Below are 44,500 nucleotides of genomic sequence, written 5' to 3'. Positions count from 1 at the left end.
CAAGAATTGACTACTAAAATTTGGCTTCGCTTACAGCTTAGCTCAAATTTTAGAGCCGAAATTACTCGCTCATGAAATTTTAAAATTTGCTAGAAATTTCTTAAAAATAAACCGCATGCAGTGCGAAGCACTGAAGCATGCACCTCTAACGTCGTCGGAGTTAGGGGATCGTTAAGGGGGAAGAGAGCGACTTCGTAATTCAAGCCTCTTCCCCCTTAACAAAGAAAACAAACATTTAAATTTGATTAGATTGCTTTGCAAATTTTAAAACTTTACTCGCTTGCCTTAGTAACTTACTAAATTTAGGGCTTATAACTATTCGCCACTAAATTTAGAAGCGTGATATGCTCGCTCATAAATTTTAAAATTTGCTGAAAATTTATCTGATGACAAACCGCATGTGGCACGATAGTGCTATCGCATGCACTTCTAACGTGCGAGGGGATTGAGGGATTTTAAAAGGGGGATAAGGGGACGGCTTTGCTTCGCAAGCTCGCAACTGCAAGCAGACCGTAACTCGAGCCCCCTTGTCTCCCTTTTTGGATAAAAAATTTATAAACCAAGAAGTTATTTCATATATTTTAGACCCAGCATTTGCATATAAAAGCTAAATTTCTTAAAATATGCCAAAAAATTAGGAGCAAAAATGCTATCAGGCGAGCTACTTAAAAGCCATTTTGCTAATTTTGATCTAGCGGCGATGCTTAGTGAGTTTTTAAAGCAAAGTCATTTTGACAAAGAGAAATTTAAAGCACTCAGGCGAGATGGTTTTAAAAGCTTAGATAAGAGCCAAAGAGAGGAGCTTCTTAAAATAGCGGGCTTTAAAGCGTATCTTGACGCGAAATTTCAGGGCTTTTTGCGTGAGCTGATGCAAAGCAAGATCCTCGTTGTAAGCGGCGCGGAGTATAAATTTAGCGAGCTTGAAATTTACACCTGCTTTGATGCAAACACCTACAAAAGATCGTGCGAGGCTGGCGAAATTTACTTTCACAACTTTGGTTTTGACATCTCTTTTAAGAGCGAGCCAGCGCTTTATGGCGGCATTTTGGTAAGGAGTTTAAAGCCATTAAAAGAGCGAAATTTCATCTTTGGACCAAGAAAATGCGCTTTGCATATCTTAAATAGCAAAATAAATAATTTAAATTTCGATCTAAAAGAGGCTGATTTTAGAGATGATGAGGTCTCTTTTACGTCAAGGATTAGATCGTTTAAGGATGAGAGCGAGCTTCAAAATGACGCTTTAAGGGCGGTTAGTGGCGAGTTTATAGGAGCACTTGAAAGTGCAAAAGAGTATAAAAAAAGAGTTGAAAATGCCTATAAAAAGGGGTGAAATTTATCTTTTTATCGGCTTTGAGGCTGAGAAATTTAGCCCAAAGATGCTAGATAGAAAAGGGCGTAGAAAGCTAAAAAAATATCCAAATTTAGTAAATTCAAACTCGTTTAAACTTTCTCGCTATTTAAAATTTAAAGCAAAAAAACGGGGCAAAATTTGCCTCTCTCACAAAGAAAATATCGCCGTTTTGGCTATCTCAAAAGAAAAAGTTGGCGTTGATGTGGAGGAGCTAAAAGAGCGAAATTTTGACGGAGTGATCAAATTTTGCTTTAACAAAAACGAGAGCGAAATTTACGCAAACGCCAAAGACAAAATGCAAAAATTTTATGAAATTTACACCGCAAAAGAGGCTGTGATAAAGGCCAAAAATTTAGCCTTTAACGACCTTGCTGGCGCTAAATTTGATGAAATGGATAGAAGATACTTGATTATTAATAATCTATTTATCATTTGCCTTGCATTTAAGCATAGCAAAGATATAATTGTTAAATTTTTATGATTTTAGAACACTAAAAAGGTAAAAAGTGCTTGTAAAAAAGATAGCTATGATTCTTGCGGTAACGCTTCTAGCTCTTGGCTGTGCGAAGAAATTTGATGCGCCAAAGCTGGCGGATTTTAGCTTAAAGGCATTTAAGGTCAGTTCATCAAAAGGGCCGCTAATGCTCTATGTGCAAAATAGTGAGAATGAGTATAAATTTAGCCTTGTAAATGCACTTGGAGCACCAGAAGCTAGGCGAGTTTTAAAGGACGGCACGTTTGCAAATTTGGGCTTCCTGCCGCCAAATAGCGCCTACAATGAGCTTTTTATCAAGGTGCTTGAGATGATAAAAGATGAAAAAAATGAGCAAAAATTTATGATAGATGATCAAATTTATGAGGTAAAAAGCGTTGATCTACGTTAGCAAACCAGCCATTATCAGTGCCGCAGGCAGTAGTAGTGATGAGAATTTAAGCTCGCTTTTAAGCGGCAAGAGATTTTTAAGTAAAAGTTCTGAATTTCACCCGCAAAATGAGTTTTTGGTGGGTAAATTTAATGGCACTTTACCTAGCTTTTCAAGCAAAACTAAAGAGCACTTCAAAACTCGCACAAATGCTTTGCTTTTAAGCACGATGCTAGAGATCGATGCTGAGATAAAAAGAGCTATCAAAAAATATGGCAAAAGCCGAGTGGGAGTAGTTCTTGGCACTACAACAAGCGGTGTTGAGGAGAATTTCGAGCCATTTAAAGGCTATATCGCGACTGGATTTTTTGATAAAAGCAGGTTTGGCATAAACAGAAACTGCCTTGCAAACGTGGCTGAGTTTGTGAGCGACTTTTACGAGCTTAGCGGTCCAAGCTACTGCGTATCGACTGCGTGCACCTCTGGTGTTAAGGCGGTTATTGAGGCAAAAAGGCTCATTGAGAGCGAGCTTTGTGACGCGGTCATTTGTGGCGGCGTCGATAGCCTAAATACGCTTACGATAAATGGTTTTAACTCGCTTAGCATCCTAAGTAGTGCCCCAAGTCACGCCTTTTCTAAAAATAGAGAGGGGATAAATATCGGTGAGGGAGCTGGGCTATTTTTGCTAAGCCGTGATGAAATTTCAAACGTCGTAGTCGCCAGCTCAGCCTCAAACTGCGACGCTTTTCATATGACGCAGCCTGATTTTAGCGCTAAAATGGCGGTAAACTGCATAGAGGGCGCGCTAAAAAGAGCTGGCATGTGTGGCGTGGACTATGTAAATTTGCATGGCACCGGCACGCAGGCAAATGACAAAATGGAGGCAAAAGCTGTAAATTTAACGCTTGGTGCCACCTTTGCAAGCACGTTAAAGCCACAGATCGGTCACACGCTTGGGGCTGCTGGAGCTATTGAGAGCGCCATTTGCGTTATGCTTTGCATGGAGGAAAATAGCACCTTGCCGCCACACGTCTATGACGGCGAGTATGATGAGAGCTTGGAGGCTATAAATTTAGTAAAAAGTGGCACGAAATTTGACGTAAAAACAGCGATGTCGCTATCTTTTGCCTTTGGCGGAGATAATGCCGCGATAATATTTAAAAGAGTGAGATGATGATAAGTGATTATTTGCCGCACAGCAGCGCCATAACCCTGATCGATGAAATTTTAGAATTTATCCCTTGTGAGAGCATAAAAGTAAGAAGCGTGATAAATGAGCAAAATCCCTTTTTAGAAGATGGTAAATTTATGACGCAAAAGGCGATAGAGATGATGGCTCAAAGCCTTGGGATTTATGACTCAAAGATGCGTGAACTAAGGGGTGAGAAGGCGATATTTGGCTTTTTGCTTGGCAGTAGAAAATTTGAAATTTTTAGGCCGTATTTTAAAGTGGGCGATGAGATAGTGATCGTCTCAAAGTGCTCGATCCAAGATGAGAGCGGTTTTGGCGTTTATGACAGCGAGCTTTTTGTAAATGGTGAGCTTGGCGCAAGGGCGGTTTTAAACGTTATGAGCCCTGATGAAGAATTTGTAAAAAAGGCACTTAGTGAGTAAGAGAGTATTGATAACTGGATCAAGTAGAGGTATAGGAGCTAGCATCGCTAGGCGCCTTGCTGGTGAGTACGAAGTGGTGCTTCACGCAAGAAGTAAGAGCGATGAGCTTTTAAAGATGGCTGGCGAGCTTGTGGCTAAATTTATGACATTTGACGTGGCTGACACTGCTGCGGCTAAAGAAGCTATAGAGGCCGACATGGAGGCAAATGGCGTCTATTATGGCGTTATTTTAAACGCTGGCATAACAAGGGATAATACCTTTGTGGGGCTAAGCGACGAAGAGTGGTTTGACGTGATAGATGTAAATTTAAATGGCTTTTACAACGTCCTAAGGCCAGCACTAATGCCCATGATAAGGGCTAGAAAGCCAGCTAGGATAGTTACGCTAAGCTCTGTTTCAGGGGTTATTGGTAACAGAGGTCAGGTGAATTACTCAGCTAGCAAAGCTGGCATCATAGGAGCTAGCAAAGCCCTTGCAGTCGAGCTTGCCAGCAGGGGCATAACAGTAAACTGCGTAGCGCCTGGGCTTATAAAGACAGATATGAGCGAAGAAATTTTAAATAGCGACTTCTTAGACGAAGTGCTAAAGGCCATACCTGCAAAAAGAGCTGGCGAGGCAGATGAGGTGGCAGGACTTGTTAAATTTCTACTAAGTGGCGAGGCTAGCTACATCACAAGGCAGGTTATCGGCGTAAATGGAGGACTTTGCTAATGCGTGTATTTGTCACAGGTATCGGTGCAGTCAGTGCTTTTGGCAACAGCTGGGAGGAGATGAGGGCTAAATTTCTTGAGGGCAAAAACGCCGTGAGATATATGAGCGAGTGGGAGGGCTATAAGGAGCTAAACACACGCCTAGCAGCACCCATCATAGACTACAAACACCCACAGGAGTGGGACAGAAAACAGCTAAGAAGCCTTGGTAAGGTCTCATGTTATAGCGTACACGCAGCTGGACTTGCTTTAAAAGACGCTGGCTTGCTAAATGGTGAAGAGTTGCAGGCTACAAATTTAGACCCAAGCGTGCAAGACGGTAGAATGGGCGTGGCAAGTGGCTCAAGCACTGGTAGCACCGACTCTATCCTTGACATGGCAAAGCTAGTTTTGGACATGGATAGCGGCTTTAACGCAAATACTTACATAAAAATGATGCCTCACACCACAGCGGCAAATATCGCGCTATTTTACTCGCTAAAAGGACGCATCATCCCTACATCTTCGGCATGTACGAGCGGCTCACACGCCATTGGCTACGCTTATGAGAGCATAAAAAATGGCAGCATAGATATGATGCTAGCTGGTGGAGCTGAGGAGCTTTGCGTGAGCGAGGCGTACGTCTTTGACAAGCTCTATGCGACTAGTGTCAAAAATGGCACGCCAAATTTGACCCCAACGCCGTTTGAAAAAGATAGAGATGGCTTGGTACTTGGCGAGGGAGCTGGATTTTTAGTGCTTGAAAGCGAAGAGAGCGCCTTAAAAAGAGGAGCTAAAATTTACGCTGAGGTCGTTGGCTTTGGCTCAACGTGTGACGGCACGCACATAACTAGACCACAAAGTGCTACGATGAAAGCGGCGATGAGCCTAGCACTCCGCGCGGCAAAACTAGAGCCAAAGAGCATAGGCTACGTAAATGCCCACGCGACCGCTACAAAACATGGCGATATAGCTGAAAGTATCGCTACAAACGAGCTTTTTGGAGAGGACATTGCCATTAGCTCACTTAAAAGCTATCTAGGTCACACGCTTGGCGCTTGTGGCGGGCTGGAGGCTATCGCAAGCATAATGATGATGAGAGAAGAGCTATTTTTCCCAACTATAAATTTAAAAGTAACTGATCCTGAGTGTGCAAAGCTAAACTACTTAAAGGAGCCAACGCCGATAAAGACAGACTTTGTGATGAGTAACAACTTTGCATTTGGCGGTGTAAATACATCTTTGATATTTAAAAGAGTAGATAACAAATTTTAAAAAGGATATAAGATGAAAAGATTAGTTTCATTAGTTGCCGTTTTGGCATTTGCTTCAAGCCTTAGCGCTAGAGATGACGTGAAGTACCACTCGCTGGACTTCTTAAAGGGCCCAAAGGCTAAAGAATTTTTGCTACCAAACGTTAGCGTTAGCTTTGGCACAGGCTACACAGGCAACATAATCGTTAAAGACCTAACGTCAAACAAAAAGACAAATGGTTTTAACAAAAGCGACGAAGAGGCTTGCCAGATCGCACTTCTCTCTGCTCTAAAGTCATTTCAAGAAAGAGCGGTGAAAGAGGGCGGCACGAAGGTTGTAAATTTGACTGGATACTACAAAAAACAGCCGTTTAACTCTAAAACCCAGTTTCAGTGCGGCAGCGGTTCTTTGATGTCTGGCGTTACACTAAAAGGTGACATCGCGAAATAATGAAATTTCAAGTAGATTTTTATGACGCTATAGCTTATGGCCAGATCAGCGAGGATCTGGCTAGATACAAAAAAGAATTCGATCTAGCAAAGATCCCGCCCATGCAAAGAAGAAGGCTAAGTAGTGCTGCAAAGTGCGCTTTTAGCCTGCTTAGTAGTTTTGAGAGCATCGATATGCCAGTCATTTTTAGCTCTTATGAGGGCGAGATAAATCGCTGTTTTGAGCTAGAAACTGCGCTTGCAAAGGCTGAGCCACTATCGCCAACGTCGTTTTCACTCTCCGTGCATAACGCTATCTCGTCGCTTCTTAGCATCGAAGCTAAAAATCACAATGAAATTCTAGCCATCTCTTCATTTAGCCCAGTAGAAGACGCGCTGCAAGCTGCGTTTTTAAGGCTAAATGACGGATATGAAAAGGTGCTCATCCTTGCCTATCATGAGTCGATATCGCAGAGCTATTTTGATGAGCAAAAGTCATCGTTTATGCTAGCTCTTGTCGTCTCAAAGGCAAAAGATAAGAGAGTTTTAACTCTAAAAAGAGTGGAAAAAGAAGAAAAAATTTCAGAAAATTTACTACAAAGCTTCATCGTAAATTTTGACCCAAATTTGGCAAAAAAGTGGCAAAGTAGCAGTCATTTCGCGTCTTGGAATTTTAGCTATGAGCCTTAAAATCGTAAGAGCTGGATTTTTATTTTTCTTTTTTGCGCTCATTTGCATAAGTGGCGATATGTTGCTAGTGCCAGTCGTGCTTTTGGGGCTAAATAAATTTAAATTTATGCAAAATTTATGCCGAGATCTTGTTAGAGTTTCTTGGGGATTTTTTATAAAAGTTACTAAAATTTGTGGGTATCTAGACTATAAATTTGAGCTTACAAAGCTAGATGGCGGCTCAAATTTAGTCATCGCAAACCACCCTTCGCTGCTTGATGTGGTCTTTTTGGTTTCAAAATTTAAAAGGATAAACTGCGTCGTAAAGGGCGAGCTTGGCAAAAATATATTTTTATTTGCGGCTATTAGGGCGTGCAACTACATACCAAACACAAATAACGAGGAATTTTTACAAAAAAGCGTAGATGTTTTAAAAAGCGGCGAAAATTTGCTCATTTTCCCAGAGGGCACGCGCACGAAAGAGGAGATCATCTTTCATAAAGCAGCCGCATATATGGGCATAAAAGGCGCGTCTAACGTGGTTTGCGTTGGTATAAATATGGCTCCAAGAAGCCTTAGAAAAAATGAGCCATGGTACAAAACGCCAGATGAAAAGATAAAGTATGTCTTTAAAGAGCTAAAGAAATTTGAAGTTAGTGAGTTTTTAAAAGATAGGCCAAGCCCCGTAAGGGCGAGAGCCTTGCATGATGAGATAAGTAAAATTTATAAGGAGGAATTTAGTGAAAGAACTAGTTAATGAGATAAAAGAGCTGATCATCACAAGCTTAAATTTAGAGGATATGAAGCCAAGCGATATCGACGAGAACGCACCGCTTTTTAGCGAGGGGCTCGGACTTGACAGCGTCGATGCACTAGAGCTTGGGCTTGCTGTGCAGAAAAAATATGGCCTCGTGCTTGACTCAAAGACAGCAAATTTAAAAGAGATATTCTTTAGCGTATCTTCTCTTGCAAAATACATTTACGAAAATAGGAAATAACGATGAGCGAAGTAGAAATTTTTGAAATTTTAAAGAAGGCTTTGATCGAGCTTTTTGAGATAGACGAGAGCAAGATAAAGCCTGAAACTAGGATATATGAGGACTTGCAGATAGATAGCATAGATGCTATTGATATGATTGATTACATCAAGCGCCAAACTGGTTATAGACTGATGCCAGAGGACTTTAAAAACGTAAAAACACTTGATGATATCGTAAAAGCCGTTGCAAAGAAATTTGAAGCATAAGATAGTAAAAGTAGCGCTAGTTTTAGCAAGCATCGCCTACCCTTTGGTGCTATTTTTTTGGCAAAAGGGTGCAACTCTTATCTTTTGCGCTCTTTGCGCTCTTTGGCTGGCTAGGGCTTATTTTGAAAGCGGTAAAACAAGGCAGGTTTGCTTAGTGGCTGGGCTATTTTTTGCCATTTGCGCTATTTTTAGAAGTGTAAATTTAGCGCTTTTATACCCAAGTATCGTAAGTCTTGGCTTTTTGGCGGTATTTTTTTACAGCTTAAAGGGCGAGGCAGTCATAACAAGGCTTGCTAGGCTAAAAGAGAAAAATATAGACGAAAAAGTCGTTAGCTACACAAGAGGGCTAACTAAAATTTGGTGCTGGTTTTTCGTTTTTAACGCAGCTTTTGCCTTTGTTTTGGCGCAGTTTGAAGATAAAATTTACTGGAGCATTTACTGCTCATTTGTATCTTATATCTTGATGGGAGTTTTGTTTTTTGGCGAAATTTTATATCGTAAAATTTTTATTTTAAAGAGGGAAAATGGATTTTAAAAAGAGCCTAAAGGCATTTAAATTTGTGGATATCAACAAGGATCTTTACGAGTACGCGGCTACTTTTGGGGCAAATTTAAAAGAGAAAAATTTAAGCGAGATAGAAATTTATTTAAGCGAGAGCTTTGAGTTTTGCGCCGCTTTTTTTGGAGCGCTTGCTATCGGCGTAAAACCTATCTTGCTTGCAAAGCCGATATATAGCGGGGATAAATTTGTCATTAATGATGAAAATTTTGGTGATTTTTTAGACTTTAGCAAGAGCATGGAGCTAAAATTTGATCAAAATTCTACATTTTTTCTCCAAACCTCAGGCTCAAGTGGAGCTAGTAAAAATATCCAAAAAAGCCTTGGCGCGATGATAGATGAGGGGCTATTTTTAAAAGATGAGCTTGGATTTGGCGAGGGTGATAAATTTTTTGCTAGCGTCTCGCACCAGCACATGTTTGGCCTTACATTTAAGATCTTTTTACCGCTCATCTCTGGCGCAAAGGCTGTTAGCAAGGAGCTAAACTACCCAGAGGCGATCTTTGAGCTAGACCTTACAAATTTAACCTTCGTAACAAGCCCAGTCTTGCTTCAAACGCTAGTTTCTAGCCCAAGAGCAGCTGAAATTTCAGGGTTAAAAAACATCATCTGCGCAGGTTCAGCACTAAAGAGCGAGCTAAGAGCAAAGATAGAAAGCCTAAGTAGCGCTAGGATAATTGAAATTTATGGTAGCACCGAAACTGGCATAGTTGCTAGAAATTTAGGCGATGAGCTCTTGCTTTTTAGCAAGGTAAAAGCGGCTCTTAGCGAGGACGAGGCGTTAAATGTGAGCTCGCCTTGGTGCGAGTTTTTCCAAACTAGCGACTGGGCGCAGATAGATGGCAGCAGGCTCACGCTAAAGGGCAGGATCGATAGGATCGTTAAGCTAAATGACAAAAGGGTCAATCTAATAAGCATCGAAAATAAGATGTTTGAAAGTGGCCTTTTAAAAGACTGCTACTGCGACACTCATCCTAAATTTAAGCGTCTAGCTGCGCTTTTGGAGCTTAGCGAAGATGGCGTGAAGCTCTTTAGAGATAGCGGCAAAAAGGGCGTCGTAGCAAGGCTAAATGAGCTTTTAAGGCCTGAGTTTAAAAATAGTGTTAGATATTTTAAGATCGTTAGCTCGCTTTGTAAAAACGCTCAGGGCAAGTTTTTAAAGGCAAATTTTAAAACTCTTTTAGAAAAAAACGAGGAGCTTTCTTGGGAGAAAAGTAGCGAGGATGGCGTTTATAAATTTAGGACAAAGCTAAGTCCTGCGCTTGGCATTTTTATGGAGCATTTTCCAAATTTACCGCTTTTGCCTGGCTTTGTGCAGCTTGATTTTGTATTTAAATTTGCAATAGAGCTTGGCGCAGAAATAGGCGATCAATGTGTGTTGGAGAATTTGAAATTTTTAAAATTTGTAAGGCCAAATGACGAGCTTTGTATAGAAATTTCGCAAAGAGATGAGAAGATTTACTTTGAGATATTTTGTAACGGCGCTAGAAGTGCTTGTGGCAGGATAAAGCTGGGCCTATGAAGACGCTCTTTCTCATACCATTTTACAACCATCCAGAAACGATAAAAGCCCTTTGTGAGGCGCTTGCAAGATATGATCTACACATTTTGATAGTCGATGATGGCTCAAACGAAGCTTCAAAAAAAGCTTTGCAAAATTTGAGCGAATTTGGAGTAGAAATTTTAACAAGAGCGCAAAACGGCGGCAAGGGGGCTGCACTAAAAGACGGCTTTAGGCACGCTTTGCAAAATGGCTATACGCATGCATTTCAGATCGACGCTGACTTTCAGCACGACATAAGCTTGGTAGCGGAGTTTTTGGAGCTTAGCAAAAGATATCCAAATGACCTAATCATGGCTGATCCAATATACGGCGAAGACGCGCCAAAGTCGAGGTTTTATGGCAGAAAGATCACAAATTTTTGGGTCAAGATCAACACTTTAAATTTTGACATCAAAGACGCGATGTGTGGCTTTAGAATTTATCCTCTAAAAGAGCTTGAGAGTGCGACCTCTAAAAGTAGCTCAAATAGGATGGAATTTGACATGGAGATCTTGGTAAATGCCATAAGATCTGGCATAGAGATCAAGTGGATAGCGCTAAAAGTGAGCTACGAAGCTGGCGGCGTTTCACACTTTAAAATGCTAAAAGATAACGCGCTAATAAGCCTCATGCACGCAAGATATTTTTTTACTTTAGTGCCATTTTTGCTTGGCAAAGCCTTTAAAGGGCAAAAATATGCATGGTGGCAAAAGGGCGAGAGATCGAACGAATTTTTTCTTAGAGTTAGTCTATTTTTAACTAGAAATTTGCCTATATTTCTCATAAAACCTATCGTTATCATCGTCGTTTGCTTTTACTATCTCTTTTCAAAAGTTGAGAGAGAAAATATAAGAGAATTTCTTTTAAATGTAGAGAAATTTAGCGGTAAAAAGCCGGCAACTGGCGTTTTTAGCAACTTTTACGACTTTGGCATAGCAATATGTGATAAATTTCGCATCTGGCAAAATGGCGTGCTTGAAAGCGAGCTAGAGTTTAGTAAATTTAACAGTATCAAAGATGAATTTGAAGCTTCAAAGCGTGGTAGGATCGTGCTTACAAGCCATCTTGGTAATGTAGAAATTTGCAAGGCGCTCTCACTTAGATCGCCAAATTTTCGCATGATCATCTTGGTTTATAGCAAGGGTAGTGAGAATTTTTATAAAATTTTAGAGCAGATCAGCAAGGGCCAGATCAAACTAATAAGCGTTGAAAAGCTTGATGCAGCCGCGATGATGCAGCTAAAAGAGGCGGTTGAAGATGGCGTAAATATCGGTATAATGGGCGATAGGACACCACTTAATGGAGATAAATTTATAAGGCTTAGCTTTCTTGGCAAGGAGGCTAAATTTAACTACGGCCCATACTTGCTAGCTGGCATTTTGGGAGTAAAGATGAGTGCGCTTTGGTGCATAAAAAAGGGCGATAAATTTGATATAGAGCTAAGCGATATCGCTGATGAGATAAAGCTTAGCAGAGACCGCAAGGCAAGCGTCCTGCCATACGTGCAAAGCTATGTAAGGCAGCTTGAATCAAGAGCGTGCAAGAGCCCGTCGCAGTGGTTTAACTTTTTTGATTTTTGGAGATGAAAGTGAAAATTTCACACGTTAGCACATTTAAAGTGGCGTTTTTTGACGTTGATAGCATGGAGGTGATGTGGCATGGCAACTACGTCAAGTACCTAGAAATGGCGCGTTGCGAGCTACTTGACAAGCTAGGATACAACTACATCGCTATGAAAAAAGATGGTTACGCCTTTCCTATCGTAAAGCTTGACGTAAAGTACGTGCGTCCAGCCTTTTTTAACGACGTCATAAAGGTCACGACGACGCTTAGCGAGTGCGAAACGTTTTTGAAATTTCACTACCTTATAGAAAATGAAAAGGGCGAAAAACTAAGTGAGGCAAATACCGCCCAAGCTGTCATCGAGATGAAGAGCTTGCAAACTTGCTTTGAGATGCCAGAAGCCCTAAAAAAGGCGCTTAAAGCCTACAATGAAAAGGAGAAAAGATGAGAAAAATAGCTCTTTTTTTAGCCATTTTTATATCTTGCTTTGGCTACGAGCTGGGTGAGCTTAAAAATATAGTAAAAACAGATGGAGTAAGCGGAAATTTCACGCAGACAAAGAGTCTAGCTGGCTTTAACAAAAGCATAAAAAGCTCTGGCGAGTTTAAGCTAGAAAAGGGCGGTCTTTACTGGGATACGCTAGAGCCTGCCTTATCAAAGGTTTTTATAAATAAAGATGGCATTTTTAAAAACGAAAATGGCAAGCTTGAAAAGACGAGCGCAAATTTTGATGAAAAGCTCTTTCTTGCTATCATCAGCCTTGATGAGAGTGAGCTTAGGAAAGAATTTGACATAAAGACAAGCGGCAGCCAAAAAGAGTGGAGCATAGAGCTAAGCCCTAAAAATTTACTCTTTAAACAAATTTTTAAATCCATAAAGATAAGTGGCGACAAGGCGGTAAAAAAGATCGAGCTTGACGAGGTAAGCGGCGATAAAACGATAAATGAGTTTAGTATAAAATGAAAAAACTAGCCACGATCTTGGCTTTTATCTTTGTTTTTTTAGCCTCGCTTGGATATTCGCTTGCGAGCCTAAAAAACGTCCAAACTGATATATTTTCGCTTATAAATTTCAAAGACGCCAAAGAGGCAAAGGTGCTAAAAGAGGTGCAAGATGAGATGGCGTCAAATTTTTTGGTACTTGTAAATTCTAAAGAGCTAGCCAATGACGTGCAAAGCTTGGCGCTTAAAAGCTCGCTTTTTAAGAGCTTTGAGGCGAACATCGACGTAAATTTAAATGATATAAAAAATGACATCAATCGCTCAAAGATCGCTCTTTTAAGTAGGGCTGATTTGGAGCTTTTAAAGAGTGACAAAAACGCCTTTTTCAAAAAGCGCGCAGAGGAAATTTTTAACAGCTTTAGCTTTAGGCTTTTAAATGTAAATGATGATTTTTTCTCGCTAAGTAGTGGCTTTAGCGCAAAAAATGGCAACATAAGCTTAAATTTAGCAGATCTCATGCTTGAGGTAAAGGACGGTGCAAAGAGCTTTTTCTTGCTAAAAGGCGAGCTAAAAAAGGGAGCTTCGAGCGAGGGGCTAATAAAATTTTATAACGAGCTAGAAGCGCTAAAAGTTGGGCAAAACGAGCTTTTTGTGCATTCAAGCGCCCTTTATCAGGCATTTTCAAAGCAAAAAAACGAGAACGAGAGCCTTTATATGAGCGTGGTTTCGCTAAGCCTAACCGCTATATTTTTGATGCTTGCTTTTAGAAATTTGCGAATTTTTTATGTGATATTTATAGCTGCATTTGGCTTTAGTGTGGCATTTGCAGGCACTTTGCTCTGCCTAAATGAGCTAAATATCCTTACTATTTTAATAAGCACGAGCCTCATTGGCCTCATGTTTGACTACGTCTTGCACTGGCTTAGCAAAAACGAGGGCGAAGCGATCAGGGCTAGCAGCATAAAAAATATGCTAAAAATTTTCTTACTAGGCCTACTTATCACGCTCAGTGGCTATCTGGCTTTTACTTTTTCTGATCTTAGGCTGCTTAAAGAGGTGGCGCTATTTTCAGCATTTGCGCTAGTTGCTGCGTTTTTAGCTAGCTACTTTTTCATGCCTTTAGTCTTTGAAGGGGTGAAATTTTATAGATCAAAGATTTTTGACGCGTTTTTAATTAAATTTTGTGATCTCTCAGACGCGGCTGCTAGGCATTTGGGGGTTAAATTTCTAGCTATCTCACTTATTTTACTAGCTATTTTTCTTGGTTTTGATCTTAAAAATTTATCAAAAAGCGAAAACGTAAAAGACTACTCAAATATGCCAAAGAGCCTGCTAGCGGACTCTTCTTATATCTTAAGTCTAACTGGCAACAACCAAAATACGATGATAGTGACAAGATCAAGAGGTGACATTTTGGGTGATGAAAAGAGTCTTTTAGATGAGCTAAAAAAGAGAAATTTGATAAAAGATGAGAGCTCGCTAAGCGATATATTTTTAAGTAAAAGCGAGCAGAGCGAGCTAAAAGAGGCCTTTAAAAAGGCGCTTGATGATGAGCAAATTTATGTGATTTATGAGAAATTTGACTTTAGCAAGGATGAAGTGCGAAGTGAAATTTTAAAGATTTTGGACGAAAAAGAGCTTAGTGTTGGTGAAATTTTGGCTCTAAAATCGATGAAGGATTTTAAGAAATTTGTCCTTGATGAAAATGCAAGTGTGGCTTACGTGAGTGGCTTTGTAAAAGGGGCGGCAAGTGATGAGGTGCTAGAGCGCCACAACGCCTTTAGTCTAAATTTCGCTAGCTCGCTAAATGAGAGCCTAACTCAGGCAAAAGAGCTTGCTCTAAAGCTAAAAATAGTAGCTCTTGTGGTCGCGTTTTTACTGCTTTGGTTTTATTTTAGTGCGCTTATCTCGGCACTTGTGATGAGCGTCATCATCTTTGGCGTGCTTCTTACGCTCTTTATCTTTGCCATTTTTGGCGTAAATTTAAGCATCTTTGGCGTCTTTGGGCTCATCCTTGCAAGCGCTGTGGGGATTGATTACATGATATTTGCGCTAAATGAGAGCCTTAGCGAAAAAGAGCGAATTTATGGGATATTTTGCGCATTTATCACGAGTTTTATCTCGTTTTTTACGCTCTCTTTTAGCCAGACCGCCGCTCTTAGCGTCTTTGGGCTAAGCGTTAGCCTTTGCGTGCTGATATATGGGCTATGTGCTAGCGTTTTATCTTGTAAAAATATAAAAATTTAGCTTTGTTTTCACGCCCCAAGCGTTTGGCTAGCTCGGGGCTTTGGTGATATTATTTTATGACGGCTAGTTTGCCTGTGCCTGCGTTTTGTTTTACCTCTTTTTGGACGTTTGAAGCTTCGAGGAGCTCAAATTTATATGGAGGCTCAAATGGCGGTTTGGTTAGCTTTTCGCAAACGCTGCCCTTTTTAGAAAGGTCTATGTTGCCGCTTTCAAAAATGGTGCCTTTGTTACATTTGTAGCTTATCTTGACGCCATTTGTAAAGTAGTTGTTTTGAGCGTATACTAGCGAGCCAAAGCGCACGCCAATGGCATATTTTTGGTCATAAAAGCCATCTTTTGAGTCGTAAAAGTTGTTATAGACGTGCACCTTTGCATTGCGTGCCATAGGTAGGCGTTGCGCGCAGTTGTCAAAAATGTTATGAGCGACCGTTATAGTTCTCGTTTCGCTGCTGCCGTCAGAGTCTCTTGAGCCTATTAGCATCGTTTTGTCGTGGTTTTCAAAGATGTTGTGCGAGATCGTGATAGCCGCACTGTCTCCCTTGATGTCGCATAGTCCGTCATAAGTTTGCCATTTAGTAAGCTCTCCGCCTGCTAAATGCACATGGCTAAGATCCACAGTGTCCTTAAAATGGCAGTGATCTACCCAGATATTTTTACTTGAATCTATACTAACGCCGTCATATTGCGCGTTAAAGCCATCATTTTTTTGTACATCTGGAAATGGATCAAAAGCATCTTCGATCAGCATGTTGCGGATCGCGATATTTTGGACATTTTTTAGCAAAAATGAGCCACCTTTTATGCCTGAGTTTTCGCCTAGGCCGATTATCGTGGTATTGCTAGCTACCGACACTACGATGAGCTTTTTCCACTCGTTGGCTAAATTTTTGCGAAGAGCTGCTAACTTTGGATCTTGCGAACCATCTAAATTTGCATGGCATGAAGCGCCGTAAGCCTGCATAAATTTGGTATAAGTGTCAAACTCGCCACCGCTAATCTCACTTATAAATTTATCCAGACCCAAGCTATTGCCATTTTGCGGGATCTTGCCTTCGCTAAGGTCTATGAGCCCATCTATGTAGATGACGTAGCCACCCATTTTGGCGTATTTTACGAGCTCTTGTCTCTCTTTTACGGTGACCTCTTTACTCTCTTTGCCAGTATATCCGCCAAAATTTTGCTCCGCACCAATGCTAGCGTAACCAAAGGGCGAGTCACTTGCTTTTATCTCGCCCACCTGTGCCTCAGCGCCAAATGCAAATAACGCACTAATGGCGAGTAACAATATCTTTTTAAACATCTTTAGCCTCCTAAATTTGGCTTTTTATTCTTGATATTTTATTGTAAATATCACCGCTGGATTTTATTTTAGCTCATTAAATTTAGTGTAAGGCTTTTATAAATTTTTAGTAAAAGCAAAATTTACGCGAAAAATATCTCGCTTTTTAGCCGAAGTAGGCATAGATAGGCACTTAGCACGCTTTGATCTCTAACGTAGTTGCGCTCCCCTTTTAAAAGTAGCCTCTCAACCTCGATGTTGCCGTTTCTATCACCAGCTGCGACATATACCGTGCCAACTGGCTTGCTAGCTGTGCCCCCACCAGGTCCTGCTATACCGCTAATCGCAAGCGCAAAGTCCGCATTTGTCGTGCTTAGCGTGCCTTTTACCATCGCTTTTACGCAAGGCTCGCTCACGGCTCCGTAAGTATCTAAAATCTCATCCTCAACGCCCAGCCATTCGTGCTTTATGTGGTTTGCATAAGTCACCAAAGAGCCATCAAAGCTAGCTGAGATGCCGCCATATCTTGCAAATTTAGCCGCCGCAAGACCAGCCGTGCAAGACTCGGCAAATGAAATTTTAAGCCCCTTTTGCATGAGCTTTTTTGCTACAAATTTGATCACATCTTTTTGCGGGATAAATTTTTGCGAAAATAGCGTTTTTACCCCTTGTAAAAAGCTCTCGATCTGGCCAAATTTATTACTTTTTGCCCTTGCTAGTATCAAATTTGGCAGGATCTGCGCAATGGTTATATCGACCTCATAAGTTTTAGCAAGTGGCAGCATAAGGATCTTCGCGCTATCTGCGTCGATGTCTATTAGATGAAAGTAGCTAAAATCAGGCTCATACTCGGTTAGAAACTCGCCCAGTTCTTCATTTGGATTAGCTTTTATGAGATTTATCTGGGCGTTATTTAGGCTGGCTAAAAAGCTATTTTTAGAGTAGTCTAAGCTATCTTTAAGCGCAAGGGTCGTGCTATCTTTTAGCTCGAGCGAGCCCCCAGTTAGCGTCGCTACGATCTTTGCGGCGATGGCAAAATTTTCATCCGAGCCAAAAATGCTTACAAAGTCGTAATCTTTTGATAAATTTTCGATGATAAAAGGTAGCTCTTTGCTATTTTTTGGAGCAAAACTGACCACTCCAAGCTCACCAAAATGATCCTCGTAACTTTGAAAAATGTAGTTTAGAAATTCTCTATTTATCTCAAGATCTTCGCCTATTATCAAGATACTTTGTCTCATTTTTAAGCTCCTTTTTTTGCCTCATTATACTATTTTTCAGTGTGATTTAACCAGCACAGGTGTAAAATTAGCAAATTTTAAAATCAAGGTAAAAAATGGACTACAAAGAGACACTTTTACTCCCAGAGACAAATTTCCCAATGCGCGGAAATCTCCCACAAAATGAACCACAAAGACTAAAATCATGGTACGAAGAGCGCAAGGTTTATGAAAAAATGAAGAAAAATCGCCAAAATGCGGTTAAAAACTTCAACATCCACGACGGCCCTCCGTATGCAAACGGCCACCTACACATCGGCCACGCGTTAAATAAAATTTTAAAAGATATCATCACAAAAACGCACTATTTTTACGGCGAAAATGTCCGCTACGTGCCAGGCTGGGACTGCCACGGCTTGCCGATCGAGCAGCAAGTCGAAGTAAAGCTTGGCGATAAGAAAAAAGAGCTTAGCAAGGTCGAGATCAGGGAGCTTTGCAGGCAGCACGCGAGAGAATTTATAGACATTCAGCGAAATGAATTTAAAAGCCTTGGCATCATCGGCGACTTTGAAAATCCATACATGACGATGAAATTTGAGTTTGAGGCTGACATCTACAAAGCGCTTTGCGAGATCGCTAAAAAGGGGCTTTTGGTTGAAAGAAGCAAGCCAGTTTATTGGAGCTGGGCGGCTAGATCGGCATTAGCTGAAGCTGAGGTCGAGTACGAGGAGAAAGAGGACTACTCTATTTACGTAGCATTTGAGCTTGATGGCGACGCGCTAGAAAAGCTTGGCGTAAAAGAGGCAAGCGCTGTCATCTGGACAACTACACCTTGGACACTTCCAGCAAATCAAGCCATAAGCCTAAAACCAGATGAAATTTATGTGCTAACGGCTGAAAATTTGATCTTTGCAAAGCCTCTACTTGAGAGCATCATGCAGAGTGGCCTAAGCAAGGGCGAGATCAAAAAAGAGTTTAAATCAAGCCTACTTGAAAACGCCCACGCGATAAATCCACTAAACAGCAGAAAGTCTAAATTTTTACTAGGCGATCACGTCATGATGGATGGAGGTACTGGACTTGTTCATACAGCTCCAGGACACGGCGAGGACGACTACTACGTCTGTTTGAAATATGGCTTTAGCGAAATTTTGATGCCAGTTGATGATGGTGGCTGCTACGATGAGAGCATAAAACATCACGGACTATTTAGAAGCGACGTGGTAGATGAGTTTGTCGGTATGCACATCTTTAAAGCAAATGAGAAAATTTTAGAGCTACTTGGCAAAAGCTTACTTAGCGTATCTAAATTTAGGCACTCTTATCCATTTTGCTGGAGAACACACAAGCCTGTCATTTATAGAGCCACAAAGCAGTGGTTTATAGCTATGGACGAGGCTAAACTAGGCGGTAAAACGCTTAGACAAACAGCGCTAAAAGAGCTTGAAAAGGTTAAATTTTACCCAAGCGTGGGCATAAAAAGAATAGGCTCGATGATAGAAAATCGCCCAGACTGGTGCATCTCTCGCCAGCGTGACTGGGGCGTGCCGATCGCGTTTTTCAGAGATAAAGCGACAAAAGAAGTTATATTTGATAGTGAAATTTTAGACCACATCGTGGCTATCTTTAAAGAAAAAGGCGCTGATGCGTGGTGGGCGCTAAGTATAGACGAGCTTTTACCAAAGGGTACAAAATACAAGGCTGAAAATTTAGAAAAAGTGATGGATATCCTTGATGTTTGGTTTGATAGCGGCTCGACTTGGCACGCGGTCTTGCAAAGCGACAACTACGACGCTGGCAAATACCCTGCAAGCATGTATTTAGAGGGCTCAGATCAGCACCGCGGCTGGTTTCAAAGCTCGCTTCTAGTAAGCACAGCTATAAATTCTCACGCACCTTATGAGAGCATACTAACTCACGGCTTTACAGTCGATGCTAAGGGCGAGAAGATGAGTAAGAGTAAGGGCAACGTCATCGCTCCACAAGACGTGGCTAAGACTCACGGCGTAGAAATTTTACGTCTTTGGGTTGGTATGAGTGATTACTCAAGCGACCTAAAGATAAGCGAAGATATATTAAAACAAATAAGCGAGCAATACCGCAAAATCCGCAACACGATCCGCTTTTTACTAGCAAACGTAAATGATCTTGAGAGCTTAAATACAGAGTTTAACATCCTTGATAAATGGATACTAGCACGCGCTAAAAAGGTCTTTGATGAGGCGAGCGCTTGCTTTAGAAACTACGACTTTTCAAAGGGCTTTAACATCCTTTTAAATTTCCTATCAGCCGATCTTAGCGGCGTATATCTTGACGTTTGCAAAGATAGACTTTACTGCGACGCAAAAGACGCTCCAAGAAGAAGATCTGCTCAAAGCGCGATGGCGATCATCACAAAGGCACTTTTGCCACTCATCGCTCCAACGCTTACTTACACCGTTGATGAGGTGATGGACTACGCTCCAAAGATCATCAAAGGCGAGGCAAAAGACGCGTTTGACCTAGTCTATGAGCCAATCAAATTTGATCTTAGCTTTGAAGATGAGCTGCTTTTTGCCAGCAGGGAGAAATTTAACGAGATCGTGGACGTTCTTAAAAAGGACAAAAAGATAAAATCAACTCTAGAGCTAAGTCTAGAGACCACAAACCACAACATCACAAACTACGACGAGCGCGAAGTGGCCGATCTTTACATGGTAAGCTCAGTTAAAGCTTATGATGATAGCGAGCCATTAGCTGAGTTTGAGCTAGATGGTGATAAATTTAAGATCATAGCAAGCAACCTTCACAAATGCCCAAGATGCTGGAAATTTAACGCTAGCAAAGAAGATGCGCTATGCCCAAGATGCGAAGAGGTCATAAGTGCTAAGTGAGCCAGTAAGCGCAACTATCATAATAGCAACGATCGCTGCGGTGGTCGTTGTTAGCTTGTTTGGCATATTTTTGGTTAATAAATTTAAAGGATAAAAATAGTGGTAACTTTAAAAGAAGCTTTGAAATTTTCAGCTGAAGAGATAAAAAATTTAAGAGCCGAGCTTGAGGCGAAGATCATAAAAGAAAAAGAGCTTGGCGCTTATGTCGAGCAGCTAGCAAATTTAGATATCGCAAAACTAGGCGAGGGCGTGCCTATCGCTATAAAAGACAACATCCAAGTAAAAGGCTGGAACGTAACAAGTGCCTCAAAAATTTTACAAGGCTACGTAGCACCTTATAACGCAACTGTCATCGAAAAGCTACTTGGTAAAAATTTAGCTCCATTTGGCCGCACAAATATGGACGAATTTGCGATGGGAAGCACGACTGAGAGCTCATTTTACGGCAAAACACTAAACCCACTAAATCACGCTCACGTCCCAGGTGGCAGTAGCGGTGGCTCAGCAGCAGCAGTCGCAGCCGGTCTTGCAGTAGCCGCACTTGGTAGCGATACTGGTGGCTCGATCCGCCAGCCAGCGGCATTTTGCGGATGCGTAGGACTTAAGCCAACTTACGGCAGAGTGAGCAGATACGGCCTTGGCGCCTACTCAAGCAGTCTTGATCAAATAGGCCCTATAGCGCAAAATGTAGAAGACGCTGCCATTTTATATGACGCTATCGCTGGACACGATCCAAAAGATAGCACGAGCGCAGATGTGCCGTTTGTGAGCGTGAGCGACAAGATAGATGGCAACAAAAAACTAAAAATTTGTGTCATCAAAAACTACGTAGAAAACGCAAGCGAGCAGACAAAAACTGCTTTAAATTTAGCCATAGAAAAGCTAAAATCACACGGTCACAGCGTAACTTACACAAATTTTGAAGACTCAAAATATGACGTTGCAGCCTACTACATCATCGCAACCGCAGAGGCAAGCGCAAATTTAAGCCGCTACGATGGCGTGAGATATGGCAGACGCGCAGAGGCTAGAAATTTAAAAGAGCTATATGTAAATTCACGCTCAGAGGGCTTTGGCGAAGAGGTAAAAAGAAGAATTTTGCTTGGTACATTTGTGCTAAGTAGCGGATACTACGATGCTTACTACATCAAAGCGCAAAAAGCAAGAGCGCATATAAAAGCTCAATATGAGAAAATTTTAGAAGAAAATGATCTCATCTTCATGCCAGTTGCTCCAAGCACAGCTTATAAATTTGGAGCACACAGCGATCCGCTTCAAGCCTATTTAAGCGATATCTACACGATCAGCGTAAATTTAGCAGGCCTGCCAGCTATCTCTGTGCCAGTTGGCAAAGATGATCAAAATTTAAACGTGAGCGCCCAGCTCATCGCAAAAGCGTGGGACGAACAGACCTTGATAAATGGTGCTAAGAGCCTAGAAAATTTAATAAAAGGATAAAAATATGAAGATAGTAAAGAGAGCTTTAACATTTGAGGATGTGCTTCTTGTGCCGCAATACTCTGAAATTTTGCCAAAGCAAGTTGATGTCAAAACCAGGATCAGCAAAAATGTCACGCTAAATATCCCGATCGTCTCTGCTGCGATGGATACGGTGACTGAGCATAGAACTGCTATCATGATGGCAAGGCTGGGCGGTATCGGCGTCATCCACAAAAATATGGACGTCGAAAGCCAAGCAAAAGAGGTCAAACGCGTTAAAAAAAGCGAAAGTGGCGTCATCATCGATCCTATCTTTATAAATCCAGAAGCAACCGTGGCTGAAGCTCTAAGCCTTATGTCAGATCTTCATATTTCAGGCGTTCCTGTCATCGACAAAGACCGCAAACTAATAGGAATTTTAACAAACCGCGATTTGAGATTTGAGACAAATATGAGCACTTTGGTAAAAGACCGCATGACAAAAGCACCGCTTATCACTGCACCAAAGGGCTGCACACTTGATGATGCGGAGAAAATTTTCTCTCAAAACAGAGTTGAGAAGCTACCTATCGTCGATAAAGACGGCAGACTTGACGGACTTATCACCATAAAAGATCTAAAAAAACGCAAAGAGTATCCAAACGCAAACAAAGACAGCTACGGCAGACTTCGCGTGGCTGCGGCTATTGGCGTGGGTCAGATAGATCGCGCTAAAGCACTTGTTGATGCTGGCGTAGATGTCATCGTCATCGACTCAGCTCACGGTCACTCAAAGGGCATCATCGACACTTTAAAAGAGGTAAAAGCAAATTTTAAAGTCGATGTCGTAGCTGGCAATATCGCAAACCCAGCAGCCGTAAAAGACCTAGCAGAAGCAGGAGCTGACGGCATAAAAGTGGGCATCGGACCAGGTTCTATTTGTACCACAAGGATCGTTGCTGGCGTTGGCGTGCCTCAAATTTCAGCTATCGATGACTGCGCAAGCGAAGCAGCGAAATATGGCATCCCAGTTATTGCAGATGGTGGTTTAAAATATTCAGGCGACGTGGCAAAAGCCCTTGCAGCAGGGGCAGCTTGCGTTATGGCAGGCAGCTTGCTAGCAGGTTGCGAAGAGAGTCCAGGTGAGCTTATAACATTCCAAGGTCGCCAGTATAAAGTATATCGCGGTATGGGCTCAATAGGCGCTATGACAAAGGGCAGCTCTGACCGCTACTTCCAAGAGGGCACTGCTCAAGACAAGCTTGTGCCTGAAGGCATCGAAGGCCGTGTGCCATTTGCTGGCAGCATAAAAGATGTGATCCATCAGCTAATAGGCGGCCTAAGAAGCGCTATGGGCTATGTCGGCGCAAAAGATATCCCAGCTCTTCAAGAAAGAGCCGAATTTGTCGAGATAACAAGCGCAGGACTAAAAGAGAGCCACGTCCACGACGTAGTTATCACTCACGAGGCACCAAACTACAAAGTTAATTAGTGTTAGACCTGCAAACTAGAACTATTAAATTTAACGAGCCACTCTACCTTGAGAGTGGCCGTATGCTATCAAATTTCAAGCTTATTTACGAGACCTACGGCACGCTAAATGCTGATAAAAGCAACGTTATTGTGATCTGCCACGCCCTAACTGGCTCGCACCACGCTGCTGGCACATACGCAGGCGATGAGAAAGCTGGCTGGTGGGACGGGCTAATAGGCAGCAAAAAGGCGGTTGATACGGATAAATTTTACGTTATTTGCGTAAATATCTTAGGCTCGTGCTTTGGCTCGACCTCGCCATTAAGCGTGGATAGAAGTAGCGGCAAAGAGTATCGGCTAAATTTCCCAGTCCTTGCCATAAGCGACGTGGTAAAGGCGCAGATGAGGCTATTTAGCGAGCTTGGCATCACAAGAGCAAGGGCTGTCATCGGCGGCAGTCTTGGCGGTATGCAGGCACTTTGCTACGCTATTGAGTTTCCTGAATTTGCACAAGATATCGTCATGCTTGCAAGCACATATCAAACAAAGCCCTGGGCGATAGCGTTTAACAAAATCGCGATCGAAGCCATTTTAAATGATGAAAATTTTAAAAACGGCGAATATGACGCAGAATTTATAAGAAAAAACGGGCTAAAAGGCATGGCTTACGGCAGGATGGCAGGGCACATCAGCTTTTTAAGCCCTGATAGCATGGATAAAAAATTTGGACGAAACTACGTAGAAACTGACGGTCTTTACGATCTTTTTGGACATTTTCAGGTCGATCGCTACATGGAGTATAACGGCTACAATTTCCCAAAGAGGTTTGACCCACTAAGCTACCTATATATCGTAAAGATGATGAATATCTTTGACTGTACAAGGCACTATGATAGCCTAAAAGACGCCCTTGCACCGATCAAAGCAAATTTGCATCTAGTCGCTTTCAAAGGCGATCTACTCTTTCCGCCAAGCTGCATGAGAGAAATTTATGACGCACTTTGCGAGATGGGGCGGGAGGCAAAGACAAATTTTGTAGAGATAGATAGCAACTACGGCCACGACGCCTTTTTGGTCGAGATAGAAAAATTTGATGGATATATAAAAAATATATTAAAAGGATAGAAAATGGAGCAAAAAGAGCAAAGCTTTGAAGAGAAATTAGCCCTAGCTGATAAAATTTTAAACGATCTAAACAAAGACGACGTGAGCTTAGAAAATAGCATAAAGCTGCACGAGCAGGGCAAAAAGCTCTTAAATGAAGCAAGAGAAATTTTAGAAAACGCAAAACTTAGCATAAAGCAGGTGGATGATGAGTAAAATTTGCGCCCTTCAGCTACCAACGCAGCCTTTGAGCGAGGCTAGGCTTGATTATTACCTTAAAATTTGCGCGGATGAAAACGCAAGGCTGATTGTGCTTGGCGAATACGTGCTAAATAGCTTCTTTAAAGAGCTTGCTAGCATGCCAAAAAGCCTCATAAAAGAGCAGAGCGAGCGCAAAAAAGAGGCGCTCTTTGCGATGGCAAAAAAGTATGATCTAAACATCATCGCACCTATCATAAATTTAAAAGGCAAGGAGATTTTTAAGAGCCTAGCCAAATTTAGCCAAACACAAGTAAAACTATATGACCAGCAAATTCTCATGTCTTATGCACACTGGAACGAGGCGAAGTTTTTTAGCAACGCAAGCGAGGAGCTAAATTTACCCATCTTTACATACGATAAATTTAAGGTTGGCGTCATGTTTGGTTACGAGGCGCACTTTGACATTTGCTGGGCGTATATGAGCGCTAAAAAGGTCGATATCGTGCTTGTGCCAACGGCTTGCACGTTTTTTTCTCAGGCGCGCTGGGAGGAGCTTTTAAAGGTTAGAGCCTTTACAAACAACCTCTATGTGCTTCGCGTAAATCGCGTGGGGAGCCACAAGAGCGAGGACGAGCAGTGGAGTTTTTACGGCGATTCGATGCTCATTAGTCCATTTGGCGAGGTTAAGAACAGGCTTGGTAAAAATGAAGAGATGATGATCGATGAGCTTAGTAAAAAGGAGCTTAGCGAGGCTAGAAGCACCTGGGGCTTTATGCAGATAGAGGCTAAATTTAAAAGATGAAGCGCTGCGTCTGGGCCAAAAAGAGCGAGTTTAGCAGGAGCTATCACGACTATGAGTGGGGCAGGGCGGTTAAAGATGATAAGAAATTTTTTGAAATGCTCATTTTAGAGGGCTTTCAAGCGGGTCTTAGCTGGGACTATGTGCTACGAAAAAGAGCTGGGCTTGCTCAAATTTTAGACGGCTTTGATGCAAAAAAGATCGCTAACTATGACGAGGCAAAGCTTCAAAGCCTTCTAAGTGACGATAGAGCAATCAAAAACCGCCTTAAAATTTACTCTCTGCCAAAAAATGCCAAGGCTTTTTTAGAGCTTTGTGCTGAGTTTGGCTCGTTTTATAACTACATCTATAAATTTACAAATGGCAAACGCGTGATAAATGACATAAAAAGCGCTAAGGATATGCCAGCAAGTAGTGAGCTCTCAGAGCGCATCTCAAAAGATATGAAAAAGCGTGGCTTTAAATTTGTAGGTGCTGTGATCATCTACTCGTTTTTACAAGGCGTTGACATCATCGATGATCACGAAAATGAGTGCTTTTGTAAAGGCTAAATTTAAGCTCGCCACTACTGTAATCTTAATGTAAAATAAATAATTTTAAGTAATCTTTATCATAAATAATCCTATAATTTTAGTAATCACAAAGGGTTTAAACTAAGGCGTAAATTTAAAATTTACAGGCTTTGGCGTAATACTAAAAAGGAGACGCTATGAGTAAAGTTTCTAGACGTGATTTCATAAAATTTGGTGCTGTTTCGGCTCTTGCTGCAAGCGGAGTTTATGCGAGCGATATGCCAGTCTTTAGAGATAAAGATGTCAAATTTGACGAGGAGTGGGATGTCGTTATCATCGGTAGCGGTTTTGCTGGACTTGCAGCTGGTATCAAGGCAAATGAGCGAGGCAACAAGGTTCTTATCTTAGAGAAAATGGGACGCGTTGGCGGCAACTCTGTAATAAATGGCGGAATTTTTGCCGTGCCAAACAGCGAGCTTCAAAAGAAAAACGGAGTCAAAGACTCAAAAGAGCTCTTCATCTCAGACTGCGTCAAGGCTGGACTTGGGCTAAACCACGTGGAGCTTCTTGGCATCCTTGCTGATAGAGCGGTCGATACTTTTAACTTCACCGTAAAACACGGCGCAAAATACCTAGATAAGCTACTTCTTGAAGGCGGTCACAGCGTGCCAAGGACTTATTACACCGAAAACACAAGCGGCTCTGGCATCGTTCAGCCTCTAGCTGAGACATTTAAAAATTTACAAGGCTGCGAGCTAAGAACAAGGTGTAAATTTGATGAGTTTGTGACTGATGAAAATGGCGCAATAGTAGGCGTTGCGGTGCGAAATGACTATAAATTTGACAAAGATCTATTTAGCGATGATAAAGAGAACAAAAGCGGCGAGCGTAAATTTATAAAGGCTAAAAAGGGCGTCGTGCTAGCAAGCGGCGGCTTTTGCAGTGATAAATTTTTTAGAAAGCTTCAAGACCCACGCGCGGTGCCTGAATTTGACACCACAAACCACCCAGGCGCAACTGCTGGAGCTTTGATCTCAGCCCTAAAAATAGGCGCTTTGCCTGTGCAAATCGGCTGGATACAATATATCCCATATAAATGCCCTGACGAAAAAGGCAACGGCATCACAAGTAAATTCGCCTCACAAGCTGCCTTTAGATACGGCATCTCAGTCGATCCAAAGACCGGCAAACGCTATATGAATGAGCTTGCTGATCGCAAGATAAGGGCTGATGCTATGTTTAGGATAATTGACGCTAAAAACGACAGCTATCCTATAAATTTATGCGACTCAGTAGCTGCTGCAAAGCTAGTCGAGAGCGACCTTGCAAATCCTATGAAAAACGGCGTCATAATGAAATTTGACACGCTAGCAGACCTTGCTAAACACTACAAAATGCCAGCTGGCGAGCTAGAAAAAACGGTTGAGAGATATAACGAATTTGTTAAAAAAGGCAATGATGATGATTTTGGTAAGCCAATCAAGCTAACTGACGGACTAACCATCTCACAAGCCCCATTTTACGCTATGCGCGGCGCTCCAAAGCTTCACCACACAATGGGCGGCGTAAAGATCAACGCCAAAGCGCAGGTGCTAAACATAGACGATGAGCCGATCAAGGGACTTTACGCTGCTGGTGAGGTCACTGGCGGTACGCACGGAGCTAGTAGGCTTGGTAGTTGTGCGATACTTGACTGTTTGACATTTGGCATGATAGCTGGGGAGAATATCTAAATTTACTCGTGCTAAATTTGGAGGCAGTTTGTTTTGTTATTGGCTTATGCAGGCAATGCTAGCCTCCATATCATCGGTACAGAGTTTAAAATTTTGTTTTTTATTAGTAAATTTAAAAACTTTCATTCGCTCACAAGAATTGACTACTAAATTTTGGCTTCGCTTACAGCTTAGCTCAAAATTTAGAGCCGAAATTGCTCGCTCATGAAATTTTAAAATTTACAAATCACTAAACCTGTGCGAAGCACAGCAACCTCTAACGTGCGAGGGGTTTGGGGGATTTAAAAAGGGGGATAAGGGGACGACTTTGCTTCGCGGGCTCGCAACTGCAAGCAGACTGTAATTCAAGTCCCCTTGTCTCCCTTTTAAATAAAATGACAAAATATTTTTTCGGAGTGAAATTTGAAACGAAGCGAAGTTGAAAAATATATAAAAGAGAAATTTGACATTTTGGGTGAGCAAATTTTCCCAAAATATCCAAAATTTAGCGTCTTTCGTCACAAGAAAAATGAGAAGTGGTTTGCGCTACTTATGCAGCTAAACGCTAGCAAGCTAGGTCTTGAAAGTGACGAGATGATTGAGGTTTTAAATTTAAAATGCAGCCCTGATCTAGCCATGGTGCTAGTTGATGAGAGGCAAATTTTTAAAGCCTATCACATGAATAAAAAGCACTGGATAAGCGTAAATTTAAACTCCAAAATCTCACAAAAAACCGTTTTTGACCTGATAGATGAAAGCTTTAGCTTAAGCAAATAAAAGCCATTTTCAGCCTTAAATTTAGTAGTTTTTGTTAAAATCACGAAAAACTTAAGGATAAAATTTGCAAGAGCTAAACAACGAGATCAGAAAAGTCCATTTCATAGGCATCGGTGGCATCGGCATCTCAGCCATCGCTAGGTTTTTACACGAAAAAGGCCACAAGATAAGCGGTAGCGACATCAAAGAGAGCAAGACGACGCTTGAGCTAAAAGATGAAGGCATCGAGGTCATCACGCCGCACTGCAAAGAGGCGATAAAAGATCAAGACTTCGTGGTCTATTCAGCTGCGATAAAAGAGGACAACATCGAGCTAGTCGAGGCCAGAAACAAGGGCATAAAGTGCTTTTCAAGAAAAGAAATTTTGCCTTATGTGCTTGAAGATAAGTGCGTTTTTGCAGTTGCTGGCGCGCACGGCAAAAGTACCACTTCAGCGATGCTAGCAAGCCTAATAGAAGGCTCAGTCATCATTGGCGCCATCTCAAAGCAGTTTGGCTCAAATATGCGCTACGCCAAAAGCGATAACGTCGTATTTGAGGCCGATGAGAGCGACTCTAGCTTTCTAAACTCAAACCCATATCTAGCCATCGTCACAAACGCAGAGCCAGAGCACATGGAGCACTACGACTACGATCTAGCTAAATTTTACGCAGCATACAAGGGCTTTTTGGAGCGCGCAAAGGTTAGAGTGATAAACGCTGAGGACGAGTTTTTAAGCACTCTTAAGCTTGATGCGATCAGGCTTTATCCAAGCAGTGATATCACGGAGCTAACGATGGTGGTAAGAGACTATCAGCCATACACCAGCTTTAACCTTAAAAATTTAGGTAAATTTGAAGCCTTTGGCATGGGCGAGCACATCGCTATAGACGCATCTTTGGCTATCCTTGCTGCGATGCATGAGACGCCGCTTAAAGATATCAGAGAAAATTTACTAAATTTTAAAGGCATCAAAAAGCGTTTTGACATACTTTGTGCAAATAAAAATTTTGTCCTTATTGACGACTACGCGCACCATCCAACCGAGATAAAAGCGACGCTAAAATCAGTCTTTGAATACGCCAAAATTTTGGGTATAAACAGCGTCACAGCGATATTTCAGCCACACCGCTACACAAGACTTAGCACAAATTTACCTGGCTTTAAAGAGTGCTTTAAGGGCGTTGATGAGCTTGTTATCTTGCCAGTTTATGCAGCAGGTGAAAATCCTATCGAAGTTGATATGAAGAGCGAATTTAGCGAGTATAACCCGATCTTTACAGACAAGGTCGAGAGGGTTGAAGAGGGGATTGAATTTACAGATGAATTTGGCGTGAAAAACCGCCTAAGTGACGGCATCGTAGTTGGCTTTGGAGCGGGCGATATCAGCGTGCAACTAAGAGGCGGATATTAATGGATCTAAGTAGTTTCAAGCCTCAAGATGAAAATGAAATTTTAAAAGAGATAAAAGAAAAAGAGCTAAGCGAGGATGAAATTTCAAGCCTTATAAATTTAGGCAAAAAAGATATCTTGATCGCGCTTGCAAGGTCACAAAAGCTAAATAGCGCTCAGATAAAAGATATGCTGCCAAATGCCCCATATCTAGCCGTTTGCTTGCTGGTTGAAAAGCAAGATATCAGCGAGGTTAGAGCTGAAATTTTAGAAAAGATCAAGCCTCATGCTGAGCTTTACAAAGAGCTAATCGCAAAATATAAAGGCGTAAAATGGTAAGAAATTTGATAATAATCGCCGGCGTGATGCTGCTTTTTGGAGCGATCTGGGCGATAAAAGATGAAAAGATCAGCAAAAGCATAAAAGCGGTCGTTAGCGCGGTGCTTGTAGCGATCCTTGTTTGTGTCTATTTTTACGAGGAGAATTTATCCAAAAACGAGGACGCTATCTCAAAGCTAGTGACTGACTTTAAGCAGGGTAAAACACTAAAATGTGGCGAATACAACGTGAGCGCTGAGAAATTTAACTACGAATTTGGCACTGCGTCATTTTTGCCAAAGCGAGAATTTAGCGATCTCTCAGGCGTCATAGTGCCTATAAAAAGTTGCGAGCAATGACTGAAGAGATATTTTTAAAGCTCGATCTTGGCGAGTATCTGGATAAATTTAACTCATTTTTAGCAAGGCAAAAACCGCTATTTTTACAAGGCGACAGCAAAATCCACTTTGAAAATATCAGCGAGCTTTCAAAGTATGATTTTAAGGCGCCTGACGAGATAAAAGAGCTTGATGATGCGCTTATGAGACTTAGCAAGCAAGCAGTGCTTCACATCAGCGAAATTTACGAGTTTGCAAAGATCATTAAGTATTTTTCATATCTAAAAAAGCAAAAATTTGAAGGCAGACTTGGCGAGTGGATCGCTAAAGTTGAAATCCCTGAAGCGATGAGCCAGATGGCAAACAGCTTTGATGAAAACGGCGAATTTAGCGACAGCGTGGATGAGAGATTTTACGCGATAAAGCAGGCGTTTAGCGAGAAAAAGCGCCAGATCGACGCCGAACTTAAAAAGCTCATCTACTCAAAGCACATCACGCCCTATCTAGTCGATACCCAGACGCACTACATCAACTCGCAAGAGGCACTTTTGGTGCGTGGTGGCTTTAATCACGCCCTAAAAGGCACCGTGATCGCTAGAAGCTCAGGCGGCTACTTCTACGTCGCACCTGCAAGCACTGAGCGCCTAAAAAAGGAGCAAAGCGAGCTGCTTGATAGAAAAGAGGAGATCATTTTTGAGCACTGCAAGAAATTTAGCTTGCAGATGAGCAAGAGCCTACTTTTTTTGAAATTTATAAATAACGCTTTTGATCAGTTTGATGCCTATCAAGCGCGCGTAAATTTGGCTAGATCACGTGACTATGAGTTTGTTTTGCCAAATAGCTCACACGTTATCAAGCTTGAGAAATTTGCCCACCCAGCGCTAAAAAACCCAAAAAGCGTGAGTGTGGACTTTAGCAAAAAGGTGCTTTTAATAACCGGCGTAAATGCTGGCGGTAAGTCGATGCTTTTAAAATCAATCATCTCAGCCACGCTGCTTGCAAAGTATCTGCTGCCTATGCGTATCGACGCAAACCGCTCAACGATCGGCTCTTTTAAAGAATTTGACGCGATCATAGAAGATCCGCAAAGCGTGAAAAACGACATCTCGACCTTTGCTGGCAGGATGGTGCATTTTGCAAGGCTTTTTACTAAAAAATCGATCATCATCGGTATCGACGAGATCGAGCTTGGCACCGACTTTGAGGAGGCTGCAAGCTTGTATGGCGTCATGATAGAGCGCCTCATCACTCAAGATATCAAAATGATCATCACGACCCACCACAAGCGCCTTGCGATGTTGCTAGCTAAAAATCCAGAGGTTGAGCTAGTGGCAGCACTTTACGACGAGGCGGCTCAAAGGCCTAAATTTGAGTTTTTAAAGGGCACGATCGGCAAGTCTTATGCCTTTGAAACGGCGGCAAGATACGGCATATCTCAAAATTTAGTGGCTCAGGCAAAGAAAATTTACGGCGAAGATAAAGAGAATTTAAACGAGATCATCACTAAGACGCTAAATTTACAAACCAAGCTTGATGAGGGGATAAAAGAGGTCACGGCAAAAGAGGAGCGGCTGGAGCGCTTGCTTGAGGAGCAAAAAGAGCTAAAAGAGAGAAATGAGATCAAGCTAAATGCGACTATTTCGCGCCTTGAAAAAGAGTATTATGAAGCGATAAATGCGGCAAAAGCTGTTATAAATTTCAAGGACATTAAAGACAAGCAAAGGGCGCTAAACGTGGCAAATGAGAAAAAAGCTGCCATCGTTAAGCCTAAAAAAACTGAGCGAGAGAGCCTAAAAGTAGGCGATAGAGTGAAGTATGAAAATATAAAAGGCACGGTTTTAAGCATCTCTAAAAATGACGCTATGATCGAGTCAAATGGCATAAATCTGCGCGTGCCACTCGAGCTTTTAAGAAAAAATGGCAACGAAGTAGTCTTGCCTAAAAAAGGTGGCGTAAGTTTAAGTGTAGATAAGCCAAAAACGGCGTCATTATCGCTTGATCTGCATGGCATGAGAGCTGACGAGGCGATAGCAAAGCTTGATAAATTTATCTCAGATAGTCTTGTTATGGGATTTGATGAGGTTAGCGTATTTCACGGCATCGGCACTGGCAAGCTTGCCTTTGCTGTTAAAAATTTCTTAAAAGAGCATCCAAGCGTGAAAGAATTTCATGATGCACCGGCAAATCAAGGCGGATACGGTGCAAAGATCGTTAAACTTTGAGCTAAATTTTTAATTAAAAAATGAAAGAAATTTTTTATTTAGCTTAGATATAATCCATTTAGAAAAATTTAAGAAAGGAAGTTTAAACTTTATGCCAGGTGACGAATCGCAAAAAAAGCACTTTAGTATGGTTAAAACCGTCACTTTGGTCGTGGTTTTGCTTTTTGCTTTCTTTGTAACTGAAAATTTAACTATCTACTCGTATAAATACAATAACGCGCTCTCTACAAACAACTTTGGCCTCAAAAAAAAGACTGAGTATCTAACAGATCAATATGTGAATTACTTTAAAAATATAAGTAAATTTAGTGTCTTAGATTTTCAAAATTACATAAGCAATGCCGCCTTTGGTGATGTCTTTTTGCTAAAAGAAAATGGCAAAAATGGCTTTAAGATAGAGGCATCGTCAGACAAAAGCCTCGTTGGTAAAGACTACGAAGACAATAGCTGTGGCGACATCTATTCACATGATTTTCAAACGAATTATTTCAAGGCTGAAATTTTGCCAGAAAATAGCGCCAAAGTATGTATGTTTGTCGCAGTAAATGAATATATTTTAGGCTTTAAAGCGCATATAGATCAAAGGATAACTGGCACTAGCGACCAATTTTATTTTCAGTGGCTGATGAAAAACATGACTCTTACTTTGATCTTAAGCTCGATCGGTCTATTTTTAGGGCTTGCGGTCTGTCTTTGGTTTGTATTTAAGTATCTAAACATCAAATTTGACTATCTAAAAGTAAAAGAAGAGAGCACTATTAAGATCGCTGAACTAAAAGAGAGGCTATATATCGATCCGATGACAGGACTTTTTAACAAGGCTGCGCTTTTAAAAGATGTGAGCGAGTATAAATATCCAAAAGTGATACTTATGGATATCGATGATTTTGGCAAGATGAACGACTACTACGGCAAATACGTGTGTGACCAGATACTAAAACAGATGGCAAATCTCATCAAAGAATTTGCCAAAAATGAGAATATGAAGGCTTATTGTATCGAGGCGGACAGGTTTGCTTTGGTCGAAGATAATAACGACTTTATCGACAGATACGAGGAGCTAGCTGAAAATTTACTAGATATCTTTAAAGGCAGGATGCTTAGCATAAAAGATGAAAATGGCGCAGAGGTCGATGATATAGAAATTCACAACACTATTGGCTTTGCGCTTGATAGCGATCAGACTTTAAGAAAGGCAACCATCGCGTTAAAATCAGCTAAGACGCTTGATAAAGACTATGTTTGCTACTTTAAAGGACTAAGTCAAAAAGATGAATACGCAAATCAGATCGAGCGCTCAAAGCTTATCCAAAACGCTACGATAAATGACAACATTGTGCCGTATTTTCAGCCGATATTTGACGAGAAAAAGATCCCTATAAAATATGAATGCTTAATAAGAATTTTAGACCGCGACGACGTCATCTCACCAAGTGTATTTTTGGATATCTCAAAGCGTATCAAGCGTTACGCAGACCTTGAAAAACAGCTCATTAAAAAGTGCTTTGAGCACCTCACTGAAGATCCAAATTTGGTTCTTTCTATAAATTTAAGCAGCCGAGATATGATAGATGGCGACGTTAGCGCACTTGTTTTAAATTTACTAAATAAGCACAATGTCGCTGGCAGGATAGTTTTTGAGATAGTTGAAGACGAGGAGCTAAAGAGTGCTGAGCGCGTCTCAGTCTTTGTTGAGCGTGCAAAGAGCATGGGCGCTATGATAGCGATCGACGACTTTGGCTCTGGCTACTCAAACTTCTCTTACATCATAAAGATCAAGCCAGACTACGTGAAGATCGATGGCTCTATCATCAAAGATATCGATATCAATAAAGACTCATACGCCATCGCAAGCGCGATCGTGGCATTTGCAAAGGATCTTGGCATAAAAACGATCGCAGAGTATGTTCATTCTAAAGAAATCTTTAACGTCTGTAAGGAGATAGGCATCGACGAATTCCAGGGATTTTACTTGGGACTTCCTTCTAAAAAGGCGTTTTAGTGGTAGTTGGCTTTTTAAAAGAGCTTTTAAGTTTTCGCTCTATCACGCCAGATGATGCAGGCAGTTTGGAGTTTATCGCTAAATTTTTGCCTGATTTTGAGGCTAAATTTATAGAAAAAAACGGCACAAAAAATCTCATACTTTCTAAAATTTATGGAGACGGCGAGCATCTAGCTTTTGCAGGACACGTTGATGTCGTGCCGCCAGGCGATGGCTGGGATAGCGAGCCATTTACCCCGCTAGAAAAAGATGGCTACATCTACGCAAGGGGCGCGCAGGATATGAAAAGCGGCGTGGCTGCCTTTGTTTGTGCGTGCAAAGAGGCTAAATTTGATGGCAAGCTAAGTCTTATCTTAACAAGTGACGAAGAGGGCGATGGCACTTACGGCACGCCTTTAGCGCTTGAATATCTGCGTGAGATAGGGGATCTGCCCAAATTTTGCGTCGTGGCTGAGCCAACTTGTGATAAGAAATTTGGCGATAGCATAAAGGTCGGCAGACGTGGCTCGATAAATGGCAAGATCGTGATAAAGGGCGTTCAAGGACACGTAGCATACCCAGAAAAATGTGTAAATCCAGTAAATTTAATAGCTCCACTTTTAAGTAAGATAGCTGACCATGATATGGACGGAGGGAGCGAGTTTTTTAGCCCAAGCAAGATCGTGGTGACGGACATTCGTGGTGGCATGCAGGTTTGCAACGTCACGCCAAGCGAACTTAGCATAATGTTTAACATTAGAAACTCAAATTTAACTGACGTAAATGACGTTGAGAGCTATCTTAGAAGCGTTTTAGATGGGCTTAGTTACGAGCTTAGTATAAAGCAAAGCTCGAAGAGATTTTTAACGAACAAAGATAGCAAGATCGTAAGAAATTTAATGGCCTCTGTCACAAAGATCACCGGCGTTACGCCACTTTTAAATACAAAGGGCGGCACGAGCGATGCTAGGCACTTTGCTGAATTTGGCGTAGACGCGATAGAATTTGGCGTCATAAATGACCGCATACACGCCAAAAACGAACGAGTTAGCACCCTCGAAGTAAATAAACTTTATGAAATTTTTAAAGACCTTATAGAAAATTTTCACTAATCTCTTTTGTTATTAAATAGTTAAATTTAAACGCCATCGCTGGTGTCTTTGTAGGACAAGTTTTTAAGAAAAATGGCTACATTTTGCCTGAGAGTGAAACCACTGCAAAAGCTATCGGGTTTTTGCCACTGATCATCGCTATTTTGCTTTTACTAGCACTTATCTTTGGTCTAAAACTTGGTGAAAATGGCGCATTATTCAGCTCAGAAAAAGGTCCAGGCTCACAGCATGCAAATTTATTTATCTCACTTATTTGTGCGATCATAATAGGCGCATTTATGCAAAGAAGTAAATTTTGCTCAGTGGGAGCTATCAGTAAAATTTTTGAGCGTGACTTCTCGATGTTTTATGGCATAGTCTCTATCGTTCTTTTTGCAAGCATCACAAATTTAGTGCTAAATCAATATAAATTTGGCTTTGAAGGACAACCTATCGCTCACAATGATATGCTTTGGAATTTCTTAGGCATGACGCTCGCTGGCCTTTGCTTTAGTCTAAGCTACGGCTGCCCTGGCAAACATTTAGTGCAAATGGGAGCTGGGAATTTAAGCTCAGCAGTATTTGTTTTAGGTATGGGCGCAGGTGCTGCTATAAGTCATAACTTTATCTTAGCAAGCTCAGGAGCTGGCATCACACCTTATGCTCCTTATGCTGTAGTACTTGGCTTTATTTATGCTATTTACGTTGGATTTTTCACTAAAAAGCTTAACTAAATTTGACTGCTTTTGCAGGTTTTTGCTTATAAATTTTGGAGAAATTTAGCCACCAAAGTGGCTAAATTTGAAGTTATCTTAGAATTTGAATTTTTGCTTTTGCGCGGAGTTTTTCGAAGTAATCACTCATTAATTTCTCTTGCTCGCCTTGGTAAAGCTCGTTTATAACGTTATCTTTTACATCAGCAAAGCTTGGTGTGTATGAGCCGATCTTCTCTTTTACTAAAAACATATCAAAGCTATCAGGTCCTTGCAAAGGCTGTGTGTAGTCGCCGTTATTTGTGCTTGAGATGATCGCAGCAAGTCTTGGATCTATGCTTTGATAGTCCAAACTCACCTCTTGCGTTTGCACGCCGTCTAGTAGCTTCGGACTTGTCTTTTGAGCTTCAAGCAGATCAGGGTCTTTTGCTCTATAAACTACGACTCTAGCGGTGCTAAAGACCTTAAATTTATCTGGATTAGCGTCAAAATACGCCTTTGCTTTTTGCTCGTTTATGTTCTTGCCAGCCTCAGCAGCTATGCTTTTATAAAGTTTTTCTTGAAGCATCTTGTGCTCTAAGTTGTTTTTGAAGTCCAAAAAGTCCATTCCTTGTGCTTGGATAGAGCTTCTAAACTGCGAATTTGTCATGCCATTTTGCTTTGCGATCGCCTCGATCCTGTCGTTTAGCTCAAAAGGTGTCACGCTTAAATTTAAGTTTTTTATCTGTGCATCTTCAAGCCTATCTCTGATAAGTAAATTTAAAGCGTCCTGCTCTGTTGTCTTTAGCTGTTCCTTCAAGCTATAAACCTCGTAAAGCGTGATAGGTTCGTTCTCCACGATAGCTGCGATGCCGTTTATCATCTGAGCTGAATATAAATTTAAGGCACTTAACACGCCAGCAGCCAAAAAGAGCAATTTTTTCATAATGAAACCTTTGTTTAAGTATTTAGTAAATATAATTTTGGGCAATTATAACATAAAAATAAGGCACAAAATGATAGTTACTAGATTTGCTCCGTCGCCTACTGGATACCTACACATAGGCGGACTTAGGACAGCTCTTTATAATTATTTATACGCAAGAGCTAACAATGGAAAATTTTTGCTCCGCATCGAAGATACTGACTTAAAACGAAACTCAGAAGAAGCCACGCAAGCCATAAAAGAGGCATTTGCCTGGTGCAAGCTAGATCACGACGGCGAAGTGACCTATCAGTCAAAGAGATTTGATCTTTACAAAGAGTATGTTAAAAAGCTGCTTGATGAGGGCAAAGCCTACAAATGCTACATGAGCAAAGAGGAGCTTGAGGAGCTTAGAGCTAGCCAAGAGGCAAGAAAAGAGCGCCCAAAATATGATAATAGATATAGAGATTTTAAAGGCACGCCTCCAGCTGGTATCGAGCCAGTTATCCGTATAAAAGCCCCACTTAGCGGCGAGATCGTCATACATGATGGCATAAAAGGCGAGGTTAAATTTAAGGTTGAAGATATACTAGACGACTTCATCATCGCAAGAAGCGACGGCACACCGACATACAACTTCACGGTCGTGATAGATGACGCGCTAATGGGAGTAACAGACGTTATTCGTGGCGACGATCACCTCTCAAATACCCCAAAACAGATCGTTCTTTACGAGGCGCTTGGCTTTAAAACGCCTAAATTTTACCACGTCGCGATGATAAATGGCGAGGACGGCAAAAAGCTTAGCAAAAGACACGGCGCGACTGACGTTATGGAGTATAAAAAGATGGGCTACTTGCCTGAAGCGCTCTTAAATTTTCTCGTTCGTCTTGGTTGGAGCCACGGCGATGATGAGATTTTTACTATCGAGGATATGCTTAAATACTTTAATCCAAACGATATCAACAAAAGCTCAAGCACCTACAACGCCCAAAAGCTTGATTGGCTAAATTCTCACTACATCAAGACCTTGCCTTACGAGAGACTAGCGCACGATATGCTCGAGTTTGGCGTGGATTTTAAGGCTTTGGTAAAAGGCGAGCTGCTGCTAAATTCACTCCGTGAGAGATCAAAAACGCTAATCGAAATGGCAAATAGCGCAAATGCGATAATCAACGCTCCAAAAAGCTATGATGAGAAAGCTTGGGCTAAATTTATAAATGAAAATAGCAAAGAAATTTTGGCGAAATTTGCTCAAATTTTAGACCGCGACCTTGACGCAAAGGGCTACGAGGAGCTAACTAATAAATTTTTAGAACAAAATGGCTTAAAACTAAAAGATCTGGCTCAAGCCTTGAGGATAGCGCTAACTGGCTCAAGCGTGAGCCCAAGTATCTTTGAAGTGCTTGAAGTAGTAGGTAGCAGCGAGATCAAAAACAGAATACAAAATTTATTAAAGGAAGAGAAATGACACATGTAACTAAAGAAGAGGCACTAAACTACCATATAGGCGGTAAGATCGAGATCAGGGTAAAGACACCTTGCGAGACTTCAAGAGACCTTTCAATGGCCTATACACCAGGCGTTGCAGAGCCTTGTAAAGAGATAAATGCAGATACTGAACTAGCTTATAAATATACAAATAAAGCAAATTTAGTAGCTGTTATCACCGATGGCACGGCTGTTCTTGGACTTGGCGACATCGGCGCTATCGCTGGTAAGCCAGTTATGGAGGGCAAGGCGGTGCTATTTAAGAAATTTGCAAACGTTGATGCCTTTGACATCGAGCTAGATGAGCATGATCCTGATAAGATCGTTGAGATTTGCAAGGCTCTTGCTCCGACATTTGGTGGTATAAATTTAGAAGATATCCGCGCTCCAAAGTGCTTTGAGATAGAAAGAAAGCTTCAAGAAGCAGTCGATATCCCTGTAATGCACGACGATCAGCACGGCACAGCGATGATAACAAGCGCTGGCATTATAAATGCGATGGAAATTTCTGGTAAAGATATATCTAAGATAAAGATCGTAGTTAGCGGCGCAGGTGCAGCTGGCATCGCTTGCGCGAAGATGTATAAAGCACTTGGCGCAAAACACATCGTGATGATAGATAGCAAAGGCGTCATCCACTCAAAAAGAACAGACCTAACTCCAGAAAAGGTTGAATTTGCGCTTGAGACCGAGGATAGGACTTTGGCTGATGCGATGAAAGGCGCTGATATGTTTTTAGGTCTTTCTAAGCCTGGCGTTGTGACAAAAGAGATGGTTGCGTCGATGAACAAAGAGCCTATCATCTTCGCTTTGGCAAACCCAGTGCCTGAAATTTTCCCAGAGGACGTCGTAGCTGTAAGAGATGACGTTATGATGGGCACAGGCAGAAGCGACTATCCTAACCAAGTAAATAACGTTTTGGGCTTTCCATTTATCTTTAGAGGTGCGCTTGATGTTAGAGCTAAAAAGATCACTGAAAATATGAAAATGGCAGCAGCTAAAGCGCTTGCACAGCTTGCAAAAGAGCCAGTGCCAGCTGAAGTTTTAAAAGCAAGTGGTGTTAGCGAGCTAAAATTTGGCAAAGAGTACATCATCCCAAAACCATTTGACAAGCGCGTGCTAACAGCGGTCGCTCCAGCAGTTGCAAAAGCTGCAGTTGAAGATGGCGTAGCGAGAGTAAAAGAGTTTGACGTTGAGGCTTACAAAGCCAAACTTGCAAAAGGTTTTTAATTAAATTTAGCCCAAATTTTGGGCTAAATTCTTCTCTTGGCATTTTATAAAAGACAAACCTTGTAAAAACAGTAAATTTAAGGACAAAAAATGCAAAACGTGAAGCTCATCTCACACCCATTGATCGAGCATAAATTAACAATCTTACGTGATAAAAACACCCAGCCTTTTCAGTTTCGCATGCTAGTTGATGAGATCAGTTATCTTATGATCTTTGAGGCGACTAGAAATTTAAAGGTAAAAGATGTCAAAGTCCAAACCCCAGTTGCGCTGGCAGACGCAAAGAGGCTTACTACAAAGGTGATGATATGCCCTATCTTAAGGGCTGCGCTTGGCATGCTTGATAGCGTTTTTACCATCATCCCAGATGCGAGTGTGGGCTTTTTGGGCTTTCAGCGAAACGAGGAGACAGCGCAGGCTGAGTTTTTCTACGCAAAGCTTCCAAAAGACGCAAAAGAGCGCATGGCGATCATCATCGACCCTATGTTTGCAACTGGCGGCACGGCGATAGACGCGGTTAAGCTCTTGCGTGAAAAAGGCGTTAAAGAGATCAAATTTATCTCTATCATCGCTGCACCTGAAGGACTAAAGAGATTTAGCGAAATTTACCCAGACGTCGAGGTCTATACGGCATCGATCGATGAGAAACTAAACGAGAAAAACTATATCGTTCCAGGTCTTGGCGATGCTGGTGATAGAGTTTTTAACACACTTTAAGGGCAAAATTTGAACAAAAGACTTTTTCCAGCCTTAGTTGCCTTTATCATTGCTATCATCATCGGTACCTTCTTTTTTTCAAAAGATGGCGGCGAGGCAAACAAAAACGCTCAAATTTTACTTGAGCAGCTAAACAAAGAGGGGCAAAAGAGCCAGAGTCTTGCAGAAAACGGCTCATACACCTCAAAAGATGAGGTCGCACTTTATATCTATAAATTTAACAAGCTGCCAAAGAATTTCATAACTAAAAAAGAGGCACTTGAACTTGGCTGGGACGCAAAAAGCGGAAATTTATGGCAGGTAAGTGGCGGCAAAAGCATCGGTGGAGATAGATTTTCAAACCGAGAAAAGAGGCTGCCTGAGGCTGATGGTAGAAAGTGGTTTGAGTGCGATGTAAATTATAATGGCGGCAGGCGTGGCGCTGAGAGAATTTTATATTCAAACGACGGACTTATCTACTACACGCCCGATCACTACGAGCATTTTTATCTGCTTTATGAGAAGAGGATGCAATGAAAATCGTGATCTTGGATGCTAAAAAAATGCTCGAAAAAGAGAAGATGCATGAGTATTTTGCAAAGAAATTTGACCTGCCAGAGTACTACGGCAAAAATTTAGACGCGCTCTTTGACTGTCTTTGCGAGATAAATGAGCCAACTCTTATAAAGCTAAAAAACGAAGATGCCTTAGAAACAGGGCTAAAAGAGAGCTTGGTAACGCTATTTTACGACGTTTGTTCGGAAAACGAGATGGTTAAATTTGAGATTATAAAAGATGAAAAATGATATTTGGAAAGATTGATTATCTAAATTTACTCCCATTTCATGTATTTTTAAAGGCAGCTCCACTCAAAACTCAGGTAAAAAAGGCGATCGAGTTTAAAAAAGGCGTGCCAAGTAAGCTAAATAGAGCGCTAAACGCTAGAAAGATCGACGCTGCGGTGATCTCAAGCATAGCAAGTAAAAAGGCAAATTTAAAGAAGCTAAATTTTGGAATAGTCGCCAAAAAAGATGTCAAAAGCGTGCTTGTTCGCAAAAACTCCGCTATGAAATTTGACCCAGCTTCAGCTAGCTCAAACGCCCTAGCAAATATACTTCATCTAAAAGGCGAGGTGATCATAGGCGATAGGGCGCTAAAGGCATACTTAAGCGAGGGTAAAGAGTGCTTTTACGACCTTGGTCAAATTTGGCACGAAAAGACAAATTTGCCATTTGTTTTTGGTAGATTTTCTTACGTAAAAAATGGCTCGTTTTACAAAAGGCTAGTCGCAAAATTTCTACAAAAAAATGTAAAAATCCCAAACTATATCTTGGCCAAGTACGCTAAAAGCCGCGACATAAGCGAGCAAGATATCAAGTGGTATCTCAAATTTATAAGCTACAAAATAGGCCCAAAAGAGCAAAAATCACTCCGCAAATTTTTTAAAGAGTATAGGTTTTTAAGAGAGGCAGTATCGCAAAACTAGATGAATTTAGAGTTTTATATAAATGTTTAAAGTTGTGATGCAAAAAAATCCTCTAAGATAAGACTTTGCTTTATTTTTGACAAAATCACAAAAGCATTTTAGAGGCAAAATTTCATCTTATTTTGATCACGTTTTTATAAGATCTGCTCCGCCAAAGTGGCTTTTTGGAGCAGACCAAAGTGCTTAGCGTGTAAATTTACCTTACGCTCTCCAGCTAAGTTTTTCTCGTTTTGTCTTCATGTCAGTTACGATATTTTCGGCAAGTGCGACGGGATCAAGATTTACTACCATTTTTGAGCCAAGGATCGGCAATGTGCCATTTGCCATAAATTCTTCAACATTTTTTGAGCCTTGAACTGGGGCAAATACGCAGTGGTAAGATGAAATTCCAAGTAGTCTAAAGCCAAGTGCGGCATCTATGCCCTTTTCATTTGACCACTCAGGGCTTGAAAATGCGTATGGCAGGTCTTTGATATTAGTGTCCAAGTTTTGACTAAGCGCATTAAACATCGCTGAAGCCCTAGCATTGTCCAAGCACTCGCCCATGTGCCAGATCGGCGGGATCTTATAAGGGGCTAAAAATTCTCTCAAGCTATCGCCGCAGTATTCAAGCGCATTTGCATTGCAAAGTCCTGTTTTTAGTAGCGGGAAAGAGGCACAGCCGTTTGTCATGATTAAGACATTGTTTTTTAGAAGTGTTCTAGCTACGTTTACGACAGCTTTTTCATAAACTACACGTGGATTTGAGCAGCCGACTAAATTTACAAGTCCAAGTATCTTGCCCTCTTTTATCGCATCAGCGATAACCTGTGTTGAGCCAAAAATTTTATTTACATTTTCTAGTGAAAAGCCCATTTTAGCTTCGACTTCGTATTGCGGGATATGCACTGGTATGCCTTTTCTAGCTTCATGGCTCTCAAGTGCTCTATATAAAATTTTCTCTGCGATCTCGTGAATTTCACTCATATTTGAGTGATGATGATCAAAGCCGATGTGCTCAGCCCCAGGAAGCCTTGCAGAGTCGCTTGTAGTGATGACTGTCGTTTTAAAGCACCTTGCTACCTCCATAACGGTAGGATAGACATCTTGCACGTCAGCTAGCCAAAGATCAAGCGCTCCTGTGCCAACGACAAGCTCTGCGCCAACTGCGTTTGAAAGTGGTATAACGCCGTCATAGCGATACATAGCCGAAAGTCCGTTACAGCAAACTCCATAAAACTGAATACCTAGCGCACCTTTTTCTTTGGCTAAATTTTGAAATTTCTCGCTCTTGCCAAGCTTAACGACAACACTTACTAAAAGTGGAGAGTGTCCGTGAAGCGCGATATTTACGTAGCCTTTTTTGATAGCGCCTAAATTTATCTTAGAGTCATTTAACTTTGGCAGACCAAATAGACAATCCATCGCAATAGACGTGCCAAGCGTGCTTGACCAAGCGTAAGCTAGACCTGTGCGGAAAAACTGCTTCATTACATTTCGCCAGTCGCCATCTGTGCCTGTGCTTGTTCTATGAAGGCTCTCTGTAACCTCGTGATAGACGCCTATTGGCAAGATATCAAGCTTTTTCCACACCTCTTGACGCTCTTTTGGAGCAAAGGTCTTTATGGCTTTGTGCTCTTGTGGCAAGGTGCGAGATAGATCTTCAAGTAAGATATCAGCGATCTGTGAGGCAAGCTCGTTTATGCTTTTGCTCTCATCAAGCCCAAAAGCTTTTGCAACTGCACGCACTTTCTCTTCGCCTTCTATTGGGATATTTAGCTTGCCAGTTGCTGCGTTTTTAAGAGCTAGCATGTTTTCTCTGCCTCTTGCGCCGTGAGCCGCAGCACCGCCAGCTACGTGACGGAGTAAATTTCTAGCCACGATGACGTCTGCATCAGCGCCGCACACGCCACGAGTTGCCTTTGATGTTATCTTACATGGTCCCATAAAGCAGATCTTACAGCAAATTCCAGCCATGCCAAATGTGCATTGTGGCTTTTGCTTGTCAAATCTATCAAAAACAGTCTCGATCCCCATATCTTGCATTTTTAGGAGCATTTCGCTAACGGCTGGATCAGGTGTTTCTTCTATTACTTTTTGCTTATTTGGAAAGGTTTTTTTATAAAGTGAGATAGCATTTGAGTAGTCTGTAAATTCTGCCTCGTCTTTGTAGTCATAAAAGCCTTTTTCATTTGGCTTAGCCTCTTTATCAAGTCCGTATTTCTGGATCTTGATGCCTAAAATTTCGTCGTTTGTTTGCATTTTTGCTCCTTATGCAAGTAAATTTTATCTTTTGGATAAGTCTTGGATTATATCATCAAAAATTTTCACAGAGATTGATTT

The 44,500-nt window shown here is 41.5% G+C and carries 43 protein-coding genes and 1 pseudogene; 40 read left to right on the top strand and 4 right to left on the bottom strand.

What is annotated here, in order from left to right; all coding sequences use genetic code 11:
- Positions 1-646 precede the first annotated feature (646 nt).
- From CYP84_RS02740 to CYP84_RS02655, 18 genes are read left to right on the top strand one after another with little or no spacing between them, the layout of a single operon-like run.
- A complete protein-coding gene (locus CYP84_RS02740) occupies positions 647-1,330 on the top strand; it encodes an ABC transporter substrate-binding protein (protein ID WP_103636597.1) in 684 nt (227 codons plus the stop codon).
- Positions 1,311-1,832, top strand: coding sequence for a 4'-phosphopantetheinyl transferase family protein (locus CYP84_RS02735; RefSeq protein ID WP_103636596.1), 522 nt, complete (start codon positions 1,311-1,313; stop codon positions 1,830-1,832). Before CYP84_RS02740 ends, CYP84_RS02735 begins: the two co-directional genes overlap by 20 nt.
- 46 nt (positions 1,833-1,878) lie before the next feature.
- The gene (locus CYP84_RS02730) at positions 1,879-2,235 is read left to right on the top strand and encodes a hypothetical protein (RefSeq protein WP_103573589.1); all 357 of its coding nucleotides are present in this window, start codon (positions 1,879-1,881) and stop codon (positions 2,233-2,235) included.
- Positions 2,222-3,388 carry a beta-ketoacyl synthase N-terminal-like domain-containing protein gene (locus CYP84_RS02725; RefSeq protein WP_103636595.1) on the top strand — a complete coding sequence of 389 codons (1,167 nt, stop codon included), beginning with the start codon at positions 2,222-2,224 and terminating at the stop codon, positions 3,386-3,388. The genes CYP84_RS02730 and CYP84_RS02725 overlap by 14 nt, the downstream gene beginning before the upstream one ends.
- Entirely contained in the window at positions 3,385-3,828 is a 444-nt protein-coding gene (locus CYP84_RS02720) for a 3-hydroxydecanoyl-ACP dehydratase (protein ID WP_021085290.1), read from the top strand. Before CYP84_RS02725 ends, CYP84_RS02720 begins: the two co-directional genes overlap by 4 nt.
- Positions 3,821-4,540 carry a 3-oxoacyl-ACP reductase FabG gene (fabG, locus tag CYP84_RS02715; protein ID WP_103636594.1) on the top strand — a complete coding sequence of 240 codons (720 nt, stop codon included), beginning with the start codon at positions 3,821-3,823 and terminating at the stop codon, positions 4,538-4,540. Before CYP84_RS02720 ends, fabG begins: the two co-directional genes overlap by 8 nt.
- Positions 4,540-5,793, top strand: coding sequence for a beta-ketoacyl-ACP synthase (locus CYP84_RS02710; RefSeq protein WP_103636600.1), 1,254 nt, complete (start codon positions 4,540-4,542; stop codon positions 5,791-5,793). Before fabG ends, CYP84_RS02710 begins: the two co-directional genes overlap by 1 nt.
- 12 nt (positions 5,794-5,805) lie before the next feature.
- Positions 5,806-6,222, top strand: coding sequence for an excinuclease ABC subunit A (locus CYP84_RS02705; protein ID WP_103599461.1), 417 nt, complete (start codon positions 5,806-5,808; stop codon positions 6,220-6,222).
- The gene (locus tag CYP84_RS02700) at positions 6,222-6,890 is read left to right on the top strand and encodes a beta-ketoacyl synthase chain length factor (protein WP_103636593.1); all 669 of its coding nucleotides are present in this window, start codon (positions 6,222-6,224) and stop codon (positions 6,888-6,890) included. Before CYP84_RS02705 ends, CYP84_RS02700 begins: the two co-directional genes overlap by 1 nt.
- On the top strand, positions 6,880-7,626 hold the full coding sequence (locus CYP84_RS02695; protein WP_103636592.1) for a lysophospholipid acyltransferase family protein: 747 nt from the start codon (positions 6,880-6,882) through the stop codon (positions 7,624-7,626). The genes CYP84_RS02700 and CYP84_RS02695 overlap by 11 nt, the downstream gene beginning before the upstream one ends.
- Positions 7,610-7,867, top strand: a complete 258-nt coding sequence (locus CYP84_RS02690; protein WP_012140381.1) for a phosphopantetheine-binding protein — start codon at positions 7,610-7,612, stop codon at positions 7,865-7,867. The genes CYP84_RS02695 and CYP84_RS02690 overlap by 17 nt, the downstream gene beginning before the upstream one ends.
- A gap of 2 nt (positions 7,868-7,869) precedes the next feature.
- Positions 7,870-8,115 (top strand): acyl carrier protein, encoded by a 246-nt coding sequence (locus tag CYP84_RS02685; RefSeq protein WP_012140380.1) that lies wholly within the window; start codon positions 7,870-7,872, stop codon positions 8,113-8,115.
- Positions 8,105-8,650 (top strand): hypothetical protein, encoded by a 546-nt coding sequence (locus CYP84_RS02680; RefSeq protein WP_103636591.1) that lies wholly within the window; start codon positions 8,105-8,107, stop codon positions 8,648-8,650. The genes CYP84_RS02685 and CYP84_RS02680 overlap by 11 nt, the downstream gene beginning before the upstream one ends.
- Entirely contained in the window at positions 8,640-10,196 is a 1,557-nt protein-coding gene (locus tag CYP84_RS02675) for an AMP-binding protein (protein ID WP_103636590.1), read from the top strand. Before CYP84_RS02680 ends, CYP84_RS02675 begins: the two co-directional genes overlap by 11 nt.
- A complete protein-coding gene (locus tag CYP84_RS02670) occupies positions 10,193-11,803 on the top strand; it encodes a glycosyltransferase family 2 protein (protein WP_103636589.1) in 1,611 nt (536 codons plus the stop codon). Before CYP84_RS02675 ends, CYP84_RS02670 begins: the two co-directional genes overlap by 4 nt.
- Positions 11,800-12,228 (top strand): acyl-CoA thioesterase, encoded by a 429-nt coding sequence (locus CYP84_RS02665; protein WP_103636588.1) that lies wholly within the window; start codon positions 11,800-11,802, stop codon positions 12,226-12,228. The genes CYP84_RS02670 and CYP84_RS02665 overlap by 4 nt, the downstream gene beginning before the upstream one ends.
- Positions 12,225-12,743, top strand: a complete 519-nt coding sequence (locus CYP84_RS02660) for a LolA family protein (RefSeq protein ID WP_103636587.1) — start codon at positions 12,225-12,227, stop codon at positions 12,741-12,743. The genes CYP84_RS02665 and CYP84_RS02660 overlap by 4 nt, the downstream gene beginning before the upstream one ends.
- Positions 12,740-14,968, top strand: a complete 2,229-nt coding sequence (locus CYP84_RS02655) for a hypothetical protein (protein ID WP_103636586.1) — start codon at positions 12,740-12,742, stop codon at positions 14,966-14,968. The genes CYP84_RS02660 and CYP84_RS02655 overlap by 4 nt, the downstream gene beginning before the upstream one ends.
- A 49-nt stretch (positions 14,969-15,017) precedes the next feature.
- Here the strand turns inward: CYP84_RS02655 and CYP84_RS02650 are convergent, their stop codons facing one another.
- Positions 15,018-16,268, bottom strand: coding sequence for a pectate lyase family protein (locus CYP84_RS02650; protein WP_103636585.1), 1,251 nt, complete (start codon positions 16,266-16,268; stop codon positions 15,018-15,020).
- 122 nt (positions 16,269-16,390) lie between these two features.
- Positions 16,391-17,488, bottom strand: coding sequence for a CinA family protein (locus CYP84_RS02645; RefSeq protein ID WP_103636584.1), 1,098 nt, complete (start codon positions 17,486-17,488; stop codon positions 16,391-16,393).
- 95 nt (positions 17,489-17,583) lie between these two features.
- On the opposite strand from CYP84_RS02645, the gene ileS reads away from it, so the two are divergent.
- The 16 genes and pseudogenes from ileS to yedE all read left to right on the top strand — a co-directional run.
- On the top strand, positions 17,584-20,340 hold the full coding sequence (gene ileS, locus CYP84_RS02640; RefSeq protein WP_103636583.1) for an isoleucine--tRNA ligase: 2,757 nt from the start codon (positions 17,584-17,586) through the stop codon (positions 20,338-20,340).
- A 99-nt stretch (positions 20,341-20,439) separates the two neighbouring features.
- Positions 20,440-21,798 carry an Asp-tRNA(Asn)/Glu-tRNA(Gln) amidotransferase subunit GatA gene (gatA, locus tag CYP84_RS02635; RefSeq protein WP_103636582.1) on the top strand — a complete coding sequence of 453 codons (1,359 nt, stop codon included), beginning with the start codon at positions 20,440-20,442 and terminating at the stop codon, positions 21,796-21,798.
- A gap of 4 nt (positions 21,799-21,802) precedes the next feature.
- The gene (gene guaB, locus CYP84_RS02630; protein ID WP_103636581.1) at positions 21,803-23,251 is read left to right on the top strand and encodes an IMP dehydrogenase; all 1,449 of its coding nucleotides are present in this window, start codon (positions 21,803-21,805) and stop codon (positions 23,249-23,251) included.
- The gene (gene metX / locus CYP84_RS02625; protein ID WP_103636580.1) at positions 23,251-24,357 is read left to right on the top strand and encodes a homoserine O-acetyltransferase MetX; all 1,107 of its coding nucleotides are present in this window, start codon (positions 23,251-23,253) and stop codon (positions 24,355-24,357) included. Before guaB ends, metX begins: the two co-directional genes overlap by 1 nt.
- A 3-nt stretch (positions 24,358-24,360) precedes the next feature.
- The gene (gene xseB, locus CYP84_RS02620) at positions 24,361-24,552 is read left to right on the top strand and encodes an exodeoxyribonuclease VII small subunit (RefSeq protein ID WP_004317712.1); all 192 of its coding nucleotides are present in this window, start codon (positions 24,361-24,363) and stop codon (positions 24,550-24,552) included.
- Positions 24,545-25,339, top strand: coding sequence for a carbon-nitrogen hydrolase family protein (locus tag CYP84_RS02615; RefSeq protein WP_103636599.1), 795 nt, complete (start codon positions 24,545-24,547; stop codon positions 25,337-25,339). The genes xseB and CYP84_RS02615 overlap by 8 nt, the downstream gene beginning before the upstream one ends.
- A complete protein-coding gene (locus CYP84_RS02610) occupies positions 25,336-25,887 on the top strand; it encodes a DNA-3-methyladenine glycosylase I (RefSeq protein WP_103636579.1) in 552 nt (183 codons plus the stop codon). The genes CYP84_RS02615 and CYP84_RS02610 overlap by 4 nt, the downstream gene beginning before the upstream one ends.
- Positions 25,888-26,045: 158 nt before the next feature.
- A complete protein-coding gene (locus CYP84_RS02605) occupies positions 26,046-27,581 on the top strand; it encodes a flavocytochrome c (RefSeq protein ID WP_103636578.1) in 1,536 nt (511 codons plus the stop codon).
- Positions 27,582-27,983: 402 nt separating this feature from the next.
- Positions 27,984-28,337, top strand: a complete 354-nt coding sequence (locus tag CYP84_RS02600) for an MmcQ/YjbR family DNA-binding protein (protein ID WP_103636577.1) — start codon at positions 27,984-27,986, stop codon at positions 28,335-28,337.
- An 85-nt stretch (positions 28,338-28,422) separates the two neighbouring features.
- Positions 28,423-29,730: a UDP-N-acetylmuramate--L-alanine ligase gene (gene murC, locus CYP84_RS02595; protein ID WP_103636598.1), complete on the top strand. Its 1,308-nt coding sequence runs from the start codon at positions 28,423-28,425 to the stop codon at positions 29,728-29,730.
- The gene (locus CYP84_RS02590; RefSeq protein WP_103636576.1) at positions 29,730-30,047 is read left to right on the top strand and encodes a hypothetical protein; all 318 of its coding nucleotides are present in this window, start codon (positions 29,730-29,732) and stop codon (positions 30,045-30,047) included. Before murC ends, CYP84_RS02590 begins: the two co-directional genes overlap by 1 nt.
- On the top strand, positions 30,041-30,385 hold the full coding sequence (locus CYP84_RS02585; RefSeq protein WP_103636575.1) for a hypothetical protein: 345 nt from the start codon (positions 30,041-30,043) through the stop codon (positions 30,383-30,385). Before CYP84_RS02590 ends, CYP84_RS02585 begins: the two co-directional genes overlap by 7 nt.
- Positions 30,382-32,586: an endonuclease MutS2 gene (locus tag CYP84_RS02580; RefSeq protein ID WP_103636574.1), complete on the top strand. Its 2,205-nt coding sequence runs from the start codon at positions 30,382-30,384 to the stop codon at positions 32,584-32,586. Before CYP84_RS02585 ends, CYP84_RS02580 begins: the two co-directional genes overlap by 4 nt.
- A gap of 91 nt (positions 32,587-32,677) precedes the next feature.
- On the top strand, positions 32,678-34,588 hold the full coding sequence (locus CYP84_RS02575; protein ID WP_103636573.1) for an EAL domain-containing protein: 1,911 nt from the start codon (positions 32,678-32,680) through the stop codon (positions 34,586-34,588).
- Complete coding sequence (gene dapE / locus CYP84_RS02570) at positions 34,588-35,679, top strand: succinyl-diaminopimelate desuccinylase (RefSeq protein ID WP_103636572.1); 1,092 nt, start codon at positions 34,588-34,590, stop codon at positions 35,677-35,679. The genes CYP84_RS02575 and dapE overlap by 1 nt, the downstream gene beginning before the upstream one ends.
- A gap of 38 nt (positions 35,680-35,717) precedes the next feature.
- A pseudogene (gene yedE, locus CYP84_RS02565) lies at positions 35,718-36,392 on the top strand (YedE family putative selenium transporter); the annotation flags it as partial.
- A 73-nt stretch (positions 36,393-36,465) separates the two neighbouring features.
- Here the strand turns inward: yedE and CYP84_RS02560 are convergent.
- Positions 36,466-37,296: a peptidylprolyl isomerase gene (locus tag CYP84_RS02560; RefSeq protein WP_021084537.1), complete on the bottom strand. Its 831-nt coding sequence runs from the start codon at positions 37,294-37,296 to the stop codon at positions 36,466-36,468.
- A gap of 70 nt (positions 37,297-37,366) precedes the next feature.
- On the opposite strand from CYP84_RS02560, the gene gltX reads away from it, so the two are divergent.
- From gltX to CYP84_RS02530, 6 genes are all read left to right on the top strand, one after another.
- A complete protein-coding gene (gene gltX, locus CYP84_RS02555) occupies positions 37,367-38,746 on the top strand; it encodes a glutamate--tRNA ligase (protein ID WP_103636571.1) in 1,380 nt (459 codons plus the stop codon).
- Positions 38,743-39,996 (top strand): malic enzyme-like NAD(P)-binding protein, encoded by a 1,254-nt coding sequence (locus tag CYP84_RS02550; protein ID WP_103575121.1) that lies wholly within the window; start codon positions 38,743-38,745, stop codon positions 39,994-39,996. Before gltX ends, CYP84_RS02550 begins: the two co-directional genes overlap by 4 nt.
- Before the next feature lie 90 nt (positions 39,997-40,086).
- Positions 40,087-40,713, top strand: coding sequence for a uracil phosphoribosyltransferase (gene upp, locus CYP84_RS02545; protein WP_103636570.1), 627 nt, complete (start codon positions 40,087-40,089; stop codon positions 40,711-40,713).
- A gap of 9 nt (positions 40,714-40,722) precedes the next feature.
- Positions 40,723-41,229: a ribonuclease domain-containing protein gene (locus tag CYP84_RS02540; protein ID WP_103636569.1), complete on the top strand. Its 507-nt coding sequence runs from the start codon at positions 40,723-40,725 to the stop codon at positions 41,227-41,229.
- Entirely contained in the window at positions 41,226-41,498 is a 273-nt protein-coding gene (locus CYP84_RS02535) for a barstar family protein (protein WP_103558709.1), read from the top strand. Before CYP84_RS02540 ends, CYP84_RS02535 begins: the two co-directional genes overlap by 4 nt.
- Positions 41,495-42,178, top strand: a complete 684-nt coding sequence (locus tag CYP84_RS02530) for an MqnA/MqnD/SBP family protein (protein WP_103636568.1) — start codon at positions 41,495-41,497, stop codon at positions 42,176-42,178. The genes CYP84_RS02535 and CYP84_RS02530 overlap by 4 nt, the downstream gene beginning before the upstream one ends.
- Before the next feature lie 201 nt (positions 42,179-42,379).
- Here the strand turns inward: CYP84_RS02530 and cooS are convergent, their stop codons facing one another.
- Positions 42,380-44,419 carry an anaerobic carbon-monoxide dehydrogenase catalytic subunit gene (cooS, locus tag CYP84_RS02525; protein ID WP_103636567.1) on the bottom strand — a complete coding sequence of 680 codons (2,040 nt, stop codon included), beginning with the start codon at positions 44,417-44,419 and terminating at the stop codon, positions 42,380-42,382.
- Between the last annotated feature and the right edge of the window lie 81 nt (positions 44,420-44,500).

It is taken from the genome of Campylobacter concisus (assembly GCF_002912425.1).
GTDB classification, from domain to species: domain Bacteria; phylum Campylobacterota; class Campylobacteria; order Campylobacterales; family Campylobacteraceae; genus Campylobacter_A; species Campylobacter_A concisus_AH.
This window is presented reverse-complemented; position numbering and strand designations above follow the sequence as displayed.

What these genes read in the sequence shown, in the direction of transcription:
- CYP84_RS02740 (WP_103636597.1), top strand. Translation starts at nt 647, where the DNA reads ATGCTATCAGGCGAGCTACTTAAAAGCCATTTTGCTAATTTTGATCTA.
- CYP84_RS02735 (WP_103636596.1), top strand. Translation starts at nt 1,311, where the DNA reads ATGCCTATAAAAAGGGGTGAAATTTATCTTTTTATCGGCTTTGAGGCT.
- CYP84_RS02730 (WP_103573589.1), top strand. Translation starts at nt 1,879, where the DNA reads ATGATTCTTGCGGTAACGCTTCTAGCTCTTGGCTGTGCGAAGAAATTT.
- CYP84_RS02720 (WP_021085290.1), top strand. Translation starts at nt 3,385, where the DNA reads ATGATGATAAGTGATTATTTGCCGCACAGCAGCGCCATAACCCTGATC.
- CYP84_RS02710 (WP_103636600.1), top strand. Translation starts at nt 4,540, where the DNA reads ATGCGTGTATTTGTCACAGGTATCGGTGCAGTCAGTGCTTTTGGCAAC.
- CYP84_RS02705 (WP_103599461.1), top strand. Translation starts at nt 5,806, where the DNA reads ATGAAAAGATTAGTTTCATTAGTTGCCGTTTTGGCATTTGCTTCAAGC.
- CYP84_RS02700 (WP_103636593.1), top strand. Translation starts at nt 6,222, where the DNA reads ATGAAATTTCAAGTAGATTTTTATGACGCTATAGCTTATGGCCAGATC.
- CYP84_RS02695 (WP_103636592.1), top strand. Translation starts at nt 6,880, where the DNA reads ATGAGCCTTAAAATCGTAAGAGCTGGATTTTTATTTTTCTTTTTTGCG.
- CYP84_RS02685 (WP_012140380.1), top strand. Translation starts at nt 7,870, where the DNA reads ATGAGCGAAGTAGAAATTTTTGAAATTTTAAAGAAGGCTTTGATCGAG.
- CYP84_RS02675 (WP_103636590.1), top strand. Translation starts at nt 8,640, where the DNA reads ATGGATTTTAAAAAGAGCCTAAAGGCATTTAAATTTGTGGATATCAAC.
- CYP84_RS02670 (WP_103636589.1), top strand. Translation starts at nt 10,193, where the DNA reads ATGAAGACGCTCTTTCTCATACCATTTTACAACCATCCAGAAACGATA.
- CYP84_RS02665 (WP_103636588.1), top strand. Translation starts at nt 11,800, where the DNA reads ATGAAAGTGAAAATTTCACACGTTAGCACATTTAAAGTGGCGTTTTTT.
- CYP84_RS02660 (WP_103636587.1), top strand. Translation starts at nt 12,225, where the DNA reads ATGAGAAAAATAGCTCTTTTTTTAGCCATTTTTATATCTTGCTTTGGC.
- CYP84_RS02655 (WP_103636586.1), top strand. Translation starts at nt 12,740, where the DNA reads ATGAAAAAACTAGCCACGATCTTGGCTTTTATCTTTGTTTTTTTAGCC.
- CYP84_RS02650 (WP_103636585.1), bottom strand. Translation starts at nt 16,268, where the DNA reads ATGTTTAAAAAGATATTGTTACTCGCCATTAGTGCGTTATTTGCATTT.
- CYP84_RS02645 (WP_103636584.1), bottom strand. Translation starts at nt 17,488, where the DNA reads ATGAGACAAAGTATCTTGATAATAGGCGAAGATCTTGAGATAAATAGA.
- ileS (WP_103636583.1), top strand. Translation starts at nt 17,584, where the DNA reads ATGGACTACAAAGAGACACTTTTACTCCCAGAGACAAATTTCCCAATG.
- guaB (WP_103636581.1), top strand. Translation starts at nt 21,803, where the DNA reads ATGAAGATAGTAAAGAGAGCTTTAACATTTGAGGATGTGCTTCTTGTG.
- xseB (WP_004317712.1), top strand. Translation starts at nt 24,361, where the DNA reads ATGGAGCAAAAAGAGCAAAGCTTTGAAGAGAAATTAGCCCTAGCTGAT.
- CYP84_RS02615 (WP_103636599.1), top strand. Translation starts at nt 24,545, where the DNA reads ATGAGTAAAATTTGCGCCCTTCAGCTACCAACGCAGCCTTTGAGCGAG.
- CYP84_RS02610 (WP_103636579.1), top strand. Translation starts at nt 25,336, where the DNA reads ATGAAGCGCTGCGTCTGGGCCAAAAAGAGCGAGTTTAGCAGGAGCTAT.
- CYP84_RS02605 (WP_103636578.1), top strand. Translation starts at nt 26,046, where the DNA reads ATGAGTAAAGTTTCTAGACGTGATTTCATAAAATTTGGTGCTGTTTCG.
- CYP84_RS02590 (WP_103636576.1), top strand. Translation starts at nt 29,730, where the DNA reads ATGGATCTAAGTAGTTTCAAGCCTCAAGATGAAAATGAAATTTTAAAA.
- CYP84_RS02585 (WP_103636575.1), top strand. Translation starts at nt 30,041, where the DNA reads ATGGTAAGAAATTTGATAATAATCGCCGGCGTGATGCTGCTTTTTGGA.
- CYP84_RS02580 (WP_103636574.1), top strand. Translation starts at nt 30,382, where the DNA reads ATGACTGAAGAGATATTTTTAAAGCTCGATCTTGGCGAGTATCTGGAT.
- CYP84_RS02575 (WP_103636573.1), top strand. Translation starts at nt 32,678, where the DNA reads ATGCCAGGTGACGAATCGCAAAAAAAGCACTTTAGTATGGTTAAAACC.
- CYP84_RS02560 (WP_021084537.1), bottom strand. Translation starts at nt 37,296, where the DNA reads ATGAAAAAATTGCTCTTTTTGGCTGCTGGCGTGTTAAGTGCCTTAAAT.
- gltX (WP_103636571.1), top strand. Translation starts at nt 37,367, where the DNA reads ATGATAGTTACTAGATTTGCTCCGTCGCCTACTGGATACCTACACATA.
- CYP84_RS02550 (WP_103575121.1), top strand. Translation starts at nt 38,743, where the DNA reads ATGACACATGTAACTAAAGAAGAGGCACTAAACTACCATATAGGCGGT.
- upp (WP_103636570.1), top strand. Translation starts at nt 40,087, where the DNA reads ATGCAAAACGTGAAGCTCATCTCACACCCATTGATCGAGCATAAATTA.
- CYP84_RS02535 (WP_103558709.1), top strand. Translation starts at nt 41,226, where the DNA reads ATGAAAATCGTGATCTTGGATGCTAAAAAAATGCTCGAAAAAGAGAAG.
- CYP84_RS02530 (WP_103636568.1), top strand. Translation starts at nt 41,495, where the DNA reads ATGATATTTGGAAAGATTGATTATCTAAATTTACTCCCATTTCATGTA.
- cooS (WP_103636567.1), bottom strand. Translation starts at nt 44,419, where the DNA reads ATGCAAACAAACGACGAAATTTTAGGCATCAAGATCCAGAAATACGGA.